The 57,671-nt window shown below is 72.3% G+C and carries 44 protein-coding genes, 2 tRNA genes and 1 pseudogene (2 of these 47 running past the window's edge); 41 read left to right on the top strand and 6 right to left on the bottom strand.

Annotation, left to right across the window (positions count from 1 at the left end; translation table 11 throughout):
- The 6 genes from mrdA to F8R89_RS12080 form a co-directional block, all read left to right on the top strand.
- On the top strand, positions 1 to 61 hold the end of the coding sequence (gene mrdA / locus F8R89_RS12105) for a penicillin-binding protein 2 (RefSeq protein ID WP_151783981.1). Its footprint begins 2,201 nt before the window's first position; only the last 61 of its 2,262 coding nucleotides appear in the window; the start codon falls outside the window, past its left edge; the stop codon is at positions 59 to 61.
- Positions 58 to 1,257: a rod shape-determining protein RodA gene (gene rodA / locus F8R89_RS12100; RefSeq protein WP_151783980.1), complete on the top strand. Its 1,200-nt coding sequence runs from the start codon at positions 58 to 60 to the stop codon at positions 1,255 to 1,257. Before mrdA ends, rodA begins: the two co-directional genes overlap by 4 nt.
- A 73-nt stretch (positions 1,258 to 1,330) precedes the next feature.
- Positions 1,331 to 2,833, top strand: coding sequence for a CYTH and CHAD domain-containing protein (locus tag F8R89_RS12095; protein ID WP_151783979.1), 1,503 nt, complete (start codon positions 1,331 to 1,333; stop codon positions 2,831 to 2,833).
- Positions 2,834 to 2,921: 88 nt separating this feature from the next.
- Positions 2,922 to 4,895 (top strand): TIGR03960 family B12-binding radical SAM protein, encoded by a 1,974-nt coding sequence (locus tag F8R89_RS12090; protein WP_151783978.1) that lies wholly within the window; start codon positions 2,922 to 2,924, stop codon positions 4,893 to 4,895.
- 221 nt (positions 4,896 to 5,116) lie between these two features.
- Positions 5,117 to 7,177 (top strand): restriction endonuclease, encoded by a 2,061-nt coding sequence (locus tag F8R89_RS12085; RefSeq protein WP_192806104.1) that lies wholly within the window; start codon positions 5,117 to 5,119, stop codon positions 7,175 to 7,177.
- Between the two features lie 61 nt (positions 7,178 to 7,238).
- Complete coding sequence (locus tag F8R89_RS12080; RefSeq protein WP_151783977.1) at positions 7,239 to 7,646, top strand: DUF2550 family protein; 408 nt, start codon at positions 7,239 to 7,241, stop codon at positions 7,644 to 7,646.
- A gap of 4 nt (positions 7,647 to 7,650) precedes the next feature.
- Here F8R89_RS12080 and F8R89_RS12075 read toward each other — a convergent pair whose 3' ends face one another.
- A complete protein-coding gene (locus F8R89_RS12075; RefSeq protein WP_151783976.1) occupies positions 7,651 to 8,223 on the bottom strand; it encodes a hypothetical protein in 573 nt (190 codons plus the stop codon).
- 295 nt (positions 8,224 to 8,518) lie between these two features.
- Between F8R89_RS12075 and F8R89_RS12070 the strand changes: the two genes are divergently transcribed.
- The 13 genes from F8R89_RS12070 (at position 8,519) to F8R89_RS12010 (ending at position 28,193) form a co-directional block, all read left to right on the top strand.
- On the top strand, positions 8,519 to 8,938 hold the full coding sequence (locus tag F8R89_RS12070) for a hypothetical protein (RefSeq protein ID WP_225994373.1): 420 nt from the start codon (positions 8,519 to 8,521) through the stop codon (positions 8,936 to 8,938).
- A 56-nt stretch (positions 8,939 to 8,994) separates the two neighbouring features.
- Positions 8,995 to 10,041 (top strand): hypothetical protein, encoded by a 1,047-nt coding sequence (locus F8R89_RS12065; RefSeq protein ID WP_151783975.1) that lies wholly within the window; start codon positions 8,995 to 8,997, stop codon positions 10,039 to 10,041.
- A 48-nt stretch (positions 10,042 to 10,089) separates the two neighbouring features.
- Positions 10,090 to 10,872 carry a TIGR03936 family radical SAM-associated protein gene (locus F8R89_RS12060; protein ID WP_151783974.1) on the top strand — a complete coding sequence of 261 codons (783 nt, stop codon included), beginning with the start codon at positions 10,090 to 10,092 and terminating at the stop codon, positions 10,870 to 10,872.
- A 261-nt stretch (positions 10,873 to 11,133) separates the two neighbouring features.
- A complete protein-coding gene (locus F8R89_RS12055; protein ID WP_151783973.1) occupies positions 11,134 to 15,198 on the top strand; it encodes a ribonuclease E/G in 4,065 nt (1,354 codons plus the stop codon).
- A 247-nt stretch (positions 15,199 to 15,445) separates the two neighbouring features.
- Entirely contained in the window at positions 15,446 to 15,766 is a 321-nt protein-coding gene (rplU, locus tag F8R89_RS12050) for a 50S ribosomal protein L21 (protein ID WP_004931419.1), read from the top strand.
- A gap of 14 nt (positions 15,767 to 15,780) precedes the next feature.
- On the top strand, positions 15,781 to 16,035 hold the full coding sequence (gene rpmA / locus F8R89_RS12045; protein ID WP_055620927.1) for a 50S ribosomal protein L27: 255 nt from the start codon (positions 15,781 to 15,783) through the stop codon (positions 16,033 to 16,035).
- A 137-nt stretch (positions 16,036 to 16,172) separates the two neighbouring features.
- Entirely contained in the window at positions 16,173 to 17,609 is a 1,437-nt protein-coding gene (obgE, locus tag F8R89_RS12040) for a GTPase ObgE (protein WP_151783972.1), read from the top strand.
- A 232-nt stretch (positions 17,610 to 17,841) separates the two neighbouring features.
- Positions 17,842 to 19,359: an FG-GAP-like repeat-containing protein gene (locus F8R89_RS12035; protein WP_151783971.1), complete on the top strand. Its 1,518-nt coding sequence runs from the start codon at positions 17,842 to 17,844 to the stop codon at positions 19,357 to 19,359.
- 40 nt (positions 19,360 to 19,399) lie between these two features.
- Positions 19,400 to 20,884 carry an FG-GAP-like repeat-containing protein gene (locus F8R89_RS12030; protein ID WP_225994372.1) on the top strand — a complete coding sequence of 495 codons (1,485 nt, stop codon included), beginning with the start codon at positions 19,400 to 19,402 and terminating at the stop codon, positions 20,882 to 20,884.
- A 240-nt stretch (positions 20,885 to 21,124) separates the two neighbouring features.
- On the top strand, positions 21,125 to 22,684 hold the full coding sequence (locus F8R89_RS12025; RefSeq protein ID WP_151783970.1) for an alkaline phosphatase D family protein: 1,560 nt from the start codon (positions 21,125 to 21,127) through the stop codon (positions 22,682 to 22,684).
- Between the two features lie 373 nt (positions 22,685 to 23,057).
- Positions 23,058 to 24,557 carry a bifunctional cytidylyltransferase/SDR family oxidoreductase gene (locus F8R89_RS12020; protein ID WP_151783969.1) on the top strand — a complete coding sequence of 500 codons (1,500 nt, stop codon included), beginning with the start codon at positions 23,058 to 23,060 and terminating at the stop codon, positions 24,555 to 24,557.
- Between the two features lie 148 nt (positions 24,558 to 24,705).
- Entirely contained in the window at positions 24,706 to 26,748 is a 2,043-nt protein-coding gene (locus F8R89_RS12015) for a hypothetical protein (protein WP_151788088.1), read from the top strand.
- A gap of 275 nt (positions 26,749 to 27,023) precedes the next feature.
- Entirely contained in the window at positions 27,024 to 28,193 is a 1,170-nt protein-coding gene (locus F8R89_RS12010; protein ID WP_151788087.1) for a glycosyltransferase family 2 protein, read from the top strand.
- Here F8R89_RS12010 and F8R89_RS12005 read toward each other — a convergent pair.
- Positions 28,165 to 30,207, bottom strand: a complete 2,043-nt coding sequence (locus tag F8R89_RS12005) for a hypothetical protein (protein WP_151783968.1) — start codon at positions 30,205 to 30,207, stop codon at positions 28,165 to 28,167. The two genes, F8R89_RS12010 and F8R89_RS12005, sit on opposite strands and share 29 nt — an antisense overlap.
- A gap of 129 nt (positions 30,208 to 30,336) precedes the next feature.
- The gene (locus tag F8R89_RS12000; RefSeq protein WP_151783967.1) at positions 30,337 to 31,743 is read right to left on the bottom strand and encodes a polysaccharide pyruvyl transferase family protein; all 1,407 of its coding nucleotides are present in this window, start codon (positions 31,741 to 31,743) and stop codon (positions 30,337 to 30,339) included.
- Positions 31,744 to 31,933: 190 nt separating this feature from the next.
- Here F8R89_RS12000 and proB point away from each other — a divergent pair, with 190 nt between their 5' ends.
- The 5 genes and pseudogenes from proB to F8R89_RS11975 all read left to right on the top strand — a co-directional run bounded on the left by proB (position 31,934) and on the right by F8R89_RS11975 (position 36,928).
- Entirely contained in the window at positions 31,934 to 33,061 is a 1,128-nt protein-coding gene (proB, locus tag F8R89_RS11995; protein WP_383655947.1) for a glutamate 5-kinase, read from the top strand.
- A gap of 197 nt (positions 33,062 to 33,258) precedes the next feature.
- Positions 33,259 to 33,714, top strand: coding sequence for a hypothetical protein (locus tag F8R89_RS11990; RefSeq protein ID WP_151788085.1), 456 nt, complete (start codon positions 33,259 to 33,261; stop codon positions 33,712 to 33,714).
- A gap of 92 nt (positions 33,715 to 33,806) precedes the next feature.
- Entirely contained in the window at positions 33,807 to 35,093 is a 1,287-nt protein-coding gene (locus F8R89_RS11985) for a glutamate-5-semialdehyde dehydrogenase (RefSeq protein WP_151783966.1), read from the top strand.
- A 162-nt stretch (positions 35,094 to 35,255) separates the two neighbouring features.
- Positions 35,256 to 35,852, top strand: coding sequence for a hypothetical protein (locus tag F8R89_RS11980; RefSeq protein ID WP_151783965.1), 597 nt, complete (start codon positions 35,256 to 35,258; stop codon positions 35,850 to 35,852).
- Between the two features lie 135 nt (positions 35,853 to 35,987).
- A pseudogene (locus F8R89_RS11975) lies at positions 35,988 to 36,928 on the top strand (hypothetical protein).
- A 10-nt stretch (positions 36,929 to 36,938) separates the two neighbouring features.
- Here the strand turns inward: F8R89_RS11975 and F8R89_RS11970 are convergent.
- Positions 36,939 to 38,063, bottom strand: a complete 1,125-nt coding sequence (locus F8R89_RS11970) for a M48 family metallopeptidase (RefSeq protein WP_225994371.1) — start codon at positions 38,061 to 38,063, stop codon at positions 36,939 to 36,941.
- A 114-nt stretch (positions 38,064 to 38,177) separates the two neighbouring features.
- Between F8R89_RS11970 and F8R89_RS36180 the strand changes: the two genes are divergently transcribed.
- The 9 genes from F8R89_RS36180 (at position 38,178) to F8R89_RS11930 (ending at position 43,389) form a co-directional block, all read left to right on the top strand.
- Complete coding sequence (locus tag F8R89_RS36180; RefSeq protein ID WP_192806103.1) at positions 38,178 to 38,339, top strand: hypothetical protein; 162 nt, start codon at positions 38,178 to 38,180, stop codon at positions 38,337 to 38,339.
- A 129-nt stretch (positions 38,340 to 38,468) separates the two neighbouring features.
- Complete coding sequence (locus F8R89_RS36175; protein WP_086869378.1) at positions 38,469 to 38,633, top strand: hypothetical protein; 165 nt, start codon at positions 38,469 to 38,471, stop codon at positions 38,631 to 38,633.
- Positions 38,634 to 38,709: 76 nt separating this feature from the next.
- Positions 38,710 to 39,348, top strand: coding sequence for a nicotinate-nucleotide adenylyltransferase (gene nadD / locus F8R89_RS11965; RefSeq protein WP_151783964.1), 639 nt, complete (start codon positions 38,710 to 38,712; stop codon positions 39,346 to 39,348).
- Between the two features lie 25 nt (positions 39,349 to 39,373).
- Positions 39,374 to 41,041 (top strand): LCP family protein, encoded by a 1,668-nt coding sequence (locus F8R89_RS11960; protein WP_151783963.1) that lies wholly within the window; start codon positions 39,374 to 39,376, stop codon positions 41,039 to 41,041.
- A gap of 97 nt (positions 41,042 to 41,138) precedes the next feature.
- A complete protein-coding gene (gene rsfS / locus F8R89_RS11955; RefSeq protein ID WP_062669963.1) occupies positions 41,139 to 41,585 on the top strand; it encodes a ribosome silencing factor in 447 nt (148 codons plus the stop codon).
- Positions 41,582 to 42,253, top strand: coding sequence for a histidine phosphatase family protein (locus F8R89_RS11950; protein ID WP_151783962.1), 672 nt, complete (start codon positions 41,582 to 41,584; stop codon positions 42,251 to 42,253). Before rsfS ends, F8R89_RS11950 begins: the two co-directional genes overlap by 4 nt.
- A 108-nt stretch (positions 42,254 to 42,361) precedes the next feature.
- Positions 42,362 to 42,434, top strand: a tRNA-Ala gene (locus F8R89_RS11945).
- Between the two features lie 500 nt (positions 42,435 to 42,934).
- Positions 42,935 to 43,168 carry a hypothetical protein gene (locus F8R89_RS11935; RefSeq protein WP_003976229.1) on the top strand — a complete coding sequence of 78 codons (234 nt, stop codon included), beginning with the start codon at positions 42,935 to 42,937 and terminating at the stop codon, positions 43,166 to 43,168.
- A 148-nt stretch (positions 43,169 to 43,316) separates the two neighbouring features.
- Positions 43,317 to 43,389, top strand: a tRNA-Ala gene (locus F8R89_RS11930).
- Positions 43,390 to 43,576: 187 nt separating this feature from the next.
- On the opposite strand, the gene F8R89_RS11925 is transcribed toward F8R89_RS11930, so the two are convergent.
- Positions 43,577 to 45,199 carry an NADH-quinone oxidoreductase subunit NuoF family protein gene (locus F8R89_RS11925; protein WP_151783960.1) on the bottom strand — a complete coding sequence of 541 codons (1,623 nt, stop codon included), beginning with the start codon at positions 45,197 to 45,199 and terminating at the stop codon, positions 43,577 to 43,579.
- A complete protein-coding gene (locus tag F8R89_RS11920; protein WP_192806101.1) occupies positions 45,196 to 46,512 on the bottom strand; it encodes a ferric reductase-like transmembrane domain-containing protein in 1,317 nt (438 codons plus the stop codon). The genes F8R89_RS11925 and F8R89_RS11920 overlap by 4 nt, the downstream gene beginning before the upstream one ends.
- Before the next feature lie 446 nt (positions 46,513 to 46,958).
- Between F8R89_RS11920 and leuS the strand changes: the two genes are divergently transcribed.
- The 8 genes from leuS to holA all read left to right on the top strand — a co-directional run.
- A complete protein-coding gene (gene leuS, locus F8R89_RS11915; RefSeq protein WP_151783959.1) occupies positions 46,959 to 49,832 on the top strand; it encodes a leucine--tRNA ligase in 2,874 nt (957 codons plus the stop codon).
- Between the two features lie 172 nt (positions 49,833 to 50,004).
- On the top strand, positions 50,005 to 50,769 hold the full coding sequence (locus tag F8R89_RS11910; RefSeq protein ID WP_151783958.1) for a hypothetical protein: 765 nt from the start codon (positions 50,005 to 50,007) through the stop codon (positions 50,767 to 50,769).
- Between the two features lie 90 nt (positions 50,770 to 50,859).
- Positions 50,860 to 51,705 carry a DegV family protein gene (locus tag F8R89_RS11905; RefSeq protein WP_151783957.1) on the top strand — a complete coding sequence of 282 codons (846 nt, stop codon included), beginning with the start codon at positions 50,860 to 50,862 and terminating at the stop codon, positions 51,703 to 51,705.
- A gap of 224 nt (positions 51,706 to 51,929) precedes the next feature.
- The gene (locus tag F8R89_RS11900) at positions 51,930 to 52,958 is read left to right on the top strand and encodes a ComEA family DNA-binding protein (RefSeq protein WP_151783956.1); all 1,029 of its coding nucleotides are present in this window, start codon (positions 51,930 to 51,932) and stop codon (positions 52,956 to 52,958) included.
- A gap of 82 nt (positions 52,959 to 53,040) precedes the next feature.
- Positions 53,041 to 55,641: a ComEC/Rec2 family competence protein gene (locus F8R89_RS11895; RefSeq protein ID WP_151783955.1), complete on the top strand. Its 2,601-nt coding sequence runs from the start codon at positions 53,041 to 53,043 to the stop codon at positions 55,639 to 55,641.
- 4 nt (positions 55,642 to 55,645) lie between these two features.
- Positions 55,646 to 56,494, top strand: coding sequence for an arylamine N-acetyltransferase family protein (locus F8R89_RS11890; protein ID WP_151783954.1), 849 nt, complete (start codon positions 55,646 to 55,648; stop codon positions 56,492 to 56,494).
- Between the two features lie 160 nt (positions 56,495 to 56,654).
- Complete coding sequence (locus F8R89_RS11885) at positions 56,655 to 56,900, top strand: hypothetical protein (protein WP_151783953.1); 246 nt, start codon at positions 56,655 to 56,657, stop codon at positions 56,898 to 56,900.
- 53 nt (positions 56,901 to 56,953) lie between these two features.
- A protein-coding gene (gene holA, locus F8R89_RS11880; RefSeq protein WP_192806100.1) for a DNA polymerase III subunit delta crosses the window boundary here: on the top strand, positions 56,954 to 57,671 show its 5' portion. 272 nt of this gene lie beyond the right edge of the window; the window shows 718 of its 990 coding nt (coding positions 1-718); the start codon lies at positions 56,954 to 56,956; its stop codon lies off the right edge, out of view.

Here is a 57,671-nt window from a genome sequence, read left to right as displayed (position 1 = left end):
GGACACCCGGCGCCGCAGGCGCCGCAGCCGTAGGCGCGGAAGCCGGAGGATGCTCACATGACCGGCGCCAACAGCTTCCATGTCTCCGGGTACGGGCCGCGGCGGGCGGGCTGGTCCCGCCTGTTCGCCCGGGACTCGCTCGCCCGCCGGCTGGACTGGCCGATACTGCTCGCCGCTGTCGCCCTGTCGATGTTCGGTGCCGTGCTGGTCTACTCCGCGACCCGCAACCGCACCGAGCTCAACCAGGGCGACCAGTACTACTTCCTGATCCGGCACCTGCTGAACACGGGGATCGGGCTGGCCCTCATGGTCGGGACCGTCTGGCTGGGCCATCGCGCCCTGCGCACGGCCGTGCCCATCCTCTACGGCTTGTCCGTCTTCCTGATCCTGCTGGTGCTCACCCCGCTCGGCTCCACGATCAACGGCGCCCACTCCTGGATCAAGCTCCCCGGCGGGTTCTCGCTGCAGCCCTCGGAGTTCGTGAAGGTCACGATCATCCTGGGCATGGCGATGCTGCTGGCCGCGCGCGTCGACGCGGGCGACAAGCAGTACCCGGACCACCGGACGGTCGTGCAGGCCCTCGGCCTGGCCGGCGTGCCCATGCTGATCGTGATGCTCATGCCCGACCTCGGCTCGGTCATGGTCATGGTGGTGATCGTGCTCGGCGTGCTCCTGGCCTCCGGCGCCTCCAACCGCTGGGTGTTCGGGCTGATCGGCGCGGGCACCGCGGGCGCCATCGCCGTATGGCAGCTCGGCGTCCTGGACGACTACCAGATCGCCCGCTTCGCCGCCTTCGCCAACCCCGAGCTCGACCCGGCCGGCGTCGGCTACAACACCAACCAGGCGCGGATCGCGATCGGTTCCGGCGGGCTGACCGGCTCCGGGCTGTTCCACGGCTCGCAGACCACCGGCCAGTTCGTCCCGGAGCAGCAGACCGACTTCGTCTTCACGGTGGCGGGGGAGGAGCTCGGCTTCGTCGGCGGCGGGCTGATCATCCTGCTCCTCGGCATCATCCTGTGGCGGGCCTGCCGCATCGCCCGCGAGACCACCGAGCTGTACGGGACGATCGTCGCGGCCGGCATCGTGGCCTGGTTCGCCTTCCAGGCGTTCGAGAACGTCGGGATGACCCTGGGGATCATGCCGGTCACCGGTCTGCCACTGCCGTTCGTGTCCTACGGAGGATCGTCGATGTTCGCCGTCTGGGTGGCGGTGGGACTGCTCCAGTCCATCCGGGTGCAACGCCCGATGTCGGCCTGAGCCGCCCGCACACCGGGCGGTTCGGGCCAGGCAGAACCTGTCGCCGCCCTCGGAGTCCGATTACATTCGGTTCATGGCGGACACCAAGCGCGAGATCGAGCGGAAGTACGAGTCCGACGGCGGCGGCCTGCCCGACCTGACCGGCGCCGCCGGGGTCGCGGCCGTGATCGAGAAGGGTGTCGCGCATCTGGACGCCACCTACTACGACACCACCGACGAGCGCCTCGCCGGAGCGGCGGTCACCCTCCGTCGCAGAACCGGCGGCTCCGACGCCGGCTGGCATCTGAAGTTCCCCGTCGCCCCCGGCGTCCGGGACGAGATCCAGGCCCCGCTCTCCGACACCCTCCCCGCCGAACTGGCCGCCCTGGTCCGCTCCCGCGTCCGCCAGGCCGAACTGGTGCCGGTGATCCGGCTGCGCTCCGACCGCGACGCCCGCGACCTCGTGGACGCCGACGGGCGGGTCCTCGCCGAGGTCAGCGTGGACACCGTCCGGGCCGAGCGGCTCATCGGAGGAGGCGGCCGGACCGGGTGGACCGAGATCGAGGTCGAACTCGCGGACGACGTCGCCCCGGCCCTGCTCGACAAGATCGAGAAGCGGCTGCGCAAGGCGGGCGTACGGCCGTCGGCGTCCCCGTCGAAGCTCGCCCGCGCCCTCGCCGAGACCGCGCCGAAGCCGCTCGCCCCCGCCTCGGCGGAGCGGTCGAAGACGGCGGGCGACCATGTCCTCGCGTATCTGCGCACCCAGCGCGACACGATCGTCGCCCTCGACCCGGCGGTGCGCCAGGACGCCGAGGACTCCGTGCACAGCATGCGCGTCGCCACCCGCCGCACCCGCAGCGCCTTCAAGTCCTTCGGCAAGGTCCTGGACCGGACCGTCACCGACCCGATCGCCGACGAGCTGAAGTGGCTGGCCGGTGAGCTCGGCGTGGACCGCGACCGGGAGGTCCTCGACGAACGCCTCTCCGCCGCCCTCGCCGAGGTGCCCCCGGACCTCGTCGCCGGGCCCGTCGCCGAGCGGTTGCGCACCTGGGCAGGGGACCGGCCGGGCGGGGCGAGCGCCCGCCTCATCGGCGTCCTCGACTCCCGCCGCTATCTGACGCTGCTCGACACCCTCGACGGGGTGCTCGCCGATCCGCCGCTGCTGAAGGCCGCCGGGAAGAAACCGGCCAAGGTGCTCGCCAAGGCCGTACGCAAGGACTTCGGCAAGGTGGCCGCGCTCGTGCGGCAGGCGCGGGAACTGGAGCCCGGCACCGAGCGCGACGTCGCCATCCACGAGGCGCGCAAGAAGACCAAGCGCACCCGGTACGCGGCGGAGGCGGCCGTACCGGCTCTCGACGGCCCGGCCAAGGACCTGGTGAAGTCCATGAAGGCCCTCCAGAACCTGCTGGGCGAGCACCAGGACAGCGTCATGGCCCGCCGGACCCTGCGGGAGCTGGCCGCCCTCGCCCACGCCGCGGGCGACAGCGCCTTCACCTTCGGACTGCTGTACGGGCGGGAGGAGCGGCGAGCGGACGCCGTGGAGGCCGAGCTGCCCGCGTTCTGGGCCGGGATCGAGGGCGGGGCGGACGCCCTGTGACCCTCGGGGCGTGCTGGGGGCGTCCGGGGCCGCGTTAGGCTAGATGGTCACCCCTGTCAGTTCAGTCCAGCTCACGAAGGTTCGCGAGATGTCTGCCGAAACCGCTGCGGCCGCCGAGTCCGTGTTCCCGCAGCTCGAAGCTCTGCTCCCGCATGTGCAGAAGCCGATTCAGTACGTCGGCGGAGAACTCAACTCCACGGTCAAGCCGTGGGAGTCCTGCGACGTCCGTTGGGCGCTCATGTACCCCGACGCCTACGAGGTCGGGCTGCCCAACCAGGGCGTCATGATCCTCTACGAGGTCCTGAACGAGCAGGAGGGCGTCCTCGCCGAGCGCACGTACAGCGTGTGGCCGGACCTGGAGGCCCTGATGCGGGAGCACCACGTCCCGCAGTTCACGGTGGACAGCCACCGCCCGGTGAAGGCGTTCGACGTGTTCGGCCTGTCCTTCTCCACCGAGCTCGGCTACACGAACATGCTGGCCGCCCTGGACCTCGCGGGCATCCCGCTGGAGTCCAAGGACCGCACGATCGACGACCCGATCGTCCTGGCCGGCGGGCACGCCGCGTTCAACCCCGAGCCGATCGCCGACTTCATCGACGCCGCCGTCATCGGCGACGGCGAGCAGGCCGTGCTGGACATGACCCGGATCATCCGGGAATGGAAGGCGGAGGGCCGGCCCGGTGGCCGCGAGGAGGTCCTGTTCCGCCTCGCCAAGACCGGCGGGGTCTACATCCCGGCGTTCTACGACGTCGAGTACCTGCCCGACGGCCGGATCGCCCGCGTGGTCCCGAACCGGTCGGGCGTCCCGTGGCGTGTGTCCAAGCACACGGTCATGGACCTCGACGAGTGGCCCTACCCGAAGCAGCCCCTCGTGCCGCTCGCCGAGACGGTCCACGAGCGCATGTCCGTGGAGATCTTCCGCGGCTGCACCCGCGGCTGCCGCTTCTGCCAGGCCGGCATGATCACCCGCCCGGTCCGCGAGCGGTCGATCACCGGCATCGGCGACATGGTCGAGAAGGGCCTGAAGGCAACCGGCTTCGAGGAGGTGGGCCTGCTGTCCTTGTCGTCGGCCGACCACTCGGAGATCGGCGACATCGCGAAGGGCCTGGCGGACCGGTACGAGGAAGACAAGATCGGCCTCTCCCTCCCCTCCACCCGTGTGGACGCCTTCAACGTCGACCTGGCCAACGAGCTGACCCGCAACGGCCGCCGCTCCGGTCTCACCTTCGCCCCCGAGGGCGGCTCCGAGCGCATGCGCAAGGTCATCAACAAGATGGTCTCGGAGGACGACCTCATCCGCACGGTCGCCACCGCGTACGGCAACGGCTGGCGCCAGGTGAAGCTGTACTTCATGTGCGGCCTGCCCACGGAGACGGACGAGGACGTCCTGCAGATCGCGGACATGGCGACCAAGGTGATCGCGAAGGGCCGGGAGGTCTCGCGCTCCAACGACATCCGCTGCACGGTCTCGATCGGCGGCTTCGTCCCCAAGCCCCACACACCGTTCCAGTGGGCGCCGCAGCTCTCGGCTGAGGAGACGGACGCTCGCCTGGAGAAGCTCCGGGACAAGATCCGCGGCGACAAGAAGTACGGCCGCTCCATCGGCTTCCGCTACCACGACGGCAAGCCCGGTATCGTCGAGGGCCTGCTCTCCCGCGGCGACCGCCGCATCGGCGCCGTCATCCGCGCGGTCTACGACGACGGCGGCCGCTTCGACGGCTGGCGCGAGCACTTCTCCTACGACCGCTGGATGGCCTGCGCCGACAAGGCGCTGGCCCCGTACGGCGTGGACGTCGACTGGTACACGACGCGCGAGCGCACGTACGAGGAGGTCCTGCCGTGGGACCACCTGGACTCGGGCCTCGACAAGGACTGGCTCTGGGAGGACTGGCAGGACGCCCTCGACGAGACGGAGGTCGAGGACTGCCGCTGGACCCCGTGCTTCGATTGCGGCGTGTGTCCTCAGATGGACACCCACATCCAGATCGGCCCGACGGGCAAGAAGCTGCTGCCCCTGACGGTCAAGAACGCGGCGCCGGCGCCGAGCGGTCACTCGCACTGACCGCACACCCGTACGCCACCTCGAGCCCTCTCCCGGACGGGAGGGGGCTCGAGGCTGTTCGGGGGCGCTGAGCTGGTGTGATGTCGGGGGAGGTTGCCTTTGGCAAGTTGATGTGCGGGATGCCGATCGCTGGATAAAGTCGGATTGTTACTGCCGGTTGTGGGGGGCGACCGGTTCTTCTGGTCGGCGGTGCCGACGTCCCTGGGGAGGGCAGGTAGCGCATGAGTCGTCGCTCTGCTGGTCTTGTCGGTGTCTGGGCCGAGATGCAGCGTCAGCAGCAACGCCAGAGGGAGGCCGAGGCGCGGCAGCAGCGGGAGGCGGCCAGGCAGGCGCGGAGCCACCAGCGGCGTGCGGCGCAGGAGTATCGCGAGTACCGGCAGGCCGAGGCCAGGCGGCGGACGGAGGAGATCGAGGCGCGGGTCGCGACTCTGCGGGGGCTGCTGGGCGCCGGTTGCCAGGCCCCGGCGTTCCGGGCGGACTCGCTCCTGCGCGCGGAGGTGATTCCCCCGTTCGACCCCGGGGCGCTCGCCTGGCCCGTGCGGATGCCGGAGCAGAGCCAGTACCAGGCGCAGGGCGGCTGGACCGCGAGCCGGCGGGCCCAGGCCGAGGCGGAGGCGCGGGCTCGGTTCGAGCAGGCCTGGTACGCGGCCCAGGCGGCCGAGGCGGAGCGGCTGCGGCGGCTGGCGGCGGCGCAGCAGGAGTACGAGCGGAATACGGAGGCCCAGCGGTCGGAGGTCCGCCGGCACAACGCCGGTGTCTCCGAGGTGGTCGCCGGGGTGAGGCGCGGTGAGCCGGACGCCGTGGTCGAGTACTTCTCGGCGGCGCTGTACTCGTCGACGGCCTGGCCCGAAGGGTTCCCGCGGCAGGTCTCCGCGGCCTTCGACCCGGCGGCGCGGCAACTCGTCCTGGACTGGGAGATGCCCGCGTACGACGTCGTGCCCGAGGCGAGGTCGGTACGGTACGTGCCGGCCCAGGACCAGGACAAGGAGACGGCCCGGCCCGTGACGCAGCGGCGGGCGCTGTACCGGGAGGTGCTGGCGCAGAGCGTGCTGCTGGTGCTGCGGCAGCTGTTCGCCGCCGACGAGCACGGCATCCTCGACTCGGTCGCCCTGAACGGCTTCGTGGACGCGCCCGACCCCGCGACGGGACGGCAGTCCCACATCTTCCTGGCCACCGTCATGGCCGCGCGGTCGGACTTCACCGGGCTCCATCTGGAGCAGGTGGACCCCGTCAGCTGTCTGACCGATGCCCTGCGCGGGCAGATCGCGACGCGTCCCGACCAGCTCACCGCCGTACGGCCGAGCCGCCGGCCCCAGGATGTCGGCGATCGCGTCGTCACGCACGGCGGCGACGAGGAGCCCGATCTGTTCGAGATGGACCCGATCGCGTTCGAGTCGCTGGTCGCCGATCTGTTCCGGGCGATGGGCATGGAGGCGGTGACGACACAGCGGTCGAACGACGGGGGTGTCGACGTCGACGCCACGGATCCGACGCCCATCCGGGGCGGCAAGATCGTCGTCCAGGTGAAGCGCTACCGGAACACGGTCCCGCCCACCGCCGTGCGTGACCTGTACGGCACGGTCCAGGACCGGGGCGCCAACAAGGGCGTTCTCGTGACCACCTCGGCGTTCGGACCCAGCGCGCACACCTTTGCCCGGGGCAAGCCGCTGGAGCTCATCTCCGGTGGCGAGCTGGTCGATCTGCTGCACCGGCACGGGCTGCGCGGGCGCCTGGGGGAGGGAGGCCGGCCGGCTCCCACCCGGACGGCCCCGTCCGGGCCGGCGGACCCGGCCGGCGACGACCACAACATCCTGGGCATGACGTGGTCCGGGAGTGTCGCGCTGGACGTCTGCGCACTCGTCTGCCGGGGCAGCCGGGTGCTGAGCGAGGAGCACTTCGTGTTCTTCAACAACCCGCGGACCCCGGACGGCTCGGTGTGCGCCGTGCCCGCGCAGGCGCCGGACAAGGCGGCGATCCGGGTCTCCTTCGACGCGCTGCCGCGGGAGGCCGACCGGTTCGTGCTGGTGGCCGCCATCGATCCCGAGGTGAACCCGGACGCCGACCTGTCGGGTTTCACCGACGCCTGCATCCGGCTGCTGGACCCGGCGAGGACGGAGCTCGGCCGGCTCGAGGTCTCGGACGGCCGCTCCGGGGAGACGGCTCTGGTGCTGGGCTCCTTCCGGCACCGCGCGAACGGCGACTGGGACTTCGTCCTCGGCGGAAAGGGCTACGCGCGAGGTCTGGAGGAGCTTCTGCGGGACTACGGGGTCGAGGTGGAGTAGCGCCGCGAGCGGGGGAGTCCGTGCTCTGGATCTTCGGGGTGCGGGCTGTTTGGATGCGGGTGTGTCGGGTGTCCTGCCGTTCGTGATGTGTGCCCTCTTCGGGGCCTTGGTGGCCGGCTTGTATCTCAACGAGCGGCAGGGGCGGCTCGCCGCCCGGTTTCTCGATGGGCGGCGCGTCGCGATTCCCTGCCGGATCAGTCCGGCGGGATCCGATCGGTGGGTGCGTGGGACCTTCGTGATCGCGTCGGGGGGCTGGTCCTGGGAGCGGCCTCCGTCGCACGCCCATGGGCCGGGACTGCCGTCCGATGCGCGGATCGTGCGGGTGCGCAGGCCCGAGGGGCGGGAGCGGAACCGGCTGCACCACCGGGCGCTGGTGGTGGAGTGCGCTTCCGGTGAGGGGGAGTTCCGGTTGGCTCTGGTGCCGGGGCAGGTGGAGCACGTGGTGATGGTGCTCGCTCCGGCCGGGTGAGGGGTCAGGCGGTCGTCGGCCCGGGGAAGCCCAGGGTGTCCAGCAGGGTGCTGAACAGGTCCTCGGCGAAGGGCTCTTGGGAGCGCAGGACCTTCTCGATGGCGGCGCGTTCGGCCGGGGGGTGGGCGCCGGCTGCTGCGGCCCAGGCGAGGGCTCCCTCGGCGTCCTCCGGGACGGCCTCGTCGAGTTCGGCGCGCTTGCGGCGCACTGCCTCGTGGAACGCGGGGGTGTAGAGCCAGGTGATCTGGTCCTCCACGTCGTCGGGTTCCTCCACGAGCAGCCGGGCCACCGCGTCCAGGTTCAGCCACGCCTGCCAGCGCCGGCCCGTGGTGTCGAGCCCGGTGACCAGGGCCAGGTCGCTGTCGGAGACGTCCGCCACACAGGCGGGGTGGCCGGTCCGGTCGACGAGGGCCGGGAGCCGTTCCACGTTCCAGGCGCCCTGCCGGAGCTGGACCGTCCGCCAGCCGCCGGGCCGCCGCTCCTCCGGGCCGACGGCGTCCTCGGCGCCCTCGAACACCGGGCTCTCCCGCAGCGGACGGCTGCTCCGTGCGAAGACCAGATGCCCCGAAAATCCCATGGGTCCCCCTCCCACTCGTTGCGCGCACCCTACCGACCGGCACTGACAGCGCGGCCCTGCCGTCGCCTGAGTGGCCGCGCTCCGTTCGCCGGGCCGATCGCGGCTCCCTAGCTTGGCGTCAGATGTCGAGGAGGTGGTGGACATGTCGGCGAACCAGCCGCCCACGGGTGGTCCTCAGTGGGGTCCGCGCGGCAGTGAACGACCGCCCGGCGCGGGGTGGCCGCCGCCCCCCGGACCGCCGCAGAAGAAGCGCCGTGGCCGGGGCTGTCTGTGGGGGTGTGCGGGTGTCCTGGTCGTGGCCGTCGCCATCGGGGTCGCCGTGGCGGTGACCGCGGGGGACGACGGGGACGACTCCACGACGTCGGCGCCCTCCACGTCCTCGGCGCCCAGCGCCACGACCCCTCAGGGGCAGACCCGGAAGGCCGCTGGTGAGCGGGACGATCTCACCAGTTTCCAGATCGACGACCGGTCGTCGGCCGGGATCACCGACATCTGGCTCACCTGGACGATCAAGAACAACAGCGGCCAGAAGTCCGACTACTCCTGGGAATGGGAGGCCGTCGACGCCGACGGCACCCGGCTCGCCAACGGGACCGAGTTCGAGACCGCGGTCCAGCCGGGCCAGATCGCCAAGGGCGAGACGCCGACCACCCTGAAGACCGCGCAGGGCGTCAAGCTCAACATCACCGACTTCGAGCGGAACCGCGCGTACTGAGGCAGATCTTTCCCGCTCGGTGCATCCGTCCAGGCCGGTGCCGCGTCTACGCCGGTATGGATCTGGAGAAAGCGCCGCCGCGCCGGGAGCCCGAAGGGTGTCTGGTGGTCGCGATCCGCATACCCGTGCGCATCGTCGTGCTGTTGCTCGTCGTGCCGGTGCGGATGGTGTGGGACGCGCTCGTCGTCGGCGGGCGGTTCCTGCGGGACGTCGTGCTGCGTCCGCTGGGGCGGGCGCTGTTCGTGTGGCCGTTCGTCGCGCTGTGGCGGTACGTCCTGGTGCCCCTCGGCCGGGCGCTCGCCTGGCTGGGGAACGTGCTGTTCGTCGTCCCCCTCGTATGGCTGTACCGGTACGTGCTCACTCCGCTCGGCCACGGGATCGCGACCGCCCTGACGTGGCTCTACGCGCGCGTGCTCGCGCCGGTCGGGCGGGCGGTCATGTGGGTGCTGCGGGGGATCGGCGCGGTCCTCGCGGCGGCCGGGCTCGGCGTCCTCGCGGCGCTCACCTGGCTGGGGCGGTACCTCCTCGTCGTGCCCGCCGTGTGGCTGTACACCTGGATCCTCGCGCCCGTGGGACGCGCGATCGCCTGGATCGTGCAGATGGTCGCCACCGGCATCGGGCTCGGCATCCACTGGACCCTCCGGGTGCTGTTCGTGCTGCCCGCCGTGGGGCTGTACCGCTGGGTGCTGGCCCCCGTCGGACGGGTTCTCGCCGTCATCGGCAGGGAGGTCGGGGAGGCGATCGGGCACGCCTGGCGGGTCGCGGGGCACATCTCGCGCGCCGTCGGGCGCTTCCTCGGGACCCTCTTGCGGTGGATCCTCGTGGAGCCGGTGCGCTGGGTGTACCGGACCGTCCTCACCCCGGTCGGGCACGTCGTACGGGACCTGGTGCTGCGGCCCGCCACCCAGGCCGCGCGCGCTGTCGGGCGGGCGACCCGGCAGGCCCTGGCGTCCGTCCGGGAGTCCGCGCGGCAGACGCGCGCCGACATCCGCCGGATGCTGTTCGGAGAGCCCGAACAGCGCGAGAAGGTGGCCCGGCGGGAACCTCAGGCCCGCGAGACACGTACTCTTGGTAGCAGTACGACCGCTCTCACGAAGGACTGAACGACACTGGGCAAGCGACAGCCCGAAGGCCCGCCGCCCGCACCCGCGGTGCAGCGCATCCGACTGCGTTACACCAAGCGCGGCCGCCTCCGGTTCACCAGCCACCGTGACTTCCAGCGCGCCTTCGAGCGTGCGCTGCGCCGCGCCGACGTACCCATGGCGTACTCGGCGGGGTTCACGCCGCATCCGAAGGTGTCGTACGCCAATGCCGCACCCACCGGCACGGGCAGTGAGGCGGAGTACCTGGAGATCGCGCTCACCGAGGCGCGGGATCCGCAGCAGCTCAGGGCGCTGCTCGACGAGTCGCTGCCCGCCGGGCTCGATGTCGTCGACGCGGTCGAGGCCCGGACCTCCGGGCTCGCCGACCGTCTCACGGCGTCCGTCTGGGAGCTGCGTCTCGACGGGGTGGAGCCGGCCGACGCCGCGCGAGCGGTCGCCGCGTTCCAGGCCGCCGAGGCCGTCGAGGTCCAGCGCATGACCAAGAACGGCGTACGCACTTTCGACGCCCGTCCCGCGGTCGCCCACCTCGAGAGCGTCCAGAATCCGGAAACACACAGTTCGCAGGCTGATAGGCCGACGGACCGGCCCTGTGCGATACTGCGGCTGGTTGTTCGGCACGTGACGCCTGCCGTACGACCCGACGACGTCCTGTCCGGTCTCCGCGCCGTGGCCGACCTGGCGCCGCCGGTCCCCGCAGCGGTGACCAGGCTGGCGCAGGGGCTGCTCGATGAAGAGACCGGCACGGTGACCGACCCGCTCGCGCCCGACCGCGAGGCAGCGACGGCCCCAACCGAGGCCGGGACCGCTGCCGCCGCGACGGCGCCGGCGTAAGGAAGTTCCGCGTAGGGACGGACGTCGAAGCGCCGCCCTCGTACTCGGGAGCCACCTGGGTCGGGCAGCGCACCGACCACAAGACTTTCGCCAGGCCGTGCGCATGAGGCGTACGGAACCGGCGAGACAGGACACAGAGAGCTCCCGTGCGGCGCCCGCGCCCCGGACGGCGGCAGTCGCGCATCGCGCGAGCCGCGGACGTCACCGGCACACCGCCGGACCAGGCGCGGCGCCCGGGAGCCTGACGGGAGAAACGCCCGCATGCTCGAACCGACCGAACCCACAGAGTCCGCCACGGACTCCGAACTGAACACTCCGAGCGACACCCTGCCGCCGCGCCGCCGGCGCCGTGCCGCCTCCCGCCCGGCGGGACCGCCCGCCGGTGCCGTCGAGACGCAGCCCGCGGAGGTGGTCGAGCCGGCCATACCGGCCGCCGAGGTCGACCAGATCGACCAGGTCGACGAGGTCGACGAGGTCGACGAGGAGAAGGACGACGTCGAGGCCGTCGAGGCCGACGTCACCCCCGAGCCCGCGCCCCCGGCCCGTACGCGCCGGCGCGCGGTGCGTCGTGCGTCCGCGCCCGTCGGTTCGCCGGCGGCCGAGGCCGCCGCCGAGACCGTGGTGCCCGCGACGGCCGCCGAGCCGGCCGTCGAGGAACCCGCCCCGGCCGCCGAGGTCTCCGAGGAGCCCGTCCCGCCGCGCACGCGCCGCCGGGCCACCCGCCGGGTGACCGCGCCCGCCGCGGCCCCCGCTCCCACACAGGAGGCGGAGGACGTCGAGGCCGGCGAGAAGGCCGCCGAGACCGCCGGTGCCGCCGCCGTCGAGGAGGCCCCCGAGGCCGCCCCGCGCCGTACACGCCGCCGTGCCACCCGTGGCTCCGCCGCGCCGGAAGCCGCCCCGGCCGCCCAGACCGCTCCGGCCGACGAGGCGCCGGTGACCGCGCAGGAGCCCGCCGACACGTCCGCCGACTCCGGCAAGAGCACCGAGAGCACCGAGAGCACCGAGGTCGCCTCGTCCGAGGACGACGCCGCCCCGCGCCGCACGCGCCGCCGTGCCACCCGCCGTACGGCCGCCCCGGCCGCCGAGGGGGTCTCCGAGAAAAGCTCCGAGAAGGGCTCCGAGGAGACCGCCGCGGGGACGCCGGTGACCGCCGAGGCCCCGGTGACGCCGGGTGTCGAGGCCGAGAGCCCCGCCGCGACCGGTGCCGCCGCCGAGGACGACGCCGCGCCGCGCCGCCGTCGCCGCGCCGTCCGCCGTGCCGCCACCGGCTTCGCCGAGCCCGCGCGGTCCGCCGCCGGTGAGGCGTCCGAGGAGGCGCCGCGTCCGTCGCGGCCCGCCGTGGCCGTCTTCCAGGCGCCCGTGTTCACCGAGCCGCAGTTCCAGACGCCGCAGCGCGCCGCAGCCGAGGCCGCCGCCGAGGCGGAGCCCGAGGACGACGATGAGCTCCGCGAGGAGCAGCCCGCCGCTCCGCGCCGCCGTCGCCGCCGCCGTGGCGAGGACGCCGAGCCGCAGACGGCCGTCGAGCCCGCCGCCGAGGAGGAGGCCGACGACACCGAGGACGGCGTCGAGGACTCCGCCGACGGCGACGAGTCCGAGGAGACCGGTTCGCGCCGTCGCCGCCGCCGCGGTGGCCGTCGCCGCCGTCGCGGTGAGTCCGGCGAGCCGGACGCCGACGGCAGCGACAGCGACGACACCGCCGGCGACGACACCGCCGCCGAGCAGGCCGAGCAGGACGCCGAGGACACCGCCGAGCAGGAGGAGGAGGACGCCGAGGACGCGCACGACGACTCCGCGGGCTCCGGCTCCAGCAGCAGCAGCAGCCGCCGGCGCCGCCGCAGGCGCCGTCGCGCCGGTGACTCCTCCGTGGACGCCGAGCCGGGCGACGGCGACCCCGAGCGCACCGTCGTCAAGGTCCGCGAGCCCCGGCCGAAGTCCGAGCCGTCCGACGAGGTGCAGTCCATCAAGGGCTCCACGCGTCTGGAGGCGAAGAAGCAGCGCCGCCGCGAGGGCCGCGAGCAGGGCCGCCGCCGCGTCCCGATCATCACCGAGGCCGAGTTCCTGGCCCGCCGCGAGGCCGTCGAGCGCGTGATGGTCGTCCGCCAGCACGGCGACCGCACCCAGATCGGCGTCCTCGAGGACAACGTGCTCGTCGAGCACTACGTCAACAAGGAGCAGTCGACGTCCTACGTCGGCAACGTCTACCTGGGCAAGGTCCAGAACGTGCTGCCGTCGATGGAGGCCGCCTTCATCGACATCGGCAAGGGCCGCAACGCCGTGCTCTACGCCGGTGAGGTCAACTTCGAGGCGCTCGGCATGGCCAACGGGCCGCGCCGCATCGAGTCCGCCCTGAAGTCCGGCCAGTCGGTCCTCGTCCAGGTGACGAAGGACCCGATCGGGCACAAGGGCGCCCGGCTGACCAGCCAGGTCTCCCTGCCGGGCCGCTACCTCGTGTACGTGCCCGAGGGCTCGATGACCGGCATCAGCCGCAAGCTGCCCGACACCGAGCGGGCCCGGCTGAAGACCATCCTCAAGAAGATCGTCCCCGAGGACGCGGGCGTCATCGTGCGCACCGCCGCCGAGGGCGCGAGCGAGGACGAGCTGCGCCGTGACGTCGAACGCCTCCAGCAGCAGTGGGAGGAGATCCAGAAGAAGGCCAAGAGCGGCAACGCCCCGACGCTGCTCTACGGCGAGCCGGACATGACCGTCCGGGTCGTCCGGGACATCTTCAACGAGGACTTCTCCAAGGTCGTCGTCAGCGGTGACGAGGCGTGGGAGACCATCCACGGCTATGTCTCGCACGTGGCGCCCGACCTGGTCGAGCGGCTGCAGAAGTGGACCAGCGAGGTCGACGTCTTCGCCACGTACCGGATCGACGAGCAGCTCGCCAAGGCGCTGGACCGCAAGGTCTGGCTGCCCAGCGGCGGCTCGCTGGTGATCGACCGGACCGAGGCGATGGTCGTGGTCGACGTCAACACCGGCAAGTTCACCGGCCAGGGCGGCAACCTCGAGGAGACCGTCACCCGGAACAACCTGGAGGCGGCCGAGGAGATCGTGCGCCAGCTGCGGCTGCGCGACCTCGGCGGCATCATTGTCATCGACTTCATCGACATGGTGCTGGAGTCCAACCGGGACCTGGTGCTGCGGCGCCTGCTGGAGTGCCTGGGCCGGGACCGTACGAAGCACCAGGTGGCGGAGGTGACCTCGCTCGGCCTGGTCCAGATGACCCGCAAGCGGGTCGGCCAGGGCCTGCTGGAGTCCTTCTCCGAGACCTGCGTCCACTGCAACGGCCGCGGTGTCATCGTGCACATGGAGCAGCCCACGTCCGCCGGTGGCGGCGGTGGGGGCAAGCGCAAGAAGCGCGCGCGGGCCGGTGCCGGTCCCGAGCACGTGCACGAGGCGTCCGTCGCCACCGAGCCGGCCGAGACGGCCGAGGAGGAGGCGGAGACGGAGGCCGAGGTCGCCGCCGAGGTCGCCGAGCCGGCCGCGCTCGCGGAGCCCGCGTTCGCGCCCGACGAGGAGCTGTACAGCAGCGTCGCCGAGGCGGAGGCCGCCGCGCGCGGCGGCCGCTCCCGGCGCCGCGGGGGCCGGCGCGCGTCGGCCCCGGCCGGTGCGCCGCGGAAGGCCGAGGCGGGTCCCACCGCCCAGGACGTGACCGTCGCCGAGGAGATCGCCCGTCCGGTCCAGCCGGAGCCGGCCGCCGAGGCGACCGCCGAGCCGGCGGCCGTGGAGGACGCGGTCGTGCCGGCCGCGCCCGCCACCGAGGCGCCCGCAGAGGAGGCCGCGCCCAAGGGACGGACGCGCCGCCGCGCCACCCGCAAGGTGTCCGCGCCCGCCGGGTCCCCCGCGGGGGCCGAGGCCGCCGTGGTGACGGTCGCCGAGACGGCGCCCGAGCCCGTCGCGGAGCCGGTCGCCGAGGCCGCCCCGGCCGAGCGGGCCGAGGCGCCCGCCGAGCCGGTCGCGGAGAGCGCCGCCCCGGCCCGCCCGCGCCGCCGCGCGGTGCGCAAGGCCACCGCGCCGACCGCGTCGGAGGAGGCGGCCGTCGTGGTCGTCCCCGCCGCCGACGAGGCACCGGTGGCCGGCGAGGCACCCGCCGCCGATGAGGCGCCGGCTGCCGAGGACGGTATCGAGGAGGCCGCTCCGGCCAAGAAGACGGCCCGGAAGACCGCCAAGAAGGCCACCGCGAAGAAGGCCGCCACCAAGAAGACGACGGCCAAGAAGACGGTCGCGAAGAAGGCGACGGCCAAGAAGGCGGCCAAGACCGCCAAGACGGCCGCGGCCAAGTCGACGGCGAAGAAGACCACGGTCACCGCGAGCACCGACGAGTGACGCGTCCCGTGTGACAGCGCGTGCGGCCGGTCCCTGTGACCGGCCGCACGTGTGCGGGGCCGGGCCCGGTTTGACCCCCTCGGCAGCGGCCCCGTAACCTTGACCCTCGGTGTGTCCGTGGATATAGGACGCGCCACATCCCCGTAAACCTCGTCCTCCGACGCACCGGGTGCTTCGGAGAGGCCGTCCGCGTGCCGGGCGGCTGGACTGCGGGGGTGCCGTTCCCGAGCGAGAGAGTGAGATCCGCGTGTACGCCATCGTGCGCAGCGGTGGTCGCCAGCACAAGGTTGCTGTCGGCGACATCGTTGAGGTTGACAAGATTTCCACCGCCAAGGTTGGCGACACGGTCGAGCTCTCGACCCTGCTCGTTGTCGACGGCGACGCTGTGACCAGCGACCCGTGGGTGCTGGCCGGCATCAAGGTCCAGGCCGAGGTCGTGGACCACCACAAGGGGCAGAAGATCGACATTCTGCGCTACAAGAACAAGACCGGCTACCGCCGTCGTCAGGGCCACCGCCAGCAGTACACGGCGATCAAGGTCACTGAGATCCCCGCGGCTGCGAAGTAAGGGACTGAGGAGACATGGCACACAAGAAGGGCGCATCGTCCACCCGGAACGGTCGCGACTCGAACGCCCAGCGGCTCGGCGTGAAGCGCTTCGGCGGTCAGGTCGTCAACGCGGGTGAGATCCTGGTCCGCCAGCGTGGCACCCACTTCCACCCCGGTGCGGGCGTCGGCCGTGGCGGCGACGACACGCTGTTCGCGCTGCAGGCCGGTGCGGTGGAGTTCGGCTCCAGCCGTGGCCGCAAGGTCGTCAACATCGTCCCGGTCGCCTGAGTCCCTGACTCACCGCCCTGTGCGCAGGGCTTCGACCGAACGATTCGCGAGGCGGACCTCACTTCCCGGTCGGGAAGGCGGGTCCGCCTTTCGCGTGTTAACGAAGAACCACCCCGTACTTTCTGGAGGCACTGACCATGACCACCTTCGTGGACCGCGTCGAACTGCATGTCGCCGCGGGTAACGGAGGCCACGGCTGTGCCTCCGTCCACCGTGAGAAGTTCAAGCCGCTCGGCGGGCCCGACGGCGGCAACGGCGGGCGCGGCGGCGACGTGATCCTCACCGTCGACCAGTCGGTCACCACGCTGCTGGAGTACCACCACTCCCCGCACCGCAAGGCCACCAACGGCAAGCCCGGTGAGGGCGGCAACCGCTCCGGCAAGGACGGCCAGGACCTGGTCCTGCCGGTGCCGGACGGCACGGTGGTGCTGGACAAGGCGGGCAACGTCCTCGCCGACCTGGTCGGGCACGGCACGTCCTTCGTCGCCGCGCAGGGCGGCCGGGGCGGCCTCGGCAACGCCGCGCTGGCCTCGGCCCGCCGCAAGGCGCCCGGCTTCGCGCTGCTCGGCGAGCCCGGCGACCTCCAGGACATCGTGCTGGAGCTGAAGACCGTCGCCGACGTGGCGCTGGTCGGCTACCCGAGCGCGGGCAAGTCCTCGCTGATCTCGGTGCTGAGCGCCGCCAAGCCGAAGATCGCCGACTACCCGTTCACCACGCTGGTGCCCAACCTCGGTGTGGTGACGGCCGGTTCGACCGTCTACACCATCGCCGACGTCCCCGGTCTGATCCCGGGCGCCAGCCAGGGCAAGGGCCTGGGCCTGGAGTTCCTGCGTCACGTCGAGCGGTGCAGCGTGCTCGTGCACGTCCTGGACACCGCGACGCTGGAGTCCGACCGCGACCCCGTCTCCGACCTGGACATCATCGAGGCCGAGCTGCGGGAGTACGGCGGCCTCGGCAACCGTCCGCGGCTCGTCGTCCTGAACAAGATCGACGTACCGGACGGCAAGGACCTCGCCGAGATGGTGCGGCCGGACCTGGAGGCCCGCGGCTACCAGGTCTTCGAGGTGTCCGCCGTCGCCCACACCGGGCTGAAGGAGCTGTCGTTCGCGCTCGCCGACCTGGTCGCCAGGGCGCGGGCCGCGAAGCCGAAGGAGGAGGCGACGCGGATCGTCATCCGGCCCAAGGCCGTGGATGACGCGGGCTTCACCGTGGTCCGCGAGGACGACGGCCTGTACCGGGTGCGCGGTGAGAAGCCGGAGCGCTGGGTGCGGCAGACCGACTTCAACAACGACGAGGCCGTGGGCTACCTCGCGGACCGCCTCAACCGCCTCGGTGTGGAAGAGGAACTGATGAAGGCCGGCGCCCGCTCCGGCGACGGCGTCGCCATCGGCCCCGAGGACAACGCGGTCGTCTTCGACTGGGAGCCGACGGTGATGGCCGGCGCGGAGATGCTGGGCCGCCGTGGCGAGGACCACCGCCTGGAGGAGCCCCGTCCCGCCGCGCAGCGCCGGCGCGACCGGCAGGCCGAGCGGGACGAGGCGGCGCGGGAGTTCGACGACTTCGAGCCGTTCTAACAGACACGGATACGTCCGGTGTGAGCGACGCCGGGGCCACCACGGGTGGTCCCGGCGTCGTCGTGTCCGCGCCCGGCGGCCGGACGCGGTGGCCGGATCGGTGAACCGTGGGGAAACCCGTGGGGCTGCCGAGGGCAACCCCCGGGCGGCCGGGTGAGTCGTACTGGGCGGCGCGCAGGAAGATCTTGAACCTCGCCGCGCCTCAGCCGCCGTTCGACTCGACGGAGTTGCCGTGCCCTCGCGTTCCCACCGCCGTACCCCGCTCGAGCGCCGCAGACGTCTGGGGCTCGCCACCGGTGCCGTGCTCGTCGCCGGGGCGATCGCCGTCCCCGCCGTGAACGCCGCCACCGAGTCCGCGGTCACCGCCAAGGCGAGCGCGAAGCGGCTGCACGACGACTTCAACGGCGACGGGTACGCCGACCTGGCCATCGGGGCGCCGGGCACCACCGTGAACACCCAGGCCCGCGCCGGCTCGGTGAGCGTGCTCTACGGCTCGGCGAGCGGGCTGTCGACCTCCCGCAAGCAGGTGCTCAAAGGCCCCGGCGTCGAGAGCCCGGAGGGCTGGCGGGGCCTGTACGGCAGTCACCTGGAGAGCGCCGACCTCGACGGGGACGGCTACGCCGATCTGGTCTCGGTGATCCAGGACTACAAGGTCGACCTCGAGGACGGCTACACGGTCCAGGTCGACTGGGGCGGCCCGAGCGGGCTGTCGTCCCAGCCGACGACCCTCATGTGGACGCCTCTCGTGCCCGCCGCGACCGGGCTGTTCACGGTGGCGGACGTCGACGGCGACCAGCACCCGGATCTGGTGACGCTCAGCAACGACGACTGGCAGAGCTGGGACCCGGAGAAGAGCAACGGCGACGGCACCGTGTTCCACGGCCCGTTCGACCGTGAGGGGCACCCCGCGAAGAAGGACTACTTCACCATCGCCGGGAAGACCCAGAGCTACCAGTCGCTGACCGCCGGGGACGTCGACGGCGACGGCACGGCCGACCTCGCCGTGCGGACCACGAAGGCCGACGGGACTCGCGGGGTCGAACTGCTCCTCGGCGGCACGGGCGGCTTCACCCGCAAGGGCCTCCTCAAGGACGCGCAGGGCCGGACCGTCCCCGGCGAGGACGCCGCGATCGGCGACCTGAACAAGGACGGCTACGGCGACATCGTCGTCGGCCACTCCTCGGAGAGCACGACCGGGCTGCCCACCAAGGGCGGCGCCGTCGCCGTCGTGTACGGCGGCCCGCAGGGCGTGTCCACCACCCGCAAGCCCGTCTGGATCAACCAGGACACCACCGGGGTGCCGGGCGCGGCCGAGAAGGGTGACGGCATGGGCACCGGGCTGTCCCTCGGCGACACCGACGGCGACGGCTACCTCGACGTGGCGACCGGCCTGCCCGGCGAGGACCTCGACGGCATCACCGACGCCGGCGCCGTGCTCGTGCTGCGGGGCGGCGCGTCCGGTCTGACCGGCACCGGCAGCAAGGCGTTCACGCAGAACACCGCCAACGTGCCCGGCACCGCCGAGAAGGGCGACCGGTTCGGGGCGGACACCGCGCTGGTCGACGCGGACGGCGACAAGCGCAGCGGGCTCGTCGTCGGGGACCCGGACGAGAACGCGACCGACGGCTCCGTGTGGGTCTTCTCCACGACAGCCACCGGCATCACCGCGACCGGCTCCGTCTCGTTCGGCCCCACCACCATGGGCTTCACCGCGAGCAAGGCCCGCTTCGGCGCCGCCGTCACCGGCTGACCGCCGACTCACCTCCCCCCACACAGAACTGGAGACCGAGATGCGCACTCATGGACCGGCCTGGCGGATGGCCCTCGCGGTCGTGGCGGCCGCCACGGGCGTCGCCGTCCTGCCCGCGGCCCAGGCGGCCGGTGCCGCCCCGTCGGGCACCGCCGGGATCAGGACCGACTTCAACGGCGACGGCTACGAGGACCTCGCGGTGGCCGCACCCGACGCGACCGTCGACGGGAAGACGGGCGCCGGGTACGTCGCCGTCGTGTACGGCTCGGCGACCGGGCTGAAGCCGTCGTCGAAGCAGGTCATCAGCCAGAACACGCCCGGCGTCCCCGACTCCGCCGAGACCGCCGACCACTTCGGCAGCGCGGTGAGCAGCGCCGACCTCGACGGCGACGGATACACCGACCTCGTCGTCGGCGTCACCGGGGAGGACTCGGTCGAGGGCGGCGCCGAGACCGGGCTCGTCCAGGTCGTGTGGGGCGGGGCGACCGGGCTGTCCGGCGGGGCGGCGCTGGCGTACGGGAAGGACACGTACGACCGGCTCAGCGGTCGCGGGAAGCTGGCCGTCGGCGACGTGAACGGCGACGGGAAGGCCGACCTGGTCGTCGTGCAGGGCAACGCCGATCTGCGGGTGATCCGGGGGCCGTTCGGCCGGGACGGGGCCGCGCGGGGCGGCGAGGAGATCGTGCGGGACGACTCCGACTCCCGGTTCCTGGACCTGGCGACGGGCGATGTGAACGGCGACGGCGTGGACGACGTCGTCGGCACCCTGAACCAGGGCGACGAGTACGACGCCCGGCACATCGTCTACTGGCGGGGCACGCGCGACGGTCTCGCCGAGGGCACGATCCCGCACGACGCCCGGGGATGGCAGTTGCAGGGCGGCGAGTTCGTCGACGTCGGCGACGTGAACGGCGACGGGTTCGAGGACATCGTCGTGGGCCGTTCCGTCGACGGCTACGACAGCGACCTCGACACCCCGATCCCGCTGGGCGGCCGGGTGGCGTTCGTCCCCGGCTCGGCGAACGGCCCGGTCGGCACCCAGGCCATGTACGTCAACCAGGACAGCGCCGGGGTGCCGGGCGCCGCCGAGCGGGGTGACGGCTTCGGCACCGACGTGACGGTGGCCGACGTGAACGGCGACGGCTACGCGGACGTCTCCGTGGGCGTGCCCGGCGAGGACTTCGACGGGCTGAGCAACGCCGGGGGGACCGTGCTCCTGCGCGGCTCCCGGGGTGGTCTGACCGGCACCGGGGCGCAGGGCGTCAACCAGGACACCGCCTCGGTGCCGGGCGTGGCGGAGACGAACGACGCGTTCGGCGGCGCCACGCACCTCGTCGACGGCAACGGCGACGGACGGGCCGAACTCGTCGTCGGGGCGCCCGGCGAGAACGAGAACGCTGGATCGGTGTGGGTGTTCCCCTCGTCGTCCGCCGGGATCAGCGCGACGGGCTCGTCCACCTTCGGCGCGGGCACCCTCGGCACGGTCGCGGCGAAGGCGAGGCTGGCGGCCAACTTCGACGACTGACCCGACCGCACACCGCACCACGCGCACCCGCACATCGCATCACCGGACCCCGTCGCGGCGCTCCCGCACCGGCGCACCCCACACCCACAGACGCGCCGGAGCGCACCGCCGTGCCGTGACGGGCCCTCCGATGTCTCCCCATTTGTCATGCACGCGAAGCTCGCCGTTCAGCGCCGGGTCCACCCGGCGGCGCGAGCATCCGAAGTGTCCACGAGGCAAGCGAGACAGGGGAGTTCACCGATGACCGGGGTATCCGGATCCATGTCGCCCGACCGGCGCCGAGTGCTCACCGCGGGCGCCGCGATGCTCGGCGCGGCGGCCTCCGCGCAGCTGTGGCTGCCGGCGGCCGCCCGTGCCACCGAGAAGCCGCTGCCGGACGGGGTGTTCGGCCTCGGCGTCGCCTCGGGCGACCCGCTGCCCGACGGCGTCGTGCTGTGGACGCGGCTGGCGCCCGACCCGCTGAACGGCGGCGGCATGCCCGACCGGCCCGTCGCCGTCGACTGGGAGATCGCCGGCGACGAGCGGTTCCGCAAGGCCGTGCGCCGGGGCACCGCCCAGGCCCGGCCCGAACTCGGCCACAGCGTCCACGTCGACGTGCGCGGGCTGCGCCCCGGCCGGACGTACTGGTACCGCTTCCGCGCCGGCGGGCAGCTCTCGCCCACCGGGCGCACCCGCACCGCGCCGCACCCCGCGAGCTCCGGCGGCCCGCTGCGGCTGGCCCTGGCCTCCTGCCAGAACTGGCAGCACGGCTACTTCACGCCGTACGCCGACATGCTGGCCCAGGACCCCGACGCCGTCCTGTTCGTGGGCGACTACATCTACGAGTCGACGCCGTCGTCGACCGGTGTGCGGCGGCACGAGGGGAGCGGTGAGCCGTACACCCTCGAGCAGTACCGCAACCGGTACGCCCAGTACCGCACCAACCCCGACCTCGCCGCGATGCACGCGGCAGCGCCCTGGATCGTCACCTTCGACGACCACGAGATCGACAACGACTTCGCCGGCGAGATCCCGCAGGACCCGGACAAGCAGCCGCACGACGCGTTCGTGGCCCGGCTGACGGCGGGCTACCAGGCGTACTACGAGCACATGCCCGTCCGCGCGAGCGCCGTCCCCGACGGCCCGCACATCCGGATGCACCGCCGCCTGGAGTTCGGCCGGCTCGCACGGCTCAGCGTGCTGGACACCCGCCAGTACCGCAGCGACCAGGCCACCACGCAGGAGGGCGCCCAGGACCCGGCGCGCACCATGCTCGGCGCGGAGCAGAAGCGGTGGCTGCTCGACGGGCTGCGCCGCTCGCCGGCGCGCTGGAACCTGATCGGCTCGCAGATCATGATGGCGGAGACCGATCTGCGGGTCGGCGAGGGCAAGCTCTGGTACTACGACGCCTGGGACGGCTACCAGGCCGAGCGCGACGCGCTGATGGAGGAGCTGCGGCACGTCCGCAACCCCGTCGTGCTGAGCGGGGACCGGCACTTCACGATGGTCAGCGATCTGAAGCGGGACTTCGCCGACCCCGGGTCGGAGGTCGTGGGCGCGGAGTTCGTCGGCACGTCCGTCTCCAGCAACGGCGACCAGGACCAGGACGCCTTCCACCGCGAGTGGGACCCGAGGGTGCCGGACAACCCGCACTGGAAGCTGATCGACGCCCACCGCGGCTACCACCTCCTCGACATCCGCCCCGACGGCATCGACGCGCGCGTGCGGATCGTGGACACGGTCCGCACCCCGACGGCGACCGCGAGCACGCTGGCCCGGTTGCGGGTCGAGGCCGGCAGGCCCGGCGTCGAGGTGGTGTGACCCAGGTAACACGCCTTCGTGGCCCGGAGTCAGGCCACAGCGGGGTCACAGTGAAGACACACACCCCTCGTGTGGCGGCCGCGCGGTACATCGCGGCCGCCACGTCGCGTACGGTTCGGGGGACATCGTCCAGGGATCCCGTGGGAACGCCCGGACACCATGGCCCGAAGCCCCCGCGCCACGGCCGCGGTGAGCCTGTGCCGTTACTCACAGCAATTCCAGGGACCTTCGAAGGGCCTCTCGGCAAGGACCATGGGTACGAGGTGAATGACAGGTTGCGCGCACATTTGCGGCCGAGGACGCTCACCTTGCATCGCGGTAACCCCAAGTGGGACCATTTCGAAGTTCCCAGTCGCCACAAGGTAGGTCACCTGTGTCCCAGCACATAGCCAAGCCCCGTACCACCGCAGTGATCCTGGCCGGTGGAACCGGTCAGCGCGTGGGTCTGTCGATCCCCAAGCAGCTGCTGAAGATCGCCGGCAAGGCAGTCATCGAGCACACCCTGACCACCTTCGAGAAGGCCGACTCGATCGACGACGTCATCGTGCTGATGGCACCCGGGTACGTCCCGGACATCGAGAAGATCGTCGCCAAGGCCGGGTTCACGAAGGTCAAGAAGATCATCGAGGGCGGCGCGACCCGCAACGAGACCACCGAGCGCGCCATCGAGGCCCTCGGCGAGGGCCTGGCCGAGGGCGAGGACCTCAACGTCCTCTTCCACGACGCCGTGCGCCCCCTGCTCTCGCAGCGCGTCATCGACGACTGCGTCGTCGCGCTGGAGCGCTTCCAGGCCGTCGACGTCGCCATCCCGTCCGCGGACACCATCATCGTCACGCGCACCCACGGTGAGGACGGCGAGTTCATCACCGAGATCCCGGACCGCTCCCGCCTGCGCCGCGGCCAGACCCCGCAGGCCTTCAAGCTGTCCACGATCAAGCGCGCCTACGAGGTGGCCTCCGGCGACCCCAACTTCCAGGCCACGGACGACTGCTCCGTCGTGCTCAAGTACCTGCCGGACGTGCCGATCCACGTCGTCGCGGGTGACGAGTACAACATGAAGGTCACGCAGCCCGTCGACGTCTTCATCGCCGACAAGCTCTTCCAGCTCGCCTCCACCGCCGCTCCCGAGCAGGTGAGCGAGGAGGCCTACCGCGACCTGCTCACCGGCAAGACGATCGTCGTCTTCGGCGGCTCCTACGGCATCGGCAAGGACATCGCCGAGCTCGCCGGGTCCTACGGCGCGAACGTCTACGCGCTCGGCCGCTCCACCACCGGCACCCACGTGGAGAACCCGGAGGAGGTCGACGACGCGCTGTCCAAGGCGTACGGCGAGACCGGCCGGATCGACTACGTCGTCAACACCGCCGGTGTGCTGCGCATAGGCAAGCTCGCCGAGACCGACAACGCCACCATCGAGGAGGCGCTGAAGGTCAACTACCTGGCCCCCGTGCAGATCGCGCGCTCCTCGTACAAGTACCTGTCCGAGACCAAGGGCCAGCTGCTCCTCTACACCTCCAGCAGCTACACCCGCGGCCGCGCCGAGTACAGCCTCTACTCCTCGACCAAGGCCGCCATGGTGAACCTCACCCAGGCGCTGAGTGACGAGTGGGCCGGCGACGGCATCCGCGTGAACTGCATCAACCCCGAGCGGACCGCCACCCCGATGCGCACCAAGGCCTTCGGCCAGGAGCCCGCGGGTTCGCTGCTCTCCTCCGAGGCCGTCGCCCGCACCTCGCTCGACGTCCTGCTCTCCGAGCTGACCGGACACGTCATCGACGTCCGCCAGCAGGACCCGACCGCGGCGGCGGGCAAGGCGTCCGGCTTCGAGCAGGCACTGGCCAGTGTGCTGGACCGCCAGGACGGCGTGGCATAATCAGCCATCAATAGCCTTATGGAATTCAGGCCTCTGCGATTCTTTGTTCACGAAGAATTCACAGGGGCCTGAGTCCTTCCCTCTTCAGACCGGCCCCTCTCCCTTGAGCAGGTTCTCCGTGATATCCACCGCTATTCGCGTCGCCCGGGTGGGCAGTGCGGCCGAGCTGGCCGCCGCGGTCCTCATGATGCTGGGATTCCCGGCACTCATGCTGGCCGCGCTCGTCCCGAGCATTCCCGCCTTCGCGGCGGCGGCCGCCGTGACGTACCTGGCGGACCACTATCTGCACCGCAAGGGCAGCTACCTGGTCAACCGCCTCAGCAAGGTCCGGGCCGGTCTGTCGATCCGTTTCCTGATCAGGGAGCTGCTGCTGCTCCTGCTGCTCGCCCGGCTCAGCCTGGCGGACAACCTGGTCTACTACGGCGCGGTCGCCTGCTTCATCGCCTTCTACGGCCTCCAGGCCCCGCACGGCGCCCTGGTCACCCTGATCCGCAACCGGCGCCGGATGCCGGTCGCCACCCGCAACGTCGACCTCGCCTCGCGCATCCGCATCCCCGACGCCCCGCCGCGCGGGCTGCTGCACCGCTCCGCCGAGAAGATGCTGCACCTGGACCTCGCGGCCGTCGCCGGCATCCTCGCCTCCGCCTGGCTGGAGCACTCCGCCATCGGCTTCGTCGGCATCGGTATCACGGTCGGCCTCGGCCTGCTCTACGTCCTCGCGCTCGTGCCGTACGTGCGCGGCCGGAAGATCCCGCCGAAGGCCGAGCTCGTCCTGGCCGCCGTGGACGACTGGCTGCGCGCCTACCGGCCCGAGACGGTGCTGTACTTCTCCGGCTCCAAGGACTCCGCGTACCAGGTCAACATGTGGCTGGAGACCATGGAGCAGCTGGACTCCAAGCCGCTGATCATCCTGCGCGAGCGCGCCATCCTGGCGAACCTCGCGCCCACCACGGTCCCCGTCGTCTGCGTGCCCGGCGGTGTGCACCTGATGAACCTGGACCTGAGCACCGTGCGCGTCGCCCTGTACGCCGCGAACGTCGGCAAGAACATCCACCTGCTGCGCGTGCCCACCATGAAGCACGTCTTCATCGGCCACGGCGACAGCGACAAGCTGGCCAGCGTCAACCCGTTCAGCAAGGCGTACGACGAGGTGTGGACCGCCGGCCGCGCGGGCCGCGACCGCTACGCCATAGCCGACGTGGGCGTCCGCGACGAGGACATAGTGGAGGTCGGCCGCCCGCAGCTCGCCCCCATCCAGACCTGGCAGGGCGTCCCCGAGGGCCGTGTCCCGACCGTGCTGTACGCCCCCACCTGGGAGGGCTGGGACGGCAACCCCGGCAACACCTCGATCGTGCTCGCCGGCGAGACCATCGTCCGCAAGCTCGTCGCCGCCGACCCGCCGGTCCGCGTGCTGTACAAGCCGCACCCCTTCACCGGCACCGTCAGCAAGGAGGCCGGCGCCGCGCACCAGCGGATCACCGCCCTGGTCGAGAAGGCCGCCGCCGAGCGCGCCGCCGACCCGCGCTTCCCCGCCGACACGGCCGCGCAGGCCGCCGCCAAGGCCGAGCTGACCCGCATCGAGGCGCGGCTGGCCGAGCTGTCCGGCAAGGCCGGCGTCAGCGGCGACGAGGCCGAGGCCACCCGCGACGGGCTGCTCGACCCGGCCCGCCACGAAGAGGTCGCCCGGCTGCGCGCCGAGTGGAACGACGCCTACTGGCGCTCCTTCCCGGCCCACGAGCACCGCGTCATCACGGGCGCCGAGCCGCGCCTGTACGACTGCTTCAACGTCTCCGACGCGATGGTCTCCGACATCTCCAGCGTCGTCTCCGACTTCATCGCCAGCGGCAAGCCGTACGCCGTCACGGACTCCGCCGAGCTGGGCGTGGAGGAGTTCAAGCGCCAGAACACGGCCGTGCGCGCCGCGACGATCCTGTCGAACCGCGCGGAGCCGCTGGGCGAACTGCTGGACGCGGTCCGCGACCCGTCCGCCGACCCGCTGGCCGCCGACCGCACCGAGCTGAAGCAGTACCTGCTCGGCCCGGACGAGCCGACCTCGATCGAGCAGTTCAACGCGGCCGTGGCGGACCTCGCCATCAAGGCCGAGACCCGCAACGTCGGCCAGGAGTCGCGCGCGGCGGCCGTACCCGCACAGCGGGTCGCGACGGCCGGGGACGACGTGACGACGGCCTGATCCAGGCCCGGAAAACCGGCGCGGCCCCCGAGGAACTCTTTCCTCGGGGGCCGCGCCTTCTTCTTTCCGAGCTCTTACTTTTCCCGCCGGGTGAATTCCCTTATCGCCCTTCGCTTTGTGATCTGACTCACCAAAACCTGCCTCACAGGCAACCCCCCGTCACGACCGGCCGTCTAGTAGGTAGCTAATGAGGCGATACGGGGGAAATATGCCATTGACGAGGGGGAAACGTGACGCAGCCTGATGTGTCAGTGATCATCGGGGCGTACGAAGCGATGCCGTATCTGGTCGAGTGTCTCGCGTCGGTCGAGGCACAGACCATCGACCCGGAGCGCATCGAGGTCATCACCGTCGACGACGGTTCCACGGACGGCACGGGCGAGTACCTGGAGGAGTTCGCGGCCCGGGCGACCATGCCGGTGACCGTGATCAGACAGGAGAACTCGGGAGGCCCGAGCGGCCCGCGCAACGTCGGCCTGGGGAAGGCCACGGGACGCTATGTGTTCTTCCTGGACGCCGACGACCGGCTCGGTCCCGAGGCGCTGGAACGCATGGTCGCGATGGCCGACCGCAACGGCACCGATGTGGTGCTCGGCCGGATCGAGGGCGTCAACCGCGGTGCGCCCAAGTCGATGTGGGGCCGGACGCTGGACCGTACCGACGTCTTCTCGTCCAACATCCGGTACACGCTGAGCGCCCAGAAGCTGTTCCGCCGTGAGCTGCTGACCCGGCACGGCATGCGCTTCGACGAGTCGCTGTGGACCGGCGAGGACGCGCTGTTCACCATGGAGGCGTATCTGCGGGCCGAGGGGGTCTCCGTCATCGCCGACTACACCTGCTACTACCTGGTGGGCCGCGACGACGGCAAGCATGTGACGAAGAGCGGCGGTTACGAGCTGCGCTTCGACTCCGCGCGGGCCCTGATGCACCTGATAGCCGAGCACATACCGGCGGGCGAGCGCCGGGACCTGCTCATGACCCGGCCCTTGGTGGTCACCCTGCTCCCGCAGTTCGGGCCCCGGTTCGCCAAGGACAGCGAGAAGGTCCGCCGGCGCAAGCTCGAACTGGCCAAGCCCCTCATGGACGCCTACTGGACGCCCGGCGTCGCCCGCCGGCTCAAGGTCGAGGAACGGCTGCGGCTGCACCTCGTGGCCGAGCAGCGGCCCGAACTCCTGGTGTCGGTAGCCCGGTTCCTCAAGGACAAGAAGCAGCCGGCGGCCCTTCTGGAGCGCGGCGGACGCCGTCTCTACCTCGCCTACCCGCACTTCCGCGACGCCGCGGCCGGCGTCCCGGACTCCGTGTACCTCGCGGAACCGCGCGAGGCCCGCGCCTACCCCGGATACCGGGAGGGCGGCACGGGCTCGCTGCTGCGGAGAGCGGCGCGCAAGGCGCGGCGGATACTGAGATCCGCCGCCGCTACGGATGGGCGCGCTGCGGCGGCGTAGCGGACCGCCGCTGGTCGGGGATCTCGGTGGGGGTCTCCGACGCCATCCGCTCCGTCATCCGCGCCCGGTGCGCCAGGGCCGCCGAACACAGCTCCTGGACCGCCCGGTTGAAGCGCTCCTGCGCCGACGGCTCGTCCGGGCCCAGCAGGTGCCGCTTCAACTCGGCGCGCTCCTGGACCAGTTCGTCCTTCTCGGGGTGGCGCACCGCGTCGAGCAGGGCGGGCACCCCGGCCGCGTCCGGGCCCAGCACTGTCGCCGCCCGCACGGTCGGGAACGCCTTGCGGAACACGTCCTCCGCGAGACCGCTGGTGTTGGCCACCGCGTACGGCTTGCCGCTCACCAGGAACTCGCTGATCACACTCGACACATCGCTGATCAGCAGGTCCGCCTGGTTGAAGCAGGAGTACAGGGTGGGCCGGACGTCGACGACGATCTGGTGCTCACCCTCGGGCAGCGACGCCCAGTACGCCTCCTCCCAGGCGGCCGTCGCCCGCGCCACCGCCTGCGCCCGCCCGGGCTCCGGCGCCGACTGCACGAGCATCCGCTCGACCTGGTCGGCGCCGGGCCGCCCGGCGAGCGTCGTCAGCCGGTCCAGCTCCCGGGTCAGCGCGGCGAGGCCGCCGGTGTCCCGGGGGCGCGGCACGGCCCGCTCCCGGTTCGCCGCCCGGATCAGCTCCCGGATGCGCTCGTCGGCCGCCCCGGCCCGCGGGTCCACCGAACCGGTCAGCGGATGCGGCTTGTACAGCACCCGCACCCCGGGGTCGGCGAGCAGCGCCCGCACCACGTTCTCGCCGGCCTCGATCACCGACGTGTTGCCCGGGTTGCCGTCCCAGCCCTCCCAGGTCGGCGCGTACAGCACCGTCGTCCAGGGACCGGCGGGCGGCCCCTGGTACGGCAGGACACCGTCCAGTTGGGGGCGGCCGATCTCCACGACGTCCTTGTCCTCGACGCCGACCTCGGCGTACGCGTACCGCTCCCGCGCCGCGGGACCCGCCACCCACACCTCGTCGTACGCCTTCGCGTACGGGTTGCACGACGACAGCTTGTCGCTCTCCCCGTGGTTGACGAAGGTGTGCTTCAGCGTGGGGATGCGCAGGACCTGCGAGGTCTTCCCGGAGTTCGACGGGTGGATGAGGATCTGGAGCGACGACTCCTCCAGGCGCATCAGCGTGGACACCTTCGGCAGGCACAGGATCGGCACATCGGTCGACGCGATCTTCTGCACCATGAACCGCTCGCGCAGCACGATCAGGGGCCGGCCCTCCAGCTCGGCGAGCGGCTCCAGCCACATGTTCGCCTGGTACGCCGAGGACGCGCCGCCGGAGAAGTACAGCCCGGCCGTCGGCCGGTACTCCGCCAGCCAGGCGTCCAGCCACTCCAGCGCCGCCCGCTCACCGACCGGGCGGCGGCCCGGCAGCAGCCGCAGCAGCAGATCGGCCAGACCCAGGACGGCCAGCCCCAGGGACAGGGCCACACCGAGGGCCGCGCACCGGGGGTCGCCGGTGGCCGCCGTGACGAGCAGACCCAGGGTGGCCGGCAGTCCGAACAGCAGCAGCCGTGGGCCGGGGCGGCGCAGCAGCAGCGGAGGCGCGGGGGACAGGCGCAGGGCCGAGGCGTCGATGTTGCGGGTGACGACCGGGAGCGTGCGCGTGCGGCGGACCAGGACCGAGACGGCCTGGATCGCGCAGTGCAGGGCGTAGAAGGCGAGCAGGCCGCCGACGAGCGGGGAGTACAGCGGCTCCTGCTGCTCGCCGAGCCGCAGCAGGGCGACGACGAGCAGCAGGTCCCGCAGGACATGCCGCACGGTGATGTCCGCGTGCGACTTGGCGAACGCCGTCAGCACGACGCGCTGCCAGCGCAGCAGCACGCCCTCGACGGCGAGGGACACCACCGTCGCGGCGAGCAGCAGCGGGACGTGTGGGCGCAGCGCCGCGCCGGCCTGGACGCAGAAGGCGGCGGCCAGCAGGGCCGAGACGAGTGCTCCCGCCGGGATGCGGGACAGGGGTGCGGGCAACGCGGTCACTCCAAGGTCGGCGCGGGACGTCGTGCGTCCGGTTCAACGCTCGGTGGCCCGGAGACGACACGCCCGTGTCGCCGGGCGCCTGGAGTGACCGTGGTGCCGCGGGGCGCCTAGGGGTGTCCCCTACCGCCCGGACTGCAGCGCCCGGCGGATGGGGGCGCCGACCACCCGCCGCGCCCGCCGGTAGACCGACTTGGGGAGCGTGCCGCCGCCGGGGGCGGACCTGGCCAGGTCGCGCCGCAACCGCTCGTTGTCCTTGGCGAGTTCACCGACCCGGCGCTGCAGGAAGGCGAACCGGCCGGCCATCGACGCGAGGTCGAACTCGTTCCAGGGGCGGATGCCCGCCGGGAAGGTCAGCGCCCGCATCCGCTCGTCGAAGGCGGCGCCGCCGTCGCCGTGCGTGAACGTGTTCTCCAGGCCGTTGCGGTCCAGGAACGCCGTGAACCGCTCGAAGCGCTCCTGGTGCCCGCTCATCAGCGGGCCGAAGTCGGCCTCCTCGTACAGCGACGCCGGGTCCAGGTCCTCGGGCAGCTTGTCGATCCGGCGGTGCGGGATGCCGAAGTACCGGCACAGCTCCAGCGTCCGCGAGTCCCCGCACAGCACGGTCGCCGGGGTGCCGGCGAGCAGCGCGGCGATATTGCCGTGGATGCGGGAGCCGAAGGAGAAGTCGAAGCCGCGCAGATCGTCGATCCAGGTGACCGGGTCGATGTAGACACGGACCTTGTCCTCCCGGTACATCGGGTGCTCGGGATGCGTCGGCATCGCCGTGACCAGGCCGTTCGGGTCGGACAGATCGCGCCAGTACAGCTGCCGGGCGTCGCTGAGGTTCTGCCCGATGAAGCGCAGGTGCGGATAGCGGGCGTGCGCCTGCCTCAGCACCTTGTCCAGGCCCTGCGACTTCACGGCGCTGTGCGAGCCGTTGACCGCGATCATGGAGTCGGGGCCGAGGGCCGGCTCCTTCTTCGTGATCGTGAGTTCCTTGCCGTACAGGAACAGCGACGGGCAGCCGATCACCTCGACGTCCCGGTAGCCGAGGTCGTTGAGGTACTTCTCGGTGAACTCGCCGCGCACACCGATCGAGGCGCTGCGGTCCAGCACGGCGGAGACGAACGCGCGCACGGCGGGCTCCATGCCCTTGAGTCGTGCCGCGTTGTAGCCGAGGCCGGCCTGCGCGCCGACGCCGACCACGATCACCGGGATGCGCAGCTTCTCGATCAGCCGGGTGAGCCGCTTGAGCTGCGGCTCGAACGACGGCCGGAACGCGTTCGCCAGCGGGATGACGAAGGCGTCGAACTCCTCGTTGATCCGGCCCGCCGCCGAGACGTCGGTACGGATGCCGTTGGAGACGACCTCCGTGCGCGGGGTCTCGAGGATCTTGTGGGTGGCGTCGCTGAAGATCAGGTTGCCGGAGTTGGTGGCGATGACGTCCTCTTCGAGCGCCTCCTCGACGGAGACGACGTCGTAGGGACTCTTGCCCGAACGAAGGAGAAGACGCCGTGTGCTGCGGTGATCCTGGAGAGCTTGTGACACGACGTCACTCTAGATTTACCGAGACTTTGATTTCCAGAGGCAACCAACGCAACCTTTTCACCGTACGCGTGTCGTGAGCAAGCGGTTACCGCCCGCCCTGTCCGGGAGCTGGAATGCCCGCGCGCCGGACGATCCCCTTCGCGTAGATTGCCGGAAGGGGAAACGGCGGACACGAGGGAAAAGAGCAGAGGTGGCAGGGGCAAGGCAGGCCGTGCACGAGGCCCGCAGGATCGTCGTCAAGGTGGGCTCGTCGTCGCTGACCACCGCCTCCGGCGGCCTGGACGCCGACCGGGTGGACGCGCTGGTCGACGTCCTCGCCAAGAGCCGCAGCGGCGGGGAGCGGGAGATCGTCCTCGTCTCCTCCGGCGCCATCGCCGCCGGGCTCGCCCCGCTGGGGCTGCGCCGCCGCCCCCGGGACCTCGCCCGCCAGCAGGCCGCCGCCAGCGTCGGCCAGGGCCTGCTCGTCGCCCGCTACACCGCCTCGTTCGCGCGCTACGGCGTCCGCGTCGGGCAGGTGCTGCTCACCAGCGACGACATGAGCCGCCGCGCCCACCACCGCAACGCCTCGCGCACCCTCGACAAGCTGCTGGCGATGGGCGCCTTCCCGATCGTCAACGAGAACGACACCGTCGCCACGGACGAGATCCGCTTCGGCGACAACGACCGGCTGGCCGCCCTCGTCGCCCACCTCGTCCACGCCGACCTGCTGGTCCTCCTGTCCGACGTGGACGGCGTGTACGACGGCGACCCCAGCAAGCCGGGGACCTCGCGGATAGCGGAGGTGCACGGCCCGCAGGACCTCGCCGACGTCGAGATCGGCAGCGCGGGCAAGGCCGGCGTCGGCACCGGCGGCATGGTCACCAAGGTCGAGGCGGCCCGCATCGCCGCCGCCGCCGGCATCCCCGTGGTCCTCACCAGCGCGGTCCACGCCGCCGAGGCGCTCTCCGGCGGCGACACCGGCACGTACTTCCACGCCACCGGCAAGCGCTCCGCCGACCGTCTGCTCTGGCTCCAGCACGCCTCCACCCCGCAGGGCTCGCTCACCCTGGACGACGGCGCGGTCCGCGCGGTCGTCGAGCGCCGCAAGTCGCTGCTGCCGGCCGGGATCGCCGCCGTGGAGGGCGAGTTCAGCGCGGGCGACCCGGTCGAGCTGCGCGACGGCACCGGCCGCGCGGTCGCCCGCGGCCTCGTCAACTTCGACGCCAAGGAGATCCCCCAGCTCCTCGGCCGCTCGACCCGCGAACTGGCCCGGGAACTGGGCGCGGAGTACGAACGGGAGGTCGTCCACCGCGACGACCTGGTGCTGCTGACGTCCTAGAAGGGCCTCCTGCCGGCTCTCCGTGCACGCGGGAGAAGCCGAAAACAGGGGGAACACCCCGTTGTGAACGTCGTCGTGAGGTGGACGTTCCGCAAAACCGCCCCGCGAGCCCTTGCGGCCTGCTCAACTTTGTCTCACGGACACATTCCGCCGACCGTCCGGTCGGTCACTGCGTGAAGGAGGCCGTCGTGAGACGAGTGCGCCCTGGGACGGCGCCCCGCAGTGCCGGTGGGGGCTCGTCCCGCGCGGCCGGTGAGGAGCGCGCCTTGACGAGCGTCGCGGCCGGCGACCGGTTCGAGCGGCCCGAGGAACTGCCCCGCCTGTGGCACGTCACCCTCAGCGTCTCCGGCAGGGAGGCGCCGCTGAAGGACGTCCGCCGCTCGCTCGAACAACTGGCCCACGACCACCCCTTTCTGCTGACCAGCCGGTACGCGAACGACCACGCCGAGATCCGCTACTGGGAGGAGGCCCGCGACCTGCACGACGCGGCCGCCGTGGCGCTGCGCCTGTGGGGCGAGCACCGCCAGACGGCGGGCCTGCCGCCGTGGGAGATCGTGGGCCTCGAGGTCATCGACCGGGAGACCTACCACCAGCGCGTCGCGGAGGGGTACGGGCCGCTGCCGGCCACCCCGGTCGGCGTCCACCCGTTCTGACCGCGGGCCGGGCCGGGGAGGTGTCCCGCGGCCCGTCTCGCGGTGCGGAACACGCACGGGAACCGTGCGGCGGGCGCACTACCCTTCCTTGTATGACCTCGCTCTCCCCGTACGACGCCATGACCCCGGTCACCCAGGCCGCCTACCGCGCCAAGGCCGCCGCGGCCGACCTGGCCCCCCTGCCGCGGGCCGAGAAGGACGACGCGCTGCTGGCCATCGCGGACGCCCTGGAGGTCCGCACCAGCGAGATCGTCGAGGCGAACGCCAAGGACATCGCCAAGGCCCGCGAGGCCGGCACCAGCGAGGCGATCGTCGACCGGCTCACCCTCACCCCGGAGCGGGTGCGGGCCATCGCCTCCGACGTGCGGGACGTCGTCGCGCTGCCCGACCCCGTCGGTGAGGTCGTGCGCGGCTCGACCCTGCCCAACGGCATCGACCTGCGCCAGGTCCGGGTGCCGCTGGGCGTCGTCGGCATCATCTACGAGGCCCGCCCGAACGTCACCGTGGACGCCGCCGCCCTCTGCCTGAAGTCGGGCAACGCCGTGCTGCTGCGCGGCTCGGCCTCCGCGTACGAGTCGAACTCCGCGTTGGTCCGGGTGATCCGGGACGCCGTCGGCGGTGCCGGGCTGCCCGCCGACGCCGTGCAGCTGGTGCCGGGCGAGAGCCGGGAGAGCGTGCGCGAGCTGATGCGGGCCCGCGGTCTGGTCGACGTGCTGATCCCGCGCGGCGGCGCCTCGCTGATCCAGACGGTCGTCGCCGAGTCCACCGTCCCGGTGATCGAGACCGGCACCGGCAACTGCCACGTCTACGTCGACGCCCACGCCGACCTCGACATGGCCGTCGACATCCTGATCAACTCCAAGGCCCAGCGCGTCAGCGTCTGCAACGCCGCCGAGACCCTCCTCGTCCACCAGGACATCGCGCCGGAGTTCCTGCCGCGCGCCCTGGACGCCCTCGCGGAGGCCGGTGTGACCGTGCACGCCGACGACAGGGTGATGGCGTACGCCAAGGACTCCAAGGCCACCGTCGTCGAGGCGACCGCCGAGGACTGGGAGACCGAGTACCTCTCGTACGACATCGCCGCCGCGGTCGTGGACTCGCTGGAGCGGGCCGTCGAGCACATCCGCCTGTGGACCTCCGGTCACACCGAGGCCATCGTCACCACCTCGCAGCAGGCCGCCCGCCGCTTCACCCAACTGGTGGACTCCACCACGGTCGCCGTGAACGCCTCCACCCGGTTCACGGACGGCGGTCAGTTCGGCTTCGGGGCGGAGATCGGCATCTCCACGCAGAAGCTGCACGCGCGCGGCCCGATGGGACTGCCCGAGCTGACCAGCACGAAGTACATCGTCACTGGTGACGGGCACATCCGGCGCTGATCCGGGCCCCTCTGCGCCCCGGCCGTCGGGCGCCCCCGAGAACCTTCGGGGGCGCCCGGCGCACGCCCGGGGCATATGCGTGCGACACGCGCCCCCGCCCACGTCCGTGCCACGGGAAGGGCGTCTCGGCAGGCGGATGAATTTCCATACCGTCTGCCCAAAATGACCCCCCAGGTCTACTCTGGATCCGTGCCGGAGGACGTGGGGGGCACGCCGTTCCCTGACGGCTGGGAGCCCGACGACGACCACGACCACGGGGTGTCGGACGAAGAGTTCGCCTCCGTGGTCTTCGACGAGGCCTTCGTACAGGCGGCCGTGGTGCACGAGCCGACCGCCGTCGAGCGCCTCCTGGCCGCCGCGCAGGCGAGAGCCGAGGCCTCCGAGGTGGAGGCCCGCCGGGCCCTGGGCCGCGGCGACCGCTTCGACGAGGCCTACGGCGAACTCACCGGCTTCGGCCGCGACCCCGGCTACGACGACCTGGACGACCGCCACCTCCTGGAGGACGGCTACGGCGGCTCCGGGGCGTTCGGCAAGCAGGTCCGCTGGCATCGCCCGGTCGCCTGGGTCCTCGCCGTCGTGATGGGCGTCGGCATGGTCGCGCTGGCCTTCGCCGCCGTCTACCGGGGCGCCTCCTCCAGCAGCGGCGACCAGGCGCCGGTCCCGGCCACCACCGGGCTGGAGCAGGGCGGCGGACCGCTGCCCTCGGCCTCCGCGGACTACTCCCGGCCGACCGTCTCGGCGATCCCGCGCACGCCCTGACGGAAGGGGCACCGCCCCCTGACGGAGGGGGGTACCGCACCCTTTCGGCCGACCGGCCGAATCCGGTGAGGACCTGTCAGAAGTTGTCCTGGGCACGGGCGTTTACCCGGGCTCCGCGAGACCTACCCTGAAGATATGGGAGGGTCAGGAGACCCACCTGAGGGGACACCCGAAGGCGGCCCCGGAGGTGGCGAGGACGAGTACCGGTCCGTCGTCTTCGACGAATCGTTCGTGCGGGCTGCCCGCCTCCAGGAGTTCTCCGCCCAGGAGCGCATCACCGACCACGCCCCCGCCGTCCGCCGCCTCCCCCCACTGCGCAGAGGGCTGTCCCGGCAGGCCCTGATCCTCGTCCTGCTGATGGCCGTCGCCTTCGGCACCGCGATCTACATGGGCGTACGCCATCCCTACCAGGCCCCCGACGGCTCCGGGCCGCCCGGCGCACCGCGCACTTCTCGGACGGCCAGGTCACGGACGCGCTGCTGATCGCCAAGGACTACATCGTGCGGTCCGCGCTCTACCCCGAGGTGCTGACCGGCGACCAGACCCGCCCCGTGCGGATGCTCCTCGACCCCGACCAGCTCGACCAGTTCGACCGCAGCTTCAGCCACCCCGCCCCCGACGGACGGCACGCGCCGACCGGCTGGCTGGTGCGCTTCGACCCCTCCCAGGCGGAGCTGGCGGATCGCGGCATCCGGGTGCAGGGCACCCTCCAGGCGGCCGAGACCGACGCCGCCACGCTGGAGGTCACCGCCGACCACACCTTCGTCTACGCCCTGCGCCCCGTGCGTGAGGCCGCCGGCGGACGGAAGGCCGACGCGTCGCTGTTCACCCTGCGGCGCGAGCTGCACTTCCGGTTCGACCGGGAGGACCTGCGGCTGCACCAGGCCCAGCTGGTCGTCTCCTACGTCCAGGCCGGACCGCTGTCCTGCGCCGAGGACTCCGTGAACCGGCTGCACCCGCTGCTGGCCGGCCAGACCGCCAAGGAGGGCGGACCGGCCGGCACCGACCCCTACGCCACCGGCGGGGCGACGGCCCTGTGCGGCTCGCTCGCGCCCGGGTCCCAGCCGAAGGTCTGAGCCGTACGCCTCAGGCGGTGCCGCCCGCGGTGCCGTCCCCGTCGCCGTCCTCGCGCGCGGGCCCGTCCTTCGAAGCCGAGCCCGAGCCCGTGAAGCCGCCGAAGCCCCTGCGGACCCGGCCGCCCAGGTCGCCCGCGCCGCCGGCGATGTCCGAGACCAGCTTCATCAGCGGGTCCTTGGACGCCTTCACATGGTCGGCGTAGTGGGACGCCGACTCACGGAAGGAGTCGGTCACCGAGGTGTCCTTGTCCTCGGTGCGGCGCGGGTAGTGGCCGTCCATGATCCGCTGGAAGTCGCGGGACTCCGCCCACCGCTTCAGCTCGGCCGCGCGGACCGTGGTGAAGGGGTGCGAGCGGGGGAGGACGTTCAGGATCTTCAGGACCGAGTCGCGCAGGTCGCCGCCCGCCTCGTACTCCTCGGCCTGCTTCAGGAAGGCGTCCACGTTCATCTCGTGCAGATGGTGGCCGCCCGCCAGCTTCATCAGGCCGCGCATCGACGCCTGCAGGTCCTGGCCGACGAGCAGGCCCGCCCGGTCCGCGGACAGCTCCGACTTGCGGAACCACTCCCGCAGGGCCGTCACGATCGCCATGATCGCCAGATTGCCCAGCGGGATCCAGGCGACCCGGACCGCGAGGCTGGTCAGGAACAGCAGGATCGTGCGGTACACCGAGTGACCGGAGAGCGCGTGGCCCACCTCATGGCCCACGACGGCCCGCATCTCCTCCTCGTCGAGCAGCTCCAGCAGCCCGGTCGTCACCACGATGATCGGCTCGTCCAGGCCGATGCACATCGCGTTGGGCACCGGGTCCTGGTTGACGTACATCGGGGGGACCTTCTCCAGGTCCAGGATGTAGCAGGCGTCCCGCAGCATGTCGTTCAGGTGCGCGAACTGCTCGTCGGAGACCCGGACCGAGTCCGACAGGAACAGCAGCCGCAGACTGCGCTCGGGCAGCAGGCCGCTGAGCGCCTTGAAGACCGTGTCGAAGCCGGTGAGCTTGCGCAGGGCCACCAGGGCGGAGCGGTCCGCGGGGTGCTCGTACGCGCGCGAGGAGATGCCCGGGAAACGTGTGCGCCGCCTGCTCGGCACCTGCTCCCGCCCGCTGTGCTCGTGGCCGTCGGACATGTCTTCCCCCATGTGCGTGAGTGTGGCCCTTTGCGGACCCTTGTGCGGCCCTTTGCGTCCCCGAGGCTGGGCCCAGCCTAGGCGGAGTTACCGTGGACGGGCACTACAGCGAAGGAGTTCGGCGTCATGGAGCACACCACCGCGGCCGCCTGGGTCACCGAGGCCGCACGCGCGGCCGAGCAGCCGGGGTCGGGCAATCTGCTCCGGATCGTGCTGATCGTGATGGTCGTGGGCTGTGTGCTGACCGCGTGGTTCCTGCTGCGGGGCTACAGGCAGAAGGACGACTGAGCCGCGGGGAAGGTTCCCCGGGCGGGCCGGAGCGCCACCAACGGTGGAGTCGGCGTGATCGCCGTCATGGTGGCCGCATACGATGAGCCGACGTCTTTATCCCGCCCACACCGATAGGTCACGCCGAAGATGAGCTTCCACAGCGCAGCTGCCCAGTTGGTCACTCTCGCCGCCGAGGGCGAGGAGCACGGCGGCAACCACGACAGCATCAGCCCGCTGCTCACCGGCGGCGGCGCCTTCGTCATCCTCCTGCTGCTGCTGTGGATCACCACGCGCTTCAACCGCGACCGCTGATCCCGGCCGGCCTCCAGGCTCCGCCCGCGCGACCGCCGGCCGGGGCTCTCGGGCGGGGCCGGTAGGGTCTGCACGCATGGGAGAGCAGGACATGCCTACCGGCCCCGGCAACGGACCGACGAACCCCGGCAAGCGCCGTCTCGGCGTCATGGGCGGGACGTTCGACCCGATCCACCACGGCCACCTCGTCGCGGCCAGCGAGGTCGCCGCGCAGTTCCACCTGGACGAGGTCGTGTTCGTGCCGACCGGCCAGCCGTGGCAGAAGAGTCACCGGCACGTCTCCCCGGCCGAGGACCGCTATCTGATGACGGTCATCGCCACCGCGGAGAACCCGCAGTTCTCCGTCAGCCGCATCGACATCGACCGGGGCGGCCCGACCTACACCGTGGACACGCTGCGCGACCTGCGCGCGCTGAACCCCGACACGGACCTCTTCTTCATCACCGGGGCCGACGCCCTCGGCCAGATCCTGACCTGGCGCGACTCCGAGGAGCTGTTCTCCCTCGCGCACTTCGTCGGGGTCACCCGCCCCGGCCACCAGCTCGACGACGCCGGCCTGCCCGAGGGCGGCGTCTCCCTGGTCGAGGTCCCCGCGCTGGCCATCTCGTCCACCGATTGCCGTGCGAGAGTCGCCAGGAAGGACCCCATCTGGTATCTGGTGCCGGACGGTGTCGTGCGCTACATCGACAAGCGCGAGCTGTACCGCGGCGAGTGAGGCGAGCGAGCCGAGAGGGGCTACGGTGAACGACCGATACGACGCGGGCTACGGGGACGTCCCGTACGAACTGGTCGGCTACGACGAGTACGGCCGGCCGGTGTACCGGCAGGTCCCGTCGCAGCAGCAGCCCCAGCAGCACTACGACCCCTACGCTCAGCAAGGCTACGGATACGACCCGTACGCCACCGGCGCCCAGCAGCAGCCCCCGCCGTACGACCCCTACGGCGACACCGGTCCGCAGGCGCCCGCCCCCGCCTACGACCCGTACGACACCGGCACGCAGGCGCCCTACGACCCCTACGGGCAGACCGCCGCCGGGGGCGGCCGGCCCCGGGTCGCCGAGCAGACCGCCTACATCCCGCAGCAGGCCGGCCCGGCCGAGGAGCCGGACACCGGCACCGGGGAGCGCGTCGACCGGGACTACCGCACCGAGCAGTTCGCCTTCGTCGAGGAGCCCGACCAGGACTCCGAGGACGTCATCGACTGGCTGAAGTTCACCGAGAACCGCACCGAGCGGCGCGAGGAGGCCAAGCGGCGGGCACGGTCGCGCGTGATCGCGCTCGTCGTCGTCCTCGCCCTCGTCGCGGCCGGCGGCGTCGGCTACCTCTGGTACGCCGGGAAGCTCCCCGGCCTCGGCGGCTCGGACGGGAAGACGAACAGCGCGACGCCCGCCGGCGCGCAGAAACGCGACGTGATCGTCGTCCATCTGCACAACACCGCCAAGGGCGGCACCTCCACGGCCCTGCTCGTCGACAACACCACCACGAAGCAGGGCACCACCGTCCTGCTGCCGAACTCCCTCGCCCTCGGCTCCGACGACGGCAGCACGACCACGCTGGCCAAGTCCGTCGACGACGACGGCTCCTCCGGCACCCGCGACGCCATCGACACCGTTCTCGGCACCGAGATCCAGGGCACCTGGCGGCTGGACACCCCCTATCTGCAGAACCTCGTCGACCTGATCGGCAACATCGAGGTCGACACCGACACGAACGTCCCCGACCCTTCGGCCAAGTCCAAGGGCGCCGCCCCCCTCGTCCGCAAGGGCAAGGCGCAGACCCTCAGCGGCAAGACGGCCGTCGCCTACGCCACCTACCAGGGCTCCGGCGAGGCCCAGAACGCGCAGCTGCAGCGGTTCGGGCAGGTCATGCAGGCCGTGCTGCGCAAGCTGACCTCGGACACCGGCGGCGCCACCACCACCGTGCAGACCCTCGGCATGATCATCGAGCCGCCGCTGACCGAGAAGGACCTCGGCGCGTTCCTCGCCCGGCTCGCCGACCTCGCCAAGGGCGGCGACTACAAGACGGCCCTGCTGCCCGTGCAGGAGGACGGAACGCTCAGCGAGGAGGCCAGCGCGAGCGTCGTGAAGGACGTCCTGGGCGGCACCGCGAAGAGCCCCGACAAGGACGCCGCCGTCCGCGTGTCCGTCCGCAACGCCACCGGCGTCGAGGGCAACTCCGGCAAGGCGCGCGTGGTGCTGCTCAACGGCGGCTTCACCTTCCTGGAGGGCGGCACCGCGTCCGCCGCGGCGACCAGCCAGGTCGTCTACGCCGACGCCGCCGACAAGGCCGACGCCACCGAGGTCGCCAAGACCCTGGGCCTGCCCGCCGGCGCGGTCCGCAAGGGCGAGGTCTCCGCGAACGCGGACGTGACGGTGATCCTCGGACAGGACTACCGCCCGTCCTCGTGAGCACCCGGCACCCCACGTGCGCCCGTATTCACGTGGGGTGCTGTCACCGGTCCGTGAGACCCTTGGAGACAAGTGTCCACCGACCGAAAGCCTTGTAGTGACCGCTACCGACCGTTCGACCGAGCTCGTCCGCACCGCCGCGCAGGCCGCCGCCGACAAGCTCGCGCACGACATCATCGCCTACGACGTGAGCGACGTCCTGTCGATCACCGACGCCTTCCTGCTCGCCTCCGCGCCCAACGACCGCCAGGTCAAGTCGATCGTCGACGAGATCGAGGAGCGGCTGAACAAGGAGCTCGGCGCCAAGCCGGTCCGCCGTGAGGGCGACCGCGAGGCCCGCTGGGTCCTGCTGGACTACGTCGACATCGTCGTCCACGTCCAGCACAGCGAGGAGCGCGTCTTCTACGCCCTGGAGCGGCTGTGGAAGGACTGCCCCGAGCTCGACCTGCCCGAGGACGCCAAGGCCACCCGCGGCAAGGCCGCCGAGCACGCCAAGCTCCAGGCCGCGGAGGAGGCCGCCGAGCTGGACGGTGAGTGGCGGTGAGCGCCACCGGTGAGGTGACCGCCGGCCGCCCCGGCCGGGGCCGCCGGCTCATCCTGTGGCGGCACGGCCAGACCTCGTGGAACGTGGAGCGCCGCTTCCAGGGCTCCACGGACGTCGACCTGACCGAGGTGGGCGTCTCCCAGGCCCGCCGCGCCGCCCGGCTGCTCGCCGGTCTCAAGCCGGACGCGATCATCGCCTCCGACCTCCGGCGCGCCGCCCGGACCGCCGCCGAGCTGGCGGAGCTCACCGGTCTGGAGGTGACGCACGACGAGGCCCTGCGGGAGACCTACGCGGGCGTCTGGCAGGGCCTGACGCACGAGGAGATCATCGCCCGGTACGGCGAGGAGTACGCCGCGTGGAAGCGCGGTGAGCCGGTCCGCCGCGGCGGCGGCGAGCTGGAGACCGAGGTCGCCGACCGCGCCGCCCCGGTGGTGCTGCGGCACGCCGAGAAGCTCCCCGCGGACGGCACGCTCGTCGTCGTCAGCCACGGCGGCACCCTCCGTACGACGATCGGCCGTCTGCTGGGCCTGGAGCCGCAGCACTGGGAGAGCCTGGGCGGCCTGTCGAACTGCTGCTGGTCCGTCCTCGGCGAGGGCGCCCGCGGCTGGCGGCTGCTGGAGCACAACGCCGGCACCCTGCCGGAGCCGGTGCTCGGCGACGACGACTGACGCCGACGGTCCCGGCCGGGGCGGCCCGGGACCCGGATTTCACTTTCCGGCAGGTCGCAGGCTAAAGTTCTTCTTGTTCGCCCCGCTGAGCGGGAAGAACAGCGACAAGGGGCTATAGCTCAGTTGGTAGAGCGCCTGCATGGCATGCAGGAGGTCAGGAGTTCAATTCTCCTTAGCTCCACAGCGAGACAACAAGATCCCGCCGATCGATCCGATCGGCGGGATCTTTGGTATCCGGCACGGTGCCCTGACCAACGTCCTCAGGCGCGGCGGCGGTTCGCACGGGACACGTCCCACGCGAACTGTTCCGCTGCGGCTTGAGTGACTTGGGCCCCGCGGGCGTATACCTCTCCAGGAGGCGTCCAGGCGCGGTGGACGCGCGGTCCCGTACGTCGCGGGCCCGCCGTGTCCGGACTGGTACTGAGGCGTCGCTGACCGTATTGGCCCGGCCGTGGCAGAATCAAACGGCCGGAAGGGGGCGCGTCCCGACGGGAGGGAGCAGTGATGCCTGCGAGCATCCTCGGAGAGGCCGGTCGCCTCTTCGAGACGGCATTGGCACGGGACACGATCACTCGCCTCAGCTGCCCTTCCTGCGGTTCCGCCCATGTCGCCCAGCTTCTCGGGGACAACGGCGGAATCTCCTACGTGTGCACGGCCTGCGGCCACAGCTGGAGCTGATCGATGGGTGCACACAGGCGAAAGTGCGACTGGTGCGGCAGCGGAACGCCGATCGTCCGTGACATGGAACCGGTGAACCCCGACTACCAGTACTGGTGCGAGGAATGCGCGCGGGCGCTGATCATAAAAGGCGACCCCATCGAGACCTACCGGGAACTCGAGGGGGAGCCGATCTACGGGCGGCTGCTCGAGGAGCACTGCACGCTCAAGCGCTTCTATTCCTTCGTCACGGCGTGACGGTTCCCACGGGTTCCGTAGGTTCCTCAACTGTCATGAAATCCGACATTGGTGGACATAGTGGGCGCGGGTGTAATGGATTTGGTGCTCCACCCCCTGGCCCGGTAATGTTGGCGTCGCCGCCGGGGAGACCGGGCGGACGAAGCAAGGGGCTATAGCTCAGTTGGTAGAGCGCCTGCATGGCATGCAGGAGGTCAGGAGTTCAATTCTCCTTAGCTCCACAGTGAGATCCCCCGGGTCGATGAGACCCGGGGGATCTTTTTCATGTGCGCGTTCATCTGCGCGCTGCCGGGCCCCGTTGCCCGGGTGCCGGTGCCGGTGCCGGTGCCGGTGCCGGTGCCGTCACGCCGGGGACGCACGAAGGGGCCGCCCGATCGGACGGCCCCTCCCACGCGCGTGTACGGCCCCTCAGCGGCCCAGCGCCCGCCGGCCCCGGCCCTCGCGGCCCTGGGACAGCACCGGCAGGTTGGAGCGGGACGGGGCCTGCCCCCGGGTGTCCTCCTCGATGCGCAGGGCGAGCGCCGGGCAACGCCGCACCGCCCGCAGCGCCTTGGCCTCCGCGTAGCGCGGCACCATGGCCTGGGCGACGGTCGGGAAGCCGTCGGCGCCGAGCTGGAACACCTCCGGGAGGATGTCCGCGCACAGGCCGTGGCCCCGGCACAGCGTCCAGTCGACGAAGATCTTCTGCCGGCTGGGACCGTCCTCCTCGGCCTCTCCGCCACCCGGGATGCCCGTCGGGGCCCTGCCGCCCTCGAACAGCGGCAGAACGCCCTCCACGGGCCGTCCGCAGCCGTTGCCGAGGACATGGGCGGCGAGGTCGTCCGTGAACGCCTTGATGGTCGACTCGAGGAACATCGCCGAGCCGTCCGGGTGCGAACAGGCGCCGCGCCGCTTCACGTTCTTGGCGACCTGCTTCAGCGCCTCCAGGGCGGCCGGGCCGCCCCCGTTGATGATGTCCTCCATGCCGCGCGCCGCGGCCGGCAGACCGAGGTAGCAGGGCCCGCACTGACCGGCGCTCTCCTCGGCCAGCCACTGCGCCACCCGCAGCGACTCGCCCAGCGGGCAGGTCTCCTGACTGATCGGCAGGATCGCGCCGGCGCCCAGCGAACCGCCCACCGCGTCCAGCGAGTTGCGGGAGACGATCGCCTCGTTCACCGTCGCCGCGTCGATCCACTTGCCGTGGTAGCCGCCGGTCAGCACACCCTGCGGGATCGGCGGGGCCCCGGCGAGCTGGAGCACGTAGCGCAGCGGCACGCCCGTGGGGACCTCGATGACCATGGGGCGCGCCACCGCGCCGGAGACCGTGAGCATCACGGTGCCCGGCTCGTCGTACAGGCCGGTGTTGCCGTAGCGCTCGGGGCCGATGCGGGCGGCGATGGCCAGCTGGGCGAACGTCTCGGCGTTCGACAGCAGGGTCGGCGCGCCGCCGACGCCGTTCTGCGAGGCGCTGACCTTGCGGCCGGGCGGGATCGCCGGGCCGCCGTCGATGGAGCGGATCAGGGACGCGGCCGCGCCGGTCACCATGCGCACCGGGTTGCGCTGCACGAACGCGCGCAGCGCCGAGCGGCGGCTGTTGCTCAGGCCGCGCTCGGCGAGCGCGGCTTCCATGGACCGCTGGGTGGACTCCCGGGTGACCCCCACCACGAGCTGGCGGGCTCCCAGGGCCTCGGCGACCAGCAGCGCGCCGTCCAGGATCAGGTGCGGGGCACGGTTGATCATCACCGTGTCCTTGCGGCAGGCCGGTTCGTCCTCACTGCCGTTGACGACGACGACCGGCCGCACCCCGCGCTTGATCGCGGACTCGGCGACCGAGCGCAGCTTCTTGTGGAAGGGGAAGCCCGCGCCGCCGCGCCCCTTGAGGTTGATGTTCTCGGCGAGCTTCGCGAGCTGCTCGCCGCCCATCGGTTCCAGCGGCCCGTGCACCTTGAGGTGCATGGGCAGGTCGAGCCGTTCCACAAGGTCGAAGCCCGACGTGAGCTGGGGAAGACCGACCACGCGGACTTCGGGAACGTCGGGCAGGGCCTCGTTCACTTAAAGCCTCCGGAAGGCGTGTTCCAAGGTTCGCCCGGACCCGGTGCGTCGAAGTCGTAGGGGGCACCGGGCATCGTTTGGGTGGCGGGACCGCTGTTGTTGTACGTGTCGTTCTGGTTGTACGTACCGAAGACGGCGTTTGTCTCGGAGGTGTCGTACACATCACTCGACCCGTAGCCCGCGGCGCCGCCCGCGTAGGAGGCGGCGCCCTGGGTGCCGTAGGCGGGGATGTTGTTGAACCCGGTGTCGTTGAGCGGGTCGTAGGCCGAGGGGGGTGCCTCGCCGACCGGCGGCGGGGAGGGGATCGGCCAGCTGCCCGTGCCGCCGTCGGCGCGCGGGGTGGCCTGGGTGGGCTGGGCGCCGTACGGCTCCTGGCGGCCGTCGGAGCGCGGGGAGACGGCCCGGTAGGCGGCGGCGAAGCCTCCCGTGGTCTCGGCGGCCGACGCGGGTTGCGCCGGCATGCCGGGCAGGGGGCTGCCGCGGTCGCCACGGCCGCCGCGGTCGTCGCGCGAGGAGCGCCGCTCGCCGCGCGGGCTGTCGGGGCCCGCTGCCGCCGGTCCGGAGGCCGCCCGCGCGCGGCTCTCCTCCAGGCCCTCGCGGACGCCCGGCTCGTTGCCGATGATCTGGGCGATCCGGTCGGCGACCTTGCGCTTGACCGGGCGCGGGGCGGCGCGCAGCGCGAGGGCGGCGGCGACGCCGACCACGCACAGCTCGTAGCTGACCATGAAGAAGGTCTTCGCCGGGCGCCCGGCGAACAGGCCGTGGATCAGGGCGGCGCACCAGGCGGGGTAGGCCAGCATGTGCATCGCGCGCCAGCGGGCGGCGACCGGCGCGGGGGAGGCGAACTGGTTGCGCAGGGCGCCGGTGACGCCGACGAAGATCATGAGCAGCGCGGCCATCGAGCCCAGGCCGATCAGGAAGGCGCTGCCCGGGATCTCGTCGCCGCCGAAGAAGACCAGGCTGAACGGGATGACCGCGGCCATGAAGCCGGCGTGGTTCAGGGCCAGCTTGACGCCGATGTGCACCAGCAGGAACGCGATCGAGGCCACGGCGGTGACCCGGTGGACGCCCTGGGCGATGATCCGCTGGCGGGTGTCGAGGATCATCCGGTCCTGGGCGACCAGGCCCCAGATGACCGAGCAGGTGAGACACACGAGCGACAGGACGCCGGCACCGAAGTTGAGGAATTCCTGGAGCCAGGCGCCGCCGAGCAGGACGACCAGGGGGATGAGCAGCAGAACGGCGGCCGTCGCCACCCCGTAGGCCGACCGGCCCGGTTTGGGGAGCGAACTGTTACTACGACGAGGGTTCATGGGGGCAACTCCGAGCGGTTCGGGAAGGCGGTCCCGGTGCCGCACTCTAAGTGGCTCCATACCGGGGGGTACGGCGTTTGAGTTATTGCGTTGTTATCTACGGGCCGCGAGGGGCGTCCGATGTCCCTTAGCGTCTGTTACGCCAGGTAACAATTGAACATCGTTCAGCTTTTCCATGTCTTCACAACTCTCAGGTACGCAGACGGGGGCACGGATGTTCACGCGCGCGCCCGCCGGAACTCCGTCGCTCCCCGCTCCGGCGCTGCGGTACCCTGACGCCATGCGTGCCGTACGCCTTCTGCTTAGCGAGCCGCGCTGATCACTCCCGACCACCGGGCGATTCGGATGGTCGGCATCGGCGCGGCGTCCCCTCCTGTGCGAGGGGATTTTTCGTTTCACGACAATCGCAGCCGCGGGCAGAGACGATCGATGGAGCTTTGAGGATCATGAGCGAGACGAACCCCGCTGCCGCCGCCGAGGTGGCCGCGCCGCACCGCTACACGGCTGCCCTGGCGGCCGAGATCGAGGCACGCTGGCAGGACTTCTGGGACGCCGAGGGCACGTACGCGGCTCCCAACCCCAAGGGCGACCTGGCGGGCGACCCCGAGCTGGCCGCCAAGCCCAAGAAGTTCATCATGGACATGTTCCCCTACCCGTCCGGAGCCGGCCTGCACGTCGGCCACCCGCTGGGGTACATCGCCACCGACGTCTTCGCCCGCTTCCAGCGCATGACCGGACACAACGTCCTGCACACCCTGGGCTTCGACGCCTTCGGCCTGCCCGCCGAGCAGTACGCGGTGCAGACGGGCACGCACCCGCGTGTCTCCACCGAGGCCAACATCAAGAACATGCAGGTCCAGCTGCGCCGGCTGGGCCTGGGCCACGACAAGCGCCGCTCGTTCGCCACGATCGACCCGGACTACTACAAGTGGACCCAGTGGATCTTCCTGCAGATCTTCAACTCCTGGTACGACGACAAGGCGGACAAGGCCCGGCCGATCTCCGAGCTGGTCGCCGAGTTCGAGTCCGGTGAGCGGGCCGTCCCCGGCCACACGCGCGCGTGGAGCGAGCTGAGCGCCGCCGAGCGCGCCGACGTCCTGGGCGAGTACCGGCTGGCCTACGCCTCGGACGCGCCCGTCAACTGGTGTCCCGGGCTGGGCACCGTGCTGGCCAACGAGGAGGTCACCGCCGACGGGCGCTCCGAGCGCGGCAACTTCCCGGTCTTCAAGGCCAAGCTGCGCCAGTGGAACATGCGCATCACCGCATACGCCGACCGGCTGCTGGACGACCTGGACGCCCTGGACTGGCCCGAGGCCATCAAGCTGCAGCAGCGCAACTGGATCGGCCGCTCCGAGGGCGCCCGCGTCGACTTCCCGATCGACGGCGAGAACATCACCGTCTTCACGACGCGACCCGACACCCTGTTCGGCGCCACCTACATGGTGCTGGCGCCCGAGCACCCGCTGGTCGAGAAGTTCACCCCGGACGCCTGGCCCGAGGGCACCCACGAGGTGTGGACCGGCGGCCACGCCACGCCCGCCGAGGCGGTCGCCGCCTACCGGGCGCAGGCCGCCTCCAAGTCCGACGTCGAGCGCCAGGCCGAGGCCAAGGACAAGACCGGCGTCTTCACCGGCTCGTACGCGACCAACCCGGTCAACGGCGAGAAGGTCCCCGTCTTCATCGCCGACTACGTCCTGATGGGCTACGGCACCGGCGCGATCATGGCCGTCCCGGCCCACGACTCGCGTGACTTCGCGTTCGCCCGCGCCTTCGAGCTGCCCGTCGTCTGCGTGGTCGAGCCCACCGACGGCCGCGGCACCGACCCGGCGACCTGGGACGACGCCTTCGTCTCCTACGACGCGAAGATCGTCAACTCCTCCGGAGAGCACGTCTCCCTGGACGGCCTGGGCGTCGTCGAGGCCAAGGCGCGCATCACCGAGTGGCTGGAGTCCGAGGGCCACGGCGAGGGCACCGTCAACTTCCGGCTGCGCGACTGGCTGTTCAGCCGCCAGCGCTACTGGGGCGAGCCCTTCCCGATCGTCTACGACGAGGACGGCATCGCGCACCCGCTGCCCGAGTCGATGCTGCCGCTGGAGCTGCCCGAGGTCGACGACTACAGCCCGCGCACCTTCGACCCGGACGACGCCGACACCCAGCCCGAGACGCCGCTGTCCCGCAACGAGGACTGGGTCAACGTCACCCTGGATCTGGGCGACGGCCCCAAGCGCTACCGGCGCGAGACCAACACCATGCCCAACTGGGCCGGCTCCTGCTGGTACGAGCTGCGCTACCTGGACCCGCACAACGACGAGCGGCTGGTCGACCCCGAGATCGAGCAGTACTGGATGGGCCCGCGCGAGGGTATGCCGCACGGCGGTGTCGACCTGTACGTCGGCGGCGCCGAGCACGCCGTGCTGCACCTGCTGTACGCCCGCTTCTGGTCCAAGGTCCTGTACGACCTGGGGCACGTCTCCTCCGCGGAGCCGTTCCACAAGCTGTTCAACCAGGGCATGATCCAGGCCTACGTCTACCGGGACGCGCGCGGGATCGCCGTACCGGCCGCCGAGGTCGAGGAGCGCGACGGCGCCTACTGGTACCAGGGCGAGAAGGTCTCCCGGCTGCTGGGCAAGATGGGCAAGTCCCTGAAGAACGCCGTCACTCCGGACGAGATCTGCGCCGAGTACGGCGCCGACACCCTGCGCCTGTACGAGATGGCCATGGGGCCGCTGGACGTGTCCCGGCCGTGGGACACGCGCGCGGTGGTCGGCCAGTTCCGGCTGCTGCAGCGGCTGTGGCGCAACGTCGTCGACGAGACCACCGGCGAGGTGACCGTCGTCGACACCGAGCCCGACGAGGAGACGCTGCGCGCCCTGCACAAGGCGATCGACGGCGTGCGCGGCGACCTGGAGAACATGCGGTTCAACACCGCCATCGCCAAGGTCACCGAGCTGAACAACCACCTGACGAAGGCGGGCGGCCCCGTCTCCCGCTCCGTCGCGGACGCCCTGGTGCTGATGGTGGCTCCGCTGGCCCCGCACATCGCCGAGGAGCTGTGGCGCAAGCTGGGTCACGAGGACTCCGTCGTCCACCACGACTTCCCGGTCGCCGACCCGGCGTACCTGGTGGACGACACCGTCACCTGCGTCGTCCAGATCAAGGGCAAGGTCAAGGCCCGCCTGGAGGTCTCCCCGTCGATCTCCGACGAGGACCTGGAGAAGGCCGCGCTGGCCGACGAGAAGGTCGTCGCCGCGCTCGGCGGGGCCGGCATCCGCAAGGTCATCGTCCGCGCGCCGAAGCTGGTGAACATCGTCCCGGCGTAGACGCCGCCGCGACGTGTCGGGGTGATCCCCTACGGGCAGGTTCGGGGTTCCGGTGGAACTCCGGACCTGCCGCTTGCGTTTACCGTGGAGAAGGACGTGCCGCATGTCGTGGCAGGCGTGTCCGGCAGGTAGGTCCGGCAGGCGTGTCCCCGGCAGGCAGGAGGAGGAGCCCGTGGAAGCAGTGATCGCAGTCATCGCCCTGCTCTTCGTGCTCTTCGTCGCCCTCGGCGTGTTCGCCACCGTCAAGGTCGTGGGTGCCGCCAAGCGCAGCGCCGACCGGCACATCACGCAGGCCCGCCGCACCGTCGAGGACCACACCCTCAAGGCCAAGGCGTTCGGCCGCCCCGGCCCCGCGGGCGAGGTCGCCCAGCTCCGCCTCGACCTGCGCACCTCCATGCGGGCCACGCAGGAGGCGCTGGAGGCCCTCGCCGGCGAGGACGACTCCGTGAAGGAATCCCTCGCCCTCTTCCAGCGGCTCAGCTCCCACGGCCACGAACTGGACGGCGAGCTGCGCCGCCTGGAGTCCGAGCCGGACCGCGCCACCCTCGCCGCCCGTCTGCCCGACCTGCGTGAACGCACCGAGCGCATCACGCACTCCGCCGACGCGCTGCGCTGGGCGGCCCGCGACCGCGCCCGCCGCTTCGCCGACGACGACCTGGACTCCCTCAGCGCGCAGATCGACATGGAGGCCGGTGCCCTGCGGCACTGGCAGACCGACGCGGCCGCGCCCTCGGCGGAGGGTGCCACCGAGCGTCCCGCGCCGCCCCCGTGGCCGGAGGCCCCCGCCACGGACTCCGCGGCGGCACCCGAGCAGACGTGGCCGGACACCCCCCGGACCCGGCAGGCCGAGGAGCCGACGAGGCCCGCCATCACGCCGCCGGCGGCCCGCCCGACGTATCCGTGGCAGAAGAAACCCCGCCCGGAGAGCACGACTTGAGCCCGCGGCACGATCCGTTCCGGTCACGACGGCACCGGCTGAGCGGGGTCGGGCTGCCGCCCGGGCACCACGCCAGGTAACCTCCGACTCATGTCCCGCCATGTCGCGATCGTCACCGATTCAACGGCCTACCTGCCGCCCCGGACGATGCAGCGGCACGGCATCACCGCGGTCCCCCTGACCGTGGTCCTCGGCGACCAGGCGCTCCTCGAGGGCACCGAGATCTCGACGCGTTCCCTCGCCCAGGCGTTGCAGAAGCGACGCCCCGTCACCACCTCGCGCCCCAGCCCCCAGGTCTTCGCCGAGCACTACCGCGAGGTCGCCGAGTCCGGCGCCACGGCGATCGTCTCCCTGCACCTGTCCGCCGAACTCTCCGGCACCTACGACGCCGCCGTCCTCGCGGCGCGCGAGGCGCCCGTGCCGGTACGGGTGGTGGACACCGGGATGGTCGCCATGGCCCTCGGCTTCAGCGCGCTCGCCGCCGCCGAGACGGCGGAGGCCGGCGGCACCGTGGACGAGGCCGTCACCGCCGCCGAGAAACGCGCCGGGGGCACCGCCGCCTACTTCTACGTCGACACCCTCGAATACCTGCGCCGCGGCGGCCGGATCGGCGCCGCACAGGCACTGCTGGGCTCCGCGCTCGCGGTGAAGCCCCTGCTCCAGCTGGACGGCGGCCGGATCGACCTGCTGGAGAAGGTGCGGACGGCGTCCAAGGCCATCGCCCGGCTGGAGGAGATCGCCGCCGAACGGGCGGGCGGCGCGCAGGTCGACATCGCGGTGCACCATCTCGCCGCCCACGAACGGGCGTCGGCCCTCGCCGACCGGCTCCGCACCCGGGTGCCGGGACTGGCCGACCTGCATGTCAGCGAGGTCGGCGCGGTGATCGGGGCGCACACCGGGCCCGGGTTGCTGGGGGTCGTGGTCTCGCCGCGTTGACGGCGGTGGCGGTGGTGACGGCGGTGACGGCGGTGACGGGTGCGCGGTCGCCGGGGTGCGGGGCACCCGCCGGGGTGCGGGTCACCGGGGCGTGGGTCATCGGGGCCTGGGCCGCCGGGGCGTGGGTCACCCGTCGGGGTGGTGGGGTTATCCACAACCGGCTGTCGATCCACGGAAATTGAGCAAGATCATCGCGAATGCGACGAGTGCCGGATGCTCGTCGCATGGCACTTCGATCACGCACTTCGACGGGTACATCTCCGCGGGTCCGCTCCGCGAGGGTCACCAGTGGGCCCGGACGCGGGCCCGCTTCCGACGGCCGCGTCCGGCATCGGCGCGGTGCGCACGACGGCGGCCGGAGCCGGGCGGGGCAACGCCGGGCTTCGGAGCAGGAACTGCGCCGCCGCGCCGAGCTGATCTTCGCCGAACGGGGCGGGGACTGGCGGGAGTCGGGGACGGGGCCGCCGGGGGCGGGGGACGTGGTGGACGTGGTGGACCCTTCTGGCCCCGGTGACCCCGGTGCACGGGGGCTGCGGGGGAGGCTAGGGCCGGCGCTGCGGGAGCGGATGCCGGTGTGGGTGCAGGCGCGGTGCGGTCTGGAGCGGCGCAGTGTCATCGCGCTCGTCGCCCTGCTGGCCCTCGCCGCCGCCCTGGCCGTGCATCACTTCTGGGCCGGCCGGGTGCAGCCCGTGCGGGCACCCGAGGTGGTGCGCGCGGCGGCCTCCCACGGTGACGCGACGCGGGACGGGGCGGCGGCCGAGTCCGGCGCGACGGTGTCCGCCGGGCCGGGTGCCGCGGGCTCGCCCGGCGCCGAGATCGTGGTGGACGTCGGCGGCAAGGTCCGTGACCCGGGCGTGCACCGGCTGCCGGCGGGCTCGCGCGTCGCCGACGCTCTGCGGGCGGCCGGCGGGGTGCGGCCCGGCACGGACATGGACGGGCTGAATCAGGCCCGCTTCCTGGTGGACGGCGAGCAGGTGATCGTCGGCGCTCCGCCGGGTGCCGCCGGAGCCGCCCCGGCCGCGGAGACGGGCGGCGCCACCGGTCCCGGGGGCGCGCCGACAGCGCCGGTGTCGCTCAACACGGCCACGCTGGAACAGCTCGACACGCTGCCGGGGGTCGGGCCGGTGCTGGCCCAGCACATCATCGACCACCGCACCCGGCACGGTGGCTTCCGCTCGGTGGACGAACTGCGGGACGTGAACGGCATCGGCGACCGCCGCTTCGCCGACCTGCGGAATCTCGTACGGCCATGAGGGGGGAGGAGGCCGGCGGGCGGGCCGGGAGGAAGCGCGCGGCGGGCGAACCGAGGAGGAGAAGCGGGGCACTCGTGCCGCCGTGCACGCGGCGGCCGGGAGCCGGCTCGGGGCGGCCCATCCGCGGCAGGAGGGGCCGACGGATCTGCGGCTGGTGCCGCCGGCACTGGCCGCCTGGGCCACGTCGGCGTTGCTGCTGGACGCCTCGCCGGTGTGGGTGACCGGCACTGCGGTCGGGTGCCTGCTCGCCGCCGGGGTCCTGCTGACGCTGCGGCGGGGGAGGGCCGCGCGGGGCCGCCGGGCGCGGGGCCGCCGGGCGCGGGGCCGGGCGCAGGCCAGGGTGGCGGGCCGGTCCGGTTGGCAGGGCGTCACGGTCGCCGCCGTCCTGCTCTGTGTCGCCGCGGCCGCCGCCTCGGCCGGGCTGCACGGAGCCGATCTGCGGCGCGGGCCACTGCCCGGGCTCGCCGAGCGGTACGCCACCGTCGTCGCCGAGGCGGAGATCACCTCGGACCCACGGCTGTACCGGCCCAAGGTGCGAGGCCCGGCACCGGGACCTGGCGCCGTCCTGTTCGACGCGGACGTACGGCGTGTGGAGACGCGGGACGGCGCGGCCGTGGTGACCCGGACCCCGGTCCTGATGGTGGTCGATGTCGAGCGGCGGACCTCTTCCCCCACTTCCTCCCCGTCCCCCACGTCCGCCACGTCCCCCACAGGCTCGCCGCCGCGGGGAACCGGGACCGCCGAGGACCGGCCGTCCCCCTGGCTGGCCCTGCTGCCCTCCACGCGGGTGCGGGTGACGGCCCGGGTCGTGCCGCCGTCGGAGAGCGGTGACATCGCGGCCGTGCTGCGGGTGCGGGAACCCGCGGTGCCGGAGGTCGTGGGGGAGCCGTCGGCGGCCCAGCGGCTGGCGGGGCGCTTGCGGGCCGGGCTGCGGGAGGCGACCGACGGGCTGCCCGCCGACGCCCGGGCGCTGCTGCCGGGGCTCGTCGTGGGGGACACCGCGCGGATCACCCCGGAGCTGGACCAGGCGTTCAAGGAGACCGACCTGGCGCACACGCTGGCGGTGTCGGGGAGCAACCTCACGATCATCCTCGTCCTGCTCGTCGGCCCGCCCGGACTCGCCCAGCGCGCCGAGCGCCGGGGGCTCGCACCCCGCCTCGGCCTACCCCTGCGGACGACGGCGCTGCTCGGCGGGGCGCTCACTCTCGGGTTCGTCGTCGTGTGCCGGCCCGATCCGAGTGTCCTGCGGGCCGCGGCCTGCGGGGCGGTGACCCTGCTCGCCCTGGCCACCGGGCGGCGCCGGTCGCTGATCCCGGCGCTCGCGACCGCCGTGCTGCTGCTGGTGCTGTACGACCCTTGGCTGTCCCGCAGTTACGGCTTCCTGCTCTCCGTCCTGGCCACCGGCGCCTTGCTCACCCTCGCGCCCCGCTGGAGCGCGGCGCTGCGCCGGCGCCGGGTCCCGCCACGGCTCGCGGAGGCACTGGCCGCCGCTGCCGCCGCGCAGGCGCTGTGCGCCCCGGTCGTCGTGGTGCTGTCGGCCCGGGTGAGCCTGGTGGCGGTCCCCTGCAACCTGCTCGCGGAGTTCGCGATCGCCCCGGCGACGGTGCTGGGATTCGCCGCGCTGGCGATGGCCCCATGGGCGATGCCGGTGGCGAAGGCGCTGGCCTGGTGCGCGGGGTGGCCGGCCGGGTGGATCGCCGACGTCGCCCGGACCGGTGCCGCGTTGCCCGGCGCCGGCGTGGACTGGCCGGGCAGCTGGACCGGGGCGGCGCTGCTCGCCCTCGCCACGGCGGCCCTGCTGCTGGCGGGGCGCCGGCTGATACGGCACCCGTGGTGGTGCGGGGCGTTCGGGGTGCTGCTCGTGCTGGCCGTGGTGCAGCCGCCGCCGCTGACCCGGGTGGTCACGGGGTGGCCGCCGCCGGGGTGGCGGTTCGCGATGTGCGACGTCGGGCAGGGCGACGCGACGGTGCTCGCGGCGGGCGCGGGGACGGGGGTCGTGGTGGACGCGGGACCCGACCCGGTGCTGGCCGACCGGTGCCTGCGCACCCTCGGCATCACACGGATCCCGCTGGTCGTCCTGACGCACTTCCACGCCGACCATGTGGCGGGCCTGCCCGGCGTCCTGCGCGACCGGGAGGTCGGGGCGATCGAGACGACGGGCCACCAGGAACCGGCGGACCAGGCGGAGTTCGTCCGGCGTGAGGCGGCGGCGCGGGGAGTCCCGGTGACGCGGGCCACCGCAGGCGAGGAGCGCCGCACCGGCGACCTGAGCTGGCGCGTGGTGTGGCCGCCACCGGGCCCGGCGACGGTCCCGGAAGGACCGAACGACGCGAGCGTCACCCTGCTCGTCCGGTCGGCGGGACTGCGGCTGCTGCTCCTCGGCGACCTCGAACCCCCGGCGCAGCGCGCCCTGTTGAGATCGCCGGCCGGGGCCCTGCTGGGCGGGGTGGACGTGCTGAAGGTCGCGCACCACGGTTCCGCGTACCAGGATCCGGGACTCCTGCGCCGGGTGGCGCCCCGGCTCGCGCTCATCTCCGCGGGCGCGGACAACCCGTACGGGCATCCCGCCCCCGGCACGGTCGCGGCGCTGCGGGCCCAGGGCGCGGTGGTGCTGAGCACGGACCGGGACGGGGCGCTGGCGGTGACCGGGGCGGGTGCCGAGTTGGCCGTCGCGGGAGACTGAGGGCATGGATTCCGTGGAGATCGATGCCTATCTGAGCCGTCTGGGGGCCGAGCGTCCGGCCCGGCCCACCTCCGAGGCCCTGCGCGAGCTGCATCTGCGGCATCTGCGCGCCGTGCCCTTCGAGAACCTGTCGATCCATCTCGGCGAGGAGATCGTCCTGGAGGAGAAGCGGCTGCTGGACAAGGTGGTGGGGACCGGGCGCGGCGGGTTCTGCTACGAACTCAACGGCGCCTTCGGGGCGTTGCTCGGCGCGCTCGGCTTCGAGGTGACGCTGCTCGCGGCGCGCGTGCACGGCAAGGAGGGGAAGCTCGGCATCCCGTACGACCACATGGCGCTGAAGGTCGGGACGGCGGACGGGGGCACCTGGCTGGCGGACGTGGGCTTCGGGGCGCACAGCCACCATCCGCTGGCGCTCTACGCACGCGACGAGCAGGTGGACCCGGCGGGGGTGTTCCGGATCACCGAGGCCGGGCCGGACGCCGCGGGGGCGCGCGGCGGGGACGCGACGGCGGGGGGAAGCGAGGCGGTCGACCTGGAGGTCGTCATGGACGGCAGGCCCGAGTACCGGCTGGAGCTGCGGCCGCGGGTGCTGGCGGACTTCGTGTCCGGCGCGTGGTGGCACAGCACCTCGCCCCAGTCGCACTTCACGCAGTCGCTGGTGTGCTCGCGGGTCACGGAGGACGGAGGGCGGATCACGCTCAGCGGCCGCACGTTCAAGGAGACGGCGGCTGGCGGGAGCCGCGAGGAGCGGGAGCTGGACACGGACGAGGAGGTGCTGGGGGTCTACCGGGAGCGGTTCGGCATCACGCTGGACCGGGTGCCGGCGGTCCGCGCGCCCGGTGGGCACGGGTGAGCGCACGCCACGGTCACGCGCCCGGCGGCCACGAGTGACGGCACCCACGGTCACGAGCCCACGATCACGAGCGCAGGCTCACCAGCCCAGGCTCACCAGCCCAGCCTCACCAGCCCAGGGGCCCCGCCCCCGGTCCTCCCCGGTGCCGGAGAATTGGTCCGTGAGCGATGTGAGACATGTGCTGGTGCTGCCCGACCGCGACGCGGCCGAGGAGGCCGCCGAGGCGTTGCGGGAGCGGTTCGGCATCGAGGAGGAGCCGCATCTCGTGCGGGACGCCCTGGCCGGCGAGGACGACGCCGAGGACGCGCAGTGGCTGCTGGTGCTGCGCGACGAGCGGGAGCACCTCGACCCCGCGGAGCTGGACGCGTTCGCGGGGGAGTGGGAGGGCTGGCGCGAGGAGCCGTAGGCCCGGGGGTGCGCCGGCCGGCGTTGTCGTACCCGCGTGCCATGCTGTACGCGATGGCCAGGAAGAGTGCGAACGACGATCCCCTCGCCCCCGTGACCCTCGCCGTGGGTCAGGAGGAGCTGCTGCTCGACCGTGCCGTGCGGGAGGTGGTGGTCGCCGCGCGGGCCGCCGACGCCGACACGGACGTACGGGACCTCACGGCGGACCAGGTGCAGCCCGGCACGCTCGCCGAGCTGACCAGCCCGTCACTGTTCGCGGAGCGCAAGGTCGTCGTCGTGCGGAACGCGCAGGACCTGTCGGCGGACACCGTCAAGGACGTCACGTCGTATCTGGGGTCTCCCGCCGAGGAGATCACGCTGGTGCTGCTGCACGCCGGTGGGGCCAAGGGCAAGAAGCTGCTCGACGCCGCCCGCAAGGCGGGGGCGCGCGAGGTGGCCTGCCCGAAGATGACCAAGCCGGCGGACCGGCTGGCGTTCGTCCGGCAGGAGTTCCGGGCCACCGGCAGGTCCGCGACGCCCGAGGCGTGCCAGGCCCTGGTCGACTCCATCGGCAGTGATCTGCGGGAGCTGGCGTCGGCGGTGAGCCAGCTGGTCGCGGACGTCGAGGGCACCATCGACGAGGCCGTCGTCGGGCGCTACTACACAGGGCGCGCCGAGGCGTCGAGCTTCACCGTCGCCGACCGGGCCGTGGAGGGCCGGGCGGCGGAGGCGCTGGAGGCGCTGCGCTGGTCGCTGTCGACCGGGGTCGCGCCCGTACTGATCACCAGTGCGC

It is taken from the genome of Streptomyces sp. SS1-1 (genome assembly GCF_008973465.1).
In the GTDB taxonomy this organism is placed as follows: domain Bacteria; phylum Actinomycetota; class Actinomycetes; order Streptomycetales; family Streptomycetaceae; genus Streptomyces.
This window is presented reverse-complemented; position numbering and strand designations above follow the sequence as displayed.

What these genes read in the sequence shown, in the direction of transcription:
- F8R89_RS12090 (WP_151783978.1), top strand. Translation starts at nt 2,922, where the DNA reads ATGTCTGCCGAAACCGCTGCGGCCGCCGAGTCCGTGTTCCCGCAGCTC.
- rodA (WP_151783980.1), top strand. Translation starts at nt 58, where the DNA reads ATGACCGGCGCCAACAGCTTCCATGTCTCCGGGTACGGGCCGCGGCGG.
- F8R89_RS12095 (WP_151783979.1), top strand. Translation starts at nt 1,331, where the DNA reads ATGGCGGACACCAAGCGCGAGATCGAGCGGAAGTACGAGTCCGACGGC.
- F8R89_RS11920 (WP_192806101.1), bottom strand. Translation starts at nt 46,512, where the DNA reads ATGAACCCTCGTCGTAGTAACAGTTCGCTCCCCAAACCGGGCCGGTCG.
- F8R89_RS11900 (WP_151783956.1), top strand. Translation starts at nt 51,930, where the DNA reads ATGGCACTTCGATCACGCACTTCGACGGGTACATCTCCGCGGGTCCGC.
- obgE (WP_151783972.1), top strand. Translation starts at nt 16,173, where the DNA reads ATGACCACCTTCGTGGACCGCGTCGAACTGCATGTCGCCGCGGGTAAC.
- F8R89_RS12075 (WP_151783976.1), bottom strand. Translation starts at nt 8,223, where the DNA reads ATGGGATTTTCGGGGCATCTGGTCTTCGCACGGAGCAGCCGTCCGCTG.
- F8R89_RS11970 (WP_225994371.1), bottom strand. Translation starts at nt 38,063, where the DNA reads ATGGGGGAAGACATGTCCGACGGCCACGAGCACAGCGGGCGGGAGCAG.
- F8R89_RS12010 (WP_151788087.1), top strand. Translation starts at nt 27,024, where the DNA reads ATGCCGTATCTGGTCGAGTGTCTCGCGTCGGTCGAGGCACAGACCATC.
- F8R89_RS11905 (WP_151783957.1), top strand. Translation starts at nt 50,860, where the DNA reads ATGTCCCGCCATGTCGCGATCGTCACCGATTCAACGGCCTACCTGCCG.
- F8R89_RS12065 (WP_151783975.1), top strand. Translation starts at nt 8,995, where the DNA reads ATGGATCTGGAGAAAGCGCCGCCGCGCCGGGAGCCCGAAGGGTGTCTG.
- F8R89_RS11935 (WP_003976229.1), top strand. Translation starts at nt 42,935, where the DNA reads ATGGGTGCACACAGGCGAAAGTGCGACTGGTGCGGCAGCGGAACGCCG.
- F8R89_RS36180 (WP_192806103.1), top strand. Translation starts at nt 38,178, where the DNA reads ATGGAGCACACCACCGCGGCCGCCTGGGTCACCGAGGCCGCACGCGCG.
- F8R89_RS11980 (WP_151783965.1), top strand. Translation starts at nt 35,256, where the DNA reads ATGACCCCCCAGGTCTACTCTGGATCCGTGCCGGAGGACGTGGGGGGC.
- F8R89_RS36175 (WP_086869378.1), top strand. Translation starts at nt 38,469, where the DNA reads ATGAGCTTCCACAGCGCAGCTGCCCAGTTGGTCACTCTCGCCGCCGAG.
- F8R89_RS11890 (WP_151783954.1), top strand. Translation starts at nt 55,646, where the DNA reads ATGGATTCCGTGGAGATCGATGCCTATCTGAGCCGTCTGGGGGCCGAG.
- F8R89_RS12085 (WP_192806104.1), top strand. Translation starts at nt 5,117, where the DNA reads ATGAGTCGTCGCTCTGCTGGTCTTGTCGGTGTCTGGGCCGAGATGCAG.
- F8R89_RS12025 (WP_151783970.1), top strand. Translation starts at nt 21,125, where the DNA reads ATGACCGGGGTATCCGGATCCATGTCGCCCGACCGGCGCCGAGTGCTC.
- leuS (WP_151783959.1), top strand. Translation starts at nt 46,959, where the DNA reads ATGAGCGAGACGAACCCCGCTGCCGCCGCCGAGGTGGCCGCGCCGCAC.
- F8R89_RS12055 (WP_151783973.1), top strand. Translation starts at nt 11,134, where the DNA reads ATGCTCGAACCGACCGAACCCACAGAGTCCGCCACGGACTCCGAACTG.
- F8R89_RS11985 (WP_151783966.1), top strand. Translation starts at nt 33,807, where the DNA reads ATGACCTCGCTCTCCCCGTACGACGCCATGACCCCGGTCACCCAGGCC.
- rpmA (WP_055620927.1), top strand. Translation starts at nt 15,781, where the DNA reads ATGGCACACAAGAAGGGCGCATCGTCCACCCGGAACGGTCGCGACTCG.
- F8R89_RS12030 (WP_225994372.1), top strand. Translation starts at nt 19,400, where the DNA reads ATGCGCACTCATGGACCGGCCTGGCGGATGGCCCTCGCGGTCGTGGCG.
- nadD (WP_151783964.1), top strand. Translation starts at nt 38,710, where the DNA reads ATGGGAGAGCAGGACATGCCTACCGGCCCCGGCAACGGACCGACGAAC.